Source organism: Ruegeria sp. H9 (genome assembly GCF_056532915.1).
On sequence record NZ_JBQFNX010000002.1, the window covers coordinates 221,806 to 278,162 of the forward strand.

52 protein-coding genes and 1 tRNA gene (2 of these 53 only partly in view) are annotated in these 56,357 nt (G+C 56.5%); 28 read left to right on the plus strand and 25 right to left on the minus strand.

The window, feature by feature from the left end; all coding sequences use genetic code 11:
- The 5 genes in view from ACR0CZ_RS09645 to ACR0CZ_RS09665 are tightly spaced (at most 50 nt apart) and all read right to left on the minus strand, a layout consistent with a single transcriptional unit that may run on beyond the window.
- On the minus strand, positions 1-1,117 hold the 5' portion of the coding sequence (locus ACR0CZ_RS09645; RefSeq protein WP_170393326.1) for an MFS transporter. The gene continues 98 nt to the left of window position 1, outside the view; 1,117 of the gene's 1,215 nt are visible here — the first part of the coding sequence; it begins with the start codon at positions 1,115-1,117; its stop codon lies beyond the left edge, outside the window.
- 43 nt (positions 1,118-1,160) lie between these two features.
- A complete protein-coding gene (locus ACR0CZ_RS09650; protein WP_170393325.1) occupies positions 1,161-1,787 on the minus strand; it encodes a hypothetical protein in 627 nt (208 codons plus the stop codon).
- Between the two features lie 50 nt (positions 1,788-1,837).
- A complete protein-coding gene (locus ACR0CZ_RS09655; RefSeq protein ID WP_170393324.1) occupies positions 1,838-2,419 on the minus strand; it encodes a TIGR02281 family clan AA aspartic protease in 582 nt (193 codons plus the stop codon).
- A 41-nt stretch (positions 2,420-2,460) separates the two neighbouring features.
- Positions 2,461-3,081 (minus strand): MarC family protein, encoded by a 621-nt coding sequence (locus tag ACR0CZ_RS09660; protein ID WP_170393323.1) that lies wholly within the window; start codon positions 3,079-3,081, stop codon positions 2,461-2,463.
- A complete protein-coding gene (locus tag ACR0CZ_RS09665; protein ID WP_170393322.1) occupies positions 3,078-4,931 on the minus strand; it encodes an ABC-F family ATP-binding cassette domain-containing protein in 1,854 nt (617 codons plus the stop codon). Before ACR0CZ_RS09665 ends, ACR0CZ_RS09660 begins: the two co-directional genes overlap by 4 nt.
- A gap of 105 nt (positions 4,932-5,036) precedes the next feature.
- Between ACR0CZ_RS09665 and ACR0CZ_RS09670 the strand changes: the two genes are divergently transcribed.
- The 3 genes from ACR0CZ_RS09670 (at position 5,037) to rpiB (ending at position 7,334) form a co-directional block, all read left to right on the plus strand.
- Positions 5,037-6,239 (plus strand): multidrug effflux MFS transporter, encoded by a 1,203-nt coding sequence (locus ACR0CZ_RS09670; RefSeq protein WP_170393321.1) that lies wholly within the window; start codon positions 5,037-5,039, stop codon positions 6,237-6,239.
- A gap of 104 nt (positions 6,240-6,343) precedes the next feature.
- On the plus strand, positions 6,344-6,766 hold the full coding sequence (ndk, locus tag ACR0CZ_RS09675; RefSeq protein WP_008757405.1) for a nucleoside-diphosphate kinase: 423 nt from the start codon (positions 6,344-6,346) through the stop codon (positions 6,764-6,766).
- 118 nt (positions 6,767-6,884) lie between these two features.
- Entirely contained in the window at positions 6,885-7,334 is a 450-nt protein-coding gene (gene rpiB, locus ACR0CZ_RS09680) for a ribose 5-phosphate isomerase B (protein WP_170393320.1), read from the plus strand.
- Here the strand turns inward: rpiB and ACR0CZ_RS09685 are convergent.
- The gene (locus ACR0CZ_RS09685; RefSeq protein WP_170393319.1) at positions 7,331-7,678 is read right to left on the minus strand and encodes a TfoX/Sxy family protein; all 348 of its coding nucleotides are present in this window, start codon (positions 7,676-7,678) and stop codon (positions 7,331-7,333) included. The genes rpiB and ACR0CZ_RS09685 overlap by 4 nt on opposite strands.
- A 92-nt stretch (positions 7,679-7,770) precedes the next feature.
- On the opposite strand from ACR0CZ_RS09685, the gene ACR0CZ_RS09690 reads away from it, so the two are divergent.
- A complete protein-coding gene (locus ACR0CZ_RS09690; protein WP_170393318.1) occupies positions 7,771-8,994 on the plus strand; it encodes a cytochrome P450 in 1,224 nt (407 codons plus the stop codon).
- 35 nt (positions 8,995-9,029) lie between these two features.
- Here the strand turns inward: ACR0CZ_RS09690 and ACR0CZ_RS09695 are convergent, their stop codons facing one another.
- The 9 genes from ACR0CZ_RS09695 to ACR0CZ_RS09735 form a co-directional block, all read right to left on the minus strand.
- Positions 9,030-10,400 (minus strand): sensor histidine kinase, encoded by a 1,371-nt coding sequence (locus ACR0CZ_RS09695; RefSeq protein WP_170393317.1) that lies wholly within the window; start codon positions 10,398-10,400, stop codon positions 9,030-9,032.
- Positions 10,393-11,073, minus strand: coding sequence for a response regulator transcription factor (locus ACR0CZ_RS09700; RefSeq protein WP_170393316.1), 681 nt, complete (start codon positions 11,071-11,073; stop codon positions 10,393-10,395). The genes ACR0CZ_RS09695 and ACR0CZ_RS09700 overlap by 8 nt, the downstream gene beginning before the upstream one ends.
- 163 nt (positions 11,074-11,236) lie before the next feature.
- Positions 11,237-12,673 carry a Do family serine endopeptidase gene (locus tag ACR0CZ_RS09705; RefSeq protein ID WP_170393315.1) on the minus strand — a complete coding sequence of 479 codons (1,437 nt, stop codon included), beginning with the start codon at positions 12,671-12,673 and terminating at the stop codon, positions 11,237-11,239.
- 746 nt (positions 12,674-13,419) lie between these two features.
- The gene (locus ACR0CZ_RS09710; protein ID WP_170393314.1) at positions 13,420-14,034 is read right to left on the minus strand and encodes a nucleotidyltransferase family protein; all 615 of its coding nucleotides are present in this window, start codon (positions 14,032-14,034) and stop codon (positions 13,420-13,422) included.
- Between the two features lie 31 nt (positions 14,035-14,065).
- The gene (locus tag ACR0CZ_RS09715; RefSeq protein ID WP_480536957.1) at positions 14,066-16,483 is read right to left on the minus strand and encodes a GcvT family protein; all 2,418 of its coding nucleotides are present in this window, start codon (positions 16,481-16,483) and stop codon (positions 14,066-14,068) included.
- A gap of 105 nt (positions 16,484-16,588) precedes the next feature.
- On the minus strand, positions 16,589-17,896 hold the full coding sequence (locus ACR0CZ_RS09720; RefSeq protein ID WP_170393312.1) for an HlyC/CorC family transporter: 1,308 nt from the start codon (positions 17,894-17,896) through the stop codon (positions 16,589-16,591).
- A gap of 63 nt (positions 17,897-17,959) precedes the next feature.
- Entirely contained in the window at positions 17,960-18,916 is a 957-nt protein-coding gene (locus ACR0CZ_RS09725) for a site-specific tyrosine recombinase XerD (protein ID WP_170393311.1), read from the minus strand.
- Positions 18,917-18,918: 2 nt separating this feature from the next.
- Positions 18,919-20,445 carry a hypothetical protein gene (locus ACR0CZ_RS09730; RefSeq protein WP_480536956.1) on the minus strand — a complete coding sequence of 509 codons (1,527 nt, stop codon included), beginning with the start codon at positions 20,443-20,445 and terminating at the stop codon, positions 18,919-18,921.
- The gene (locus tag ACR0CZ_RS09735) at positions 20,435-20,584 is read right to left on the minus strand and encodes a hypothetical protein (RefSeq protein WP_170393309.1); all 150 of its coding nucleotides are present in this window, start codon (positions 20,582-20,584) and stop codon (positions 20,435-20,437) included. Before ACR0CZ_RS09735 ends, ACR0CZ_RS09730 begins: the two co-directional genes overlap by 11 nt.
- A gap of 79 nt (positions 20,585-20,663) precedes the next feature.
- On the opposite strand from ACR0CZ_RS09735, the gene ACR0CZ_RS09740 reads away from it, so the two are divergent.
- Both ACR0CZ_RS09740 and aroB read left to right on the plus strand, forming a co-directional pair.
- Positions 20,664-21,251 (plus strand): shikimate kinase, encoded by a 588-nt coding sequence (locus ACR0CZ_RS09740; RefSeq protein WP_170393308.1) that lies wholly within the window; start codon positions 20,664-20,666, stop codon positions 21,249-21,251.
- The gene (gene aroB, locus ACR0CZ_RS09745; protein WP_170817674.1) at positions 21,251-22,363 is read left to right on the plus strand and encodes a 3-dehydroquinate synthase; all 1,113 of its coding nucleotides are present in this window, start codon (positions 21,251-21,253) and stop codon (positions 22,361-22,363) included. Before ACR0CZ_RS09740 ends, aroB begins: the two co-directional genes overlap by 1 nt.
- A gap of 3 nt (positions 22,364-22,366) precedes the next feature.
- On the opposite strand, the gene ACR0CZ_RS09750 is transcribed toward aroB, so the two are convergent.
- A complete protein-coding gene (locus ACR0CZ_RS09750; RefSeq protein ID WP_170393306.1) occupies positions 22,367-23,437 on the minus strand; it encodes a site-2 protease family protein in 1,071 nt (356 codons plus the stop codon).
- Positions 23,438-23,455: 18 nt separating this feature from the next.
- Entirely contained in the window at positions 23,456-23,941 is a 486-nt protein-coding gene (gene ssb, locus ACR0CZ_RS09755) for a single-stranded DNA-binding protein (RefSeq protein WP_170393305.1), read from the minus strand.
- A gap of 207 nt (positions 23,942-24,148) precedes the next feature.
- Here ssb and ACR0CZ_RS09760 point away from each other — a divergent pair, with 207 nt between their 5' ends.
- From ACR0CZ_RS09760 to ACR0CZ_RS09770, 3 genes are all read left to right on the plus strand, one after another.
- Positions 24,149-24,727: a lytic transglycosylase domain-containing protein gene (locus ACR0CZ_RS09760; RefSeq protein WP_170393304.1), complete on the plus strand. Its 579-nt coding sequence runs from the start codon at positions 24,149-24,151 to the stop codon at positions 24,725-24,727.
- A gap of 87 nt (positions 24,728-24,814) precedes the next feature.
- Positions 24,815-25,777, plus strand: a complete 963-nt coding sequence (locus ACR0CZ_RS09765) for a LuxR C-terminal-related transcriptional regulator (RefSeq protein WP_170393303.1) — start codon at positions 24,815-24,817, stop codon at positions 25,775-25,777.
- Between the two features lie 129 nt (positions 25,778-25,906).
- Positions 25,907-26,893, plus strand: a complete 987-nt coding sequence (locus ACR0CZ_RS09770; protein ID WP_170393302.1) for an MBL fold metallo-hydrolase — start codon at positions 25,907-25,909, stop codon at positions 26,891-26,893.
- A gap of 115 nt (positions 26,894-27,008) precedes the next feature.
- Here ACR0CZ_RS09770 and ACR0CZ_RS09775 read toward each other — a convergent pair whose 3' ends face one another.
- From ACR0CZ_RS09775 to miaA, 5 genes are all read right to left on the minus strand, one after another.
- Positions 27,009-29,096 (minus strand): dipeptide ABC transporter ATP-binding protein, encoded by a 2,088-nt coding sequence (locus tag ACR0CZ_RS09775; protein WP_170393301.1) that lies wholly within the window; start codon positions 29,094-29,096, stop codon positions 27,009-27,011.
- 93 nt (positions 29,097-29,189) lie between these two features.
- Positions 29,190-30,653 (minus strand): ABC transporter permease subunit, encoded by a 1,464-nt coding sequence (locus tag ACR0CZ_RS09780; protein ID WP_170393300.1) that lies wholly within the window; start codon positions 30,651-30,653, stop codon positions 29,190-29,192.
- A 13-nt stretch (positions 30,654-30,666) separates the two neighbouring features.
- Positions 30,667-31,713, minus strand: coding sequence for an ABC transporter permease (locus ACR0CZ_RS09785; RefSeq protein WP_170393299.1), 1,047 nt, complete (start codon positions 31,711-31,713; stop codon positions 30,667-30,669).
- A 121-nt stretch (positions 31,714-31,834) separates the two neighbouring features.
- Positions 31,835-33,505 (minus strand): ABC transporter substrate-binding protein, encoded by a 1,671-nt coding sequence (locus ACR0CZ_RS09790; protein ID WP_170393298.1) that lies wholly within the window; start codon positions 33,503-33,505, stop codon positions 31,835-31,837.
- Between the two features lie 351 nt (positions 33,506-33,856).
- The gene (gene miaA, locus ACR0CZ_RS09795) at positions 33,857-34,750 is read right to left on the minus strand and encodes a tRNA (adenosine(37)-N6)-dimethylallyltransferase MiaA (protein WP_170393297.1); all 894 of its coding nucleotides are present in this window, start codon (positions 34,748-34,750) and stop codon (positions 33,857-33,859) included.
- Positions 34,751-34,847: 97 nt separating this feature from the next.
- On the opposite strand from miaA, the gene pyrH reads away from it, so the two are divergent.
- The 11 genes from pyrH to ACR0CZ_RS09850 all read left to right on the plus strand — a co-directional run bounded on the left by pyrH (position 34,848) and on the right by ACR0CZ_RS09850 (position 46,138).
- Entirely contained in the window at positions 34,848-35,600 is a 753-nt protein-coding gene (gene pyrH / locus ACR0CZ_RS09800) for a UMP kinase (protein WP_170393296.1), read from the plus strand.
- Positions 35,601-35,737: 137 nt separating this feature from the next.
- Positions 35,738-35,947, plus strand: coding sequence for a hypothetical protein (locus ACR0CZ_RS09805; protein WP_170393295.1), 210 nt, complete (start codon positions 35,738-35,740; stop codon positions 35,945-35,947).
- On the plus strand, positions 35,934-37,160 hold the full coding sequence (locus tag ACR0CZ_RS09810) for an aminotransferase class V-fold PLP-dependent enzyme (RefSeq protein ID WP_170393294.1): 1,227 nt from the start codon (positions 35,934-35,936) through the stop codon (positions 37,158-37,160). The genes ACR0CZ_RS09805 and ACR0CZ_RS09810 overlap by 14 nt, the downstream gene beginning before the upstream one ends.
- Before the next feature lie 47 nt (positions 37,161-37,207).
- Positions 37,208-38,632, plus strand: a complete 1,425-nt coding sequence (locus ACR0CZ_RS09815) for a cryptochrome/photolyase family protein (protein ID WP_170465434.1) — start codon at positions 37,208-37,210, stop codon at positions 38,630-38,632.
- A gap of 69 nt (positions 38,633-38,701) precedes the next feature.
- A complete protein-coding gene (locus tag ACR0CZ_RS09820; RefSeq protein WP_170393292.1) occupies positions 38,702-39,910 on the plus strand; it encodes an SAM-dependent methyltransferase in 1,209 nt (402 codons plus the stop codon).
- A gap of 16 nt (positions 39,911-39,926) precedes the next feature.
- Complete coding sequence (locus ACR0CZ_RS09825; RefSeq protein WP_170405320.1) at positions 39,927-40,367, plus strand: TrgA family protein; 441 nt, start codon at positions 39,927-39,929, stop codon at positions 40,365-40,367.
- A 29-nt stretch (positions 40,368-40,396) separates the two neighbouring features.
- Positions 40,397-41,515: an NUDIX domain-containing protein gene (locus tag ACR0CZ_RS09830; RefSeq protein ID WP_170465432.1), complete on the plus strand. Its 1,119-nt coding sequence runs from the start codon at positions 40,397-40,399 to the stop codon at positions 41,513-41,515.
- 66 nt (positions 41,516-41,581) lie between these two features.
- On the plus strand, positions 41,582-42,616 hold the full coding sequence (locus ACR0CZ_RS09835; protein ID WP_170393289.1) for a cysteine synthase A: 1,035 nt from the start codon (positions 41,582-41,584) through the stop codon (positions 42,614-42,616).
- Positions 42,616-45,069, plus strand: a complete 2,454-nt coding sequence (locus tag ACR0CZ_RS09840) for a DUF3772 domain-containing protein (protein ID WP_170393288.1) — start codon at positions 42,616-42,618, stop codon at positions 45,067-45,069. The genes ACR0CZ_RS09835 and ACR0CZ_RS09840 overlap by 1 nt, the downstream gene beginning before the upstream one ends.
- 87 nt (positions 45,070-45,156) lie before the next feature.
- Positions 45,157-45,984 carry an exonuclease/endonuclease/phosphatase family protein gene (locus ACR0CZ_RS09845; RefSeq protein ID WP_170393287.1) on the plus strand — a complete coding sequence of 276 codons (828 nt, stop codon included), beginning with the start codon at positions 45,157-45,159 and terminating at the stop codon, positions 45,982-45,984.
- A 64-nt stretch (positions 45,985-46,048) separates the two neighbouring features.
- Positions 46,049-46,138 (plus strand) — tRNA-Ser (locus ACR0CZ_RS09850).
- Between the two features lie 107 nt (positions 46,139-46,245).
- Here the strand turns inward: ACR0CZ_RS09850 and ACR0CZ_RS09855 are convergent.
- Positions 46,246-47,124, minus strand: coding sequence for a LysR family transcriptional regulator (locus ACR0CZ_RS09855; RefSeq protein ID WP_170393286.1), 879 nt, complete (start codon positions 47,122-47,124; stop codon positions 46,246-46,248).
- Between the two features lie 96 nt (positions 47,125-47,220).
- Here ACR0CZ_RS09855 and ACR0CZ_RS09860 point away from each other — a divergent pair, with 96 nt between their 5' ends.
- A complete protein-coding gene (locus ACR0CZ_RS09860; protein WP_170393285.1) occupies positions 47,221-48,528 on the plus strand; it encodes an aminotransferase class I/II-fold pyridoxal phosphate-dependent enzyme in 1,308 nt (435 codons plus the stop codon).
- A gap of 58 nt (positions 48,529-48,586) precedes the next feature.
- Here ACR0CZ_RS09860 and ACR0CZ_RS09865 read toward each other — a convergent pair whose 3' ends face one another.
- Positions 48,587-49,258, minus strand: a complete 672-nt coding sequence (locus ACR0CZ_RS09865; protein WP_170393284.1) for a GntR family transcriptional regulator — start codon at positions 49,256-49,258, stop codon at positions 48,587-48,589.
- Positions 49,259-49,386: 128 nt separating this feature from the next.
- Here ACR0CZ_RS09865 and ACR0CZ_RS09870 point away from each other — a divergent pair, with 128 nt between their 5' ends.
- The 5 genes from ACR0CZ_RS09870 (at position 49,387) to ACR0CZ_RS09890 (ending at position 53,585) form a co-directional block, all read left to right on the plus strand.
- Positions 49,387-50,331, plus strand: coding sequence for a class II glutamine amidotransferase domain-containing protein (locus ACR0CZ_RS09870; RefSeq protein WP_170393283.1), 945 nt, complete (start codon positions 49,387-49,389; stop codon positions 50,329-50,331).
- Entirely contained in the window at positions 50,328-51,041 is a 714-nt protein-coding gene (locus tag ACR0CZ_RS09875; protein ID WP_170393282.1) for a GltB/FmdC/FwdC-like GXGXG domain-containing protein, read from the plus strand. The genes ACR0CZ_RS09870 and ACR0CZ_RS09875 overlap by 4 nt, the downstream gene beginning before the upstream one ends.
- Positions 51,026-52,450 carry an FMN-binding glutamate synthase family protein gene (locus ACR0CZ_RS09880; RefSeq protein ID WP_170393281.1) on the plus strand — a complete coding sequence of 475 codons (1,425 nt, stop codon included), beginning with the start codon at positions 51,026-51,028 and terminating at the stop codon, positions 52,448-52,450. The genes ACR0CZ_RS09875 and ACR0CZ_RS09880 overlap by 16 nt, the downstream gene beginning before the upstream one ends.
- Complete coding sequence (locus tag ACR0CZ_RS09885; RefSeq protein WP_480544468.1) at positions 52,447-53,145, plus strand: type 1 glutamine amidotransferase; 699 nt, start codon at positions 52,447-52,449, stop codon at positions 53,143-53,145. The genes ACR0CZ_RS09880 and ACR0CZ_RS09885 overlap by 4 nt, the downstream gene beginning before the upstream one ends.
- An 89-nt stretch (positions 53,146-53,234) precedes the next feature.
- Positions 53,235-53,585 carry a hypothetical protein gene (locus ACR0CZ_RS09890; RefSeq protein ID WP_170405345.1) on the plus strand — a complete coding sequence of 117 codons (351 nt, stop codon included), beginning with the start codon at positions 53,235-53,237 and terminating at the stop codon, positions 53,583-53,585.
- On the opposite strand, the gene ACR0CZ_RS09895 is transcribed toward ACR0CZ_RS09890, so the two are convergent.
- On the minus strand, positions 53,582-54,721 hold the full coding sequence (locus tag ACR0CZ_RS09895) for an FAD-dependent oxidoreductase (RefSeq protein WP_170393278.1): 1,140 nt from the start codon (positions 54,719-54,721) through the stop codon (positions 53,582-53,584). The two genes, ACR0CZ_RS09890 and ACR0CZ_RS09895, sit on opposite strands and share 4 nt — an antisense overlap.
- A gap of 92 nt (positions 54,722-54,813) precedes the next feature.
- On the opposite strand from ACR0CZ_RS09895, the gene ACR0CZ_RS09900 reads away from it, so the two are divergent.
- The gene (locus ACR0CZ_RS09900; protein WP_170465424.1) at positions 54,814-56,106 is read left to right on the plus strand and encodes a glutamine synthetase family protein; all 1,293 of its coding nucleotides are present in this window, start codon (positions 54,814-54,816) and stop codon (positions 56,104-56,106) included.
- Positions 56,106-56,357 carry the 5' portion of a EutN/CcmL family microcompartment protein gene (locus ACR0CZ_RS09905; RefSeq protein ID WP_170393276.1) on the plus strand. 15 nt of this gene lie beyond the right edge of the window, so 252 of the gene's 267 nt are visible here — the first part of the coding sequence; it begins with the start codon at positions 56,106-56,108; its stop codon lies off the right edge, out of view. Before ACR0CZ_RS09900 ends, ACR0CZ_RS09905 begins: the two co-directional genes overlap by 1 nt.

Sequence of the window (56,357 nt, forward strand, 5' to 3'; positions counted from 1 at the left end):
CAAACTGATAACTGCCAGTCACGTCGTAGATCCAGCCCGACATCCAACCACCCAGAGCCATGCCGAGGATAGTCATCATCATGACAAAACCCACGCGCGCGCCGGCCTCTTGCGGGGGCATATATTCGCGTACAATCAGCGCGTAGCTGGGGACGATACCACCCTGGGCCAGCCCGAATAGCATGCTGACTACATAAAGCGAAACCATCCCATCATAAGGGAGAAACAGGAACAGAGCGATACATTGCAGGACCGAGCCGATCAGCAGTGTTGAAAGCCCTCCCAACCGGTCCGCGACAAGCCCCGAGATGATACGGCTAACCACGCCGCCCAACAGCATCAGAGACAGCATCTCGGCACCAACGGCCGGGCCATAGCCCAAGCCCACACAATAGGAGACAATATGGACCTGGGGCATCGACATGGCCACGCAGCAGCCGATACCAGCCAGCCCGAGGATGTACTGCAGGGCGCGGGGTGAAAAGCCGACGCTTTGTGCTTTGACCTGTGCTGCCGCTGCTGCCGTGCCATGCGCCTCGACGGGGACCTGTCTGCGCAAAAGCAGGGACAGAGGAATGACGGCGACCAGGGTGATGACGGCGAGACTCAGATAAACCTGCTGCCACCCTTCGCGCTGCAGAATGCCCGACAGCAGCGTGGGCCAGATCGCGCCCGACAGGTAGTTGCCACTGGCCACCAGTGCCACGGCAATCCCTCGCCTGCGCATGAACCAATGCGAGATATCGGCGATCAGCGGTCCAAATCCGATTGACGTGCCGAGCCCCAGCAGAAGATGCGCAACCGACAGCAGCGCAATATTCGGCGCAAGGGTTGCCAGCAGATAGCTTACCGCGCTCAGCACAGCGGCGCCGATCAACGCCATTGTCACGCCCAGTCGGTCCACCAGCTTGCCCAGCCACATGTTGCCGAAGGCAAAGCCGATCATGGCGAGCGTATAGGGCATCGACGCCGCGGCTCGGTCTGCGCCAAACTCGGCCTCGATGGCGGGCATGACGACGATCACAGCCCACATGCCCACATTGACCACGGTTGCGATGGCCAGGGTGATCAGCAGGCGAAGCCACGAATATCGGCTGTCATGGATCGGGTGTGTCATGTCGGCACGCTAGGGGGCAAGTCCGGTTTTGGCCAGTCACAAGTTATGTGATCATCGGGGCGTCTTCGGATTTGATCTGCTTTAACTGCAGTCCGCAATGAGGAGCAGCCCGCGTCACGTGCCAACTGGCCGGGGGCAGGGCGCGGGCGCGGCGGCGGGTCAGACACCAACTGCAGGCCTCGTCCCGATAGGTGGGCACCATATGCCAGCGCGTCTCAATCCCCTGTGCGCCACCATCGTCAGGCGTCAGCAATAGCCCCAGCGGAGCCTGTCCCGATATGCCGCCCTGTTCGGCAGCCAGATGCATCCGCCGGACCGGGGTCAGACCCGGCGGGCCGGGCAAATCGCCAATGACCAACGGGGCGGCACCGCTGCGCAAGGCTTCTTCCATGCACCACAACAGGTCTTCGGGTTTGTCAGGGCGGATCAGCAGAAACCGGGACGGATCGGCAAAAGGCAGCATGCCCTCGGGATGCAGCTGCGCCACCTCCCAAGCCGGGGCAATCCACATCACTGGCCCTTGAGTCTGCGCCGCCACCCACAGAGCAAAGCTACGCCGGGCAGGGCCGCAGGCTTCGTGTACACGGGCCAGTTGCAGACTGATCTGTGGGTGCAGGGCCACCCCGGGTGGGGTGCGCGCGGGCTTGCGGCCAAGAAGATTGGTGGACATGCTGATCAAATTAGCATGTTCTCATTTTGTTCTCAATTGGGGGAATGCGGTCAACGCGACAGGATTAGACGCCCATCTGCGAACTGGATGTTCGAAAAGCGGTGCAGATACGCCATCCCTAGCAAGGATTGACCCAGATCGCCTTCATTGACCGAGGCCGGGATATCGCGATCGGTGATGGGGCCCAAAGACAGGCTGTCCAGCCGAACCGGCGCTGTACGCACAATGCCATTGGCCGTCGAGGCGCGGCCGAGATAGTTCAATTGATCCGTATCGATTCCAATTCGTTCGGCATCTTTCGGGCTGATGACGATATTGCTGGCCCCAGTATCGACCAGAAAGGTCACCGCTGTGCCATTCACCAGCATTGGTAAATAGTAGTGTCCATCATAAGAGCGGGGCACTTCAATCCGCTGATCAGTTACGGTCAGTTGCGGGGTCGGGCTGACGGTTGAACGGATGTCATCCCACAATCCGACAACGGCAATGACACCGATAAAGATAAACACCCAAGCCGCGACCTGCTGCATGGTTTTTCCCAACGACTGACGGTTCTGAGTGATAAACCACATCAACAGGGCAGCACCCAGCAGAAACAGATAGGTCAAGCGCCCAATATCGTAGCCGTCCATTCAATCACCCGAAATCAGTTTTCTCATACCAATATGGTGTTTCACGAGGCGAAACCAAAGGCTTTGAGGCCATCAAGAATGAACTGAACCGACAGTGCAGCCAGCAGCATACCCAGCAGCCGTGTCAGCACGTTCAGCCCGGTCTTACCTAGAATACGGGCGATCATGCCTCCGGCCAGAAAGAACACAAATACAACCAACATGACGGCAAGCATAACAGCGCAGGCCGCTGCGATCCCAGGGACGCCCGGGTTTTGTCCGGCCAAAAGAATGATTGTTGCGATCGATCCAGGGCCCGCGATCAGGGGTATGGCCAAGGGGAACACCGAAGGGTCAGAATGATCTTCTTCCTCGGCGCGGTCCTCGCGGCGTTTGGTACGGCGGTCGAACAGCATGTCCAGCGCAGTCAGAAACAAAAGCGCGCCACCTGCAACGCGGAAGGCTTCCATCGAGATGCCGACGAATCCAAGAACCGCTTCACCAAAAGCGGCAAAGGCGATCAGGATGAAAACTGCGGTCAGGCAGCTGCGAATAGCAATCTTACGGCGTGTGGCCGCATCCATGTCCTGCGTCAAGGCAACGAAAATTGGCGTGGTGCCGAAAGGGTCGATCACCACGAACATCGTGGTGAAAGCCGTTATGAAAAAGGCCATGTCGATCATGCTGCACTCTCTGCCTGTTCCAACCGTTCTGCGGCGGCGACCCATAGGGCTTCAGCCTTTTGCATGGCTTCGACCACCTCGGCGAATTTGCGGTTCCAGGTTTCCAGATCGTTGATCCGGTCATCTTCATAAAGCGCCGGATCCGCCAGCTTGGCAGAAAGCTTGTCGTGCATATCGGTCAGTTTCTCGACCCGGTCTTCGCATTTGCGCAGATCCGCACGCAGGGCCAATACGGTCTCGCGTGACGCACGTTTGGGTTTGGGCGCCTGTAGTTTATCTTTGACCGGTTTCTCGCGGGCCAGCAAAAGAGCGCGATAGGCTTCAAGATCGCCATCGAATGGCTTCACGGTGCCATCCGAGACCAGCCATAGCCGATCAGCGACAAGCGACAGTAGATGCATGTCGTGGCTGACCAAGATGACCGCGCCGGAATAGGCAGTCAGTGCCTCGACCAACGCTTCGCGGCTTTCGATGTCCAGATGGTTCGTCGGTTCGTCAAGGATCAGCATATGCGGCGCGTCGATGGTAGCGATCAGCAGCGACAAACGCGCTTTTTGCCCGCCAGAAAGACGCCCGACTAACGTTTCCGCCTGATCCGCGTTCAATCCGAACCCCGCCAGACGCGAGCGCCACTTGCCGGGCGCCTCATTGGGGCGTAGGCGGCGCAGGTGATCCAATGGTGTTTCGTCAACATGCAGCTCATCTACTTGATGCTGCGCGAAATAGCCGATGCGCAGCTTGGAGCTTCGGGTCATTTTACCCGCCATCAGGGGTAGGCGGTCAGATAGCAGTTTCGAAAGGGTCGACTTGCCCTGACCATTCTTGCCTAGCAGAGCGATGCGATCATCCTGATCAATACGCAGGTTCAGTCGTCGCAGAACCTCGGTCTCACCATAACCGGTCACGCCTCCTTCAAGCTGAATGATCGGTGGCGACAGCTCTTCTGGCTCGGGGAATGAAAAGGCGCGCAAAGCCGCCTCTTGCGGAGTTGAAACCAGTTGGATGCGCTCGATCATCTTCAAACGAGACTGGGCCTGTACGGCCTTTGACGCCTTATAGCGGAAACGATCCACGAAACTTTGCAGATGTGCGATGCGGGCCTTGGCCTTGGCGTTTTCCGACTCTGCTTGTGCCAGACGTTCAGCGCGACGTTCGGCAAACTTGTCGTAGGGAACCGCGTAATAAGTCAGTTTGCGATCTTCGAGATGCAGAATTGATCCGACGGCGCGGTTCAACAACCCCCGGTCGTGGCTGATGATGATGACGGTGTGAGGGTATTTGGCCAGATAGCTTTCAAGCCACAACGCACCTTCAAGGTCCAGATAATTGGTCGGTTCGTCCAACAGCAACAGGTCAGGCTGCGAAAACAGTACGGCCGCCAGCGCTACCCTCATGCGCCATCCGCCCGAGAAATCCGAACAGGGTTTCAGCTGATCCTCATCGTCAAAGCCCAGTCCTTTGAGGATCGAGGCTGCCCGAGCCTCAGCCGACCAAGCATCAATATCAGCCAGCCGTGTCTGGATTTCAGCAATCCGGTCCGGATCTGTCGCGCTGTCTGCTTCGGCCATCAATGTGCTGCGTTCCACATCCGCAGCCAGAACCGTGTTGATCAGCGAGACATCCGAGGATGGCACTTCCTGCGCCACGCCCCCGATCCGCGCGCGTTTTGGCAGGGATATATTGCCTGATTCCAGCGACAGCTCGCCCCGGATCAACCGAAAGAGCGTCGTCTTTCCGGTACCATTGCGCCCGACAAGGCCGACCTTGTGGCCATCGGGAATGGTCGCGCTGGCCTCGTCGAACAGAGGACGGCCTTCAACGGCGTATGTGATGTTCTCGATCCGTAGCATGAGGCGCTCTTATCAGAGCATCCAAGACGCCGCCAGAGGTCACCATGTTCAAGCCAGAAGCAATGTGTTAGCGCTGTTCCGGTTCGTCTTCCAAACGGTTTCGATATGCGTGCGGCTCAATCTCCTCCGACCCTGATAACGCTGATCTTTGCAACGGCGCTCTCGGTTCTGACACTGAACATGTTCCTGCCGTCGCTGGCGCATATGAGCGAAGATTTCGGCGTGGATTATGGCCTGATGAACGTGGCCGTCGCAGGATACCTATTTGTCTCGGCGGTCTTGCAGTTGATCGTCGGGCCGCTGTCGGATCGCTACGGGCGAAGACCTGTTTTGTTGATCGCGATGGTCATATTTGTCGCCGCTTCAATTGGATGCGTTTTAGCCGAGTCAATCTGGGTTTTCCTTTCGTTTCGGATGATTCAGGCGGCGGTGGTGGCCGGGCCGGTGCTGTCGAGTGCTTCGATCCGCGACCGATATCCACCAAACGAGGCCGCGAGCAAGCTGGGCTATGTCGCAATGGCCATGGCACTGGCACCGATGCTTGGGCCAATGCTAGGTGGCGCGCTGGATATGCTTTTTGGTTGGCGGGCCGGGTTCGTGCTGTATTCGCTGCTTGGGGCAGGGGTGCTGTTGCTGCTTTGGGCTGACATGGGTGAAACCAACACCAACCGCTCGTCGACTTTCGCGGCGCAGATGCGGGAATACCCGCATTTGTTCCGCGCGCGTAGGTTCTGGGGTTACGCCTTATGCGCCGCGTTCTCCATCGGCGGTTTTTTTAGTTTTATCACCGGCGCGCCATTGGTCGCCGCAGCCTTGTTCGATCTGAGCCCAGCAATGCTGGGTCTGGGCATCGGTATCATCACGGGCGGGTTTATGGTCGGCAACTTTGTCACCGGGCGCATCGCAAAGCGCACCCAGCTGACGACAATGATCTTGTTCGGTCGGGTAGTGGCGTCGGTTGGGCCATTTTGCGGGCTGCTGCTGTTCATCGGCAATATGGGCTCGGTCTGGGTGTTTTTTGGATCCGCCATCTGCGTTGGTTTCGGAAATGGTTTGACCAATGCAAATGCCTCGGCCGGGGTGATGTCGGTACGTCCGAAACTGGCCGGCAGTGCGGCTGGATTATCAGGCGCCTTGATCGTGGCACTGGGGGCTGTCTTGACCATGATGACCGGGACGTTTGTAAGCCCTGAAAACGGGCCATATCTGGTGCTGAGTATGATGTGCGGCAGCAGCTTTGCTGGTCTTTTGGCAGTGCTCTATGTCCGCCGGTTGGATCGTACCGACCCACTGCCCGAGGCGATCTGAGTGATAAACGATCATAACGCTTTTCATGAGGCAAATACCATGTTAGGCGGCGCGCGATGGATTTCGGCGCGGGTATCGCGCCCTTAAGTCAAGGAGAGGCCAATATGGCACTGGAACGCACATTCTCGATCATCAAACCCGATGCAACCCGCCGCAACCTGACTGGCAAGATCAATGCCAAGTTCGAAGAAGCTGGCCTACGCATCGTCGCGCAAAAGCGCATTCATATGACCAAAGCTCAAGCTGGCAAGTTCTATGACGTGCACGCCGAGCGTCCGTTCTATGACGAACTGTGCGAATTCATGTCGTCGGCCCCTGTTGTTGTTCAGGTTCTCGAAGGCGAAGGTGCCATTGCAAAGAACCGCGAAGTAATGGGCGCAACCAACCCTGCAGACGCAGCACCTGGCACCATCCGCGCCGAGTTCGCTGAATCGGTCGGTGAAAACTCGGTCCACGGTTCGGACGCACCGGAAACTGCCGCGGTTGAGATCGCCTACTTCTTCTCGGGCATCGAACTGGTCGGCTAATCGGTCGTCAGATCACAGCTTTAGGCCGTACCCTACATAGGGTGCGGCCTTTCTTATTAGGGCAGGATTCAACAGTGTCTGTCCGCATTGCTTTGGTTGACAGGAGTAAAACGCCGTCATGAGCACAAACAAACGCATTGTTCTTTCCAGTGATCACGCTGCAATCGACCTCAGGCAGGCTATCTCTGCTTACGTTGAAGCCCAAGGTTGGGAGGCCGTAGATATCGGCCCGACCACATCGGAAAGCACTCATTATCCCGAACACGGAGCTGCTGCAGCGCGCCTTGTGGCTTCGGGTGATTGTCGCTTTGGTATCATCTTGTGTGGCACCGGTCAGGGTATCATGATGGCGGCGAACAAAATCAACGGCGTCAGATGTGGCGTTTGCAGTGATGTCTTTTCGGCCCAGATGATCCGTCAGCACAATGACGCAAACATGCTCTCGCTCGGGGCGCGGATTCTCGATGAAAAGCAAGCACTGGAAATCACGGCTGCTTTCCTGACATCCGAATTCGAAGGTGGTCGCCACGCAATGCGGGTCGACATGATCGAGGCTCTCGAAGCCTAGTCTGCCGACAAATCCTTGGCTGATATTCGCACGCCCAAAGCATCAAGATCGGCAATCATCTGATGCTTTGGCGTTATGCTGACTCCGGCTTTGATCGCATCGAACCGTTCGCGCAAGGCCTTCTTTTCCTCGCCCTTGCAGTCATTCCAGGGACGGCCTTGCAAGCCCATGACCAGCACATAATAACCGATGAAATGAGGGCGCGTTCCGGCCTGTAGCAGGCGCGTATAAGCCTCGTCTGCTCCCAACGCTCGCAATTCCTGAGCTGTCATAATGCCCGCACGCGCGCAGGCTTGCTCGAATGCCGGGCCAAGATTGCGGATGGAGGATATCGGATCAGACATGCCTTGTCTTATCCCGCCCGATACGGCCTGTCACCCGCTCAAGGTTGTTTGCAGCTTCCCTTTCCGCTACCCAAGCGTTGGAGGGGTCAAGCATGAACGATCTAAGCCTAGAGAATGTCGCGCAAAATTTGGACCTGATGAACCCGCCCGAGGGGTTTGTCGACGACCCGTTCCCCTTTTATGATGCACTGCTTAAGCATGCGCCTGTATTGCGGCAGCCGGACGGTTCCATGTTGTTGTCGCGCCATGCGGATCTGGATGCCATTTATCGCAACACGACGCTTTATTCCTCGGATAAGGAGGCTGCGTTCGGCCCTAAATTCGGTGTTGGCTCGCCGTTATTCGAACATCATACAACTTCACTGGTGTTCTCCGATCCACCGCTGCACACGCGGGTGCGCAAGATCATGACCTCAGCCCTGACGCCCCGGGCAATCGCGCGGATGGAGCCGGGTCTGATCGAAACCGTTGATACGCTGCTGGATGATATGGCGGGCAGGGGACGGGTTGATCTGATTGCGGATTTTGCCTCGACCATTCCAATCCAAATCATCGGCAATCTGCTGGATGTACCGATGGATGAACGCGCGCCTCTGCGCGATTGGTCTCTGGCTATCCTTGGTGCTTTGGAACCCGCTTTGACGGAAGCTCAGCTGGAAAAGGGTCACACTGCTGTTCGCGACTTCAAAACTTACCTTCGGGATCTCGTCGCCCGTCGTCGCGCAAAACCGGGAGATCCGGAAATAGATGTTCTGACACGTCTGATCCGTGGCGAAGGCGCGGATGAGATGCTGAGCGAGATTGAGCTTCTGCAAAACTGCATCTTCATACTGAACGCGGGCCACGAAACGACCACCAATCTGATCGGCAATGGGCTGGCGCTGCTTCATGACTATCCAGAACAACGCCAAAGACTGTTGGAAGATGGCGAATTGATTGCTCCGGCGGTTGAAGAGGTCTTGCGCTTTCGGTCGCCCAACCAATTTGGCAACCGGGAAACTACGTCGGACGTTGAAATCCGAGGACATCAGATCGCCAAAGGAACGAACCTGCATCTATGTATCGGGGCAGCGAACCGTGATCCCGAGGTGTTCACCGACCCGACCCGGTTTGACATCACACGCAAGCCGAACAGGCACCTGGCCTTCGCGGGCGGGCCGCATGTCTGCGTTGGCCTGACTTTGGCGCGCCTTGAAGGTCGTGTTGCACTGGATCGATTGCTGAAGCGATTTCCCGATTACCAGATTCAAGGAAAACGGGTGCAGGGTGGTCGCATTCGTTTTCACGGATACGCGTCGTTGCCTGCACTTATATAATCTGTTCAATACTCTAGTAGATGTTCTTCATGTAGCTAGGAATTGCGTGACAACTTCAGAGTTGTCTCAAGCCCTGGTTTACGATTGCGCGCCAGAAATGTGCCGCCGTGCATATGCGAAATTGCCGCCACAAGCGCCAGTCCAAGACCGGCATTGCGCCCGGTCCTTGCAGGATCAAGCGTGACAAACGGCATCTGCAATCGGGGCAGATCGCTTTCTGGTACGCCAGGGCCCCGGTCGCGAACGCTGAGTAACGCATAGTCGCCGTCGTCTCGAATTTCGATGGTGATCGCTGTGCCGGGCGGGGCGTAGCGCATGGCGTTTTCAAGAAGGTTCGACAGTGCTTGAGACAGCAGAGGGCGATGGCCTTGGATTGGGTCCGCGTTTCCAACGACCTCAAGTCGGATGTTCTGATCAGACGCGACAGGTTCGTATAACTCAACCACGTCACCGACCAGTTGCAAAAGCTTTACCGGTTCAAATTGTTCGCGGCCCAGACCGGCCTCGGCACGCGAAATCTCGGTCAGTTGGCTGAGAACGCGCAGCAGGTGATCAATCTCGCCGGTCGCGCGCGCCATGTCGATCTCGCGATCTTGATCGCTTTTGCCGGGCTCAGCCAGGGATTCGACCCTTTGCCGCAGCCGCGACAAGGGAGAGCGCAGGTCATGAGCAATCGAATTGGAGGTTGTGCGCAGGTTGCTGATCAACTCTTCAATACGGTCCAGCATGTTGTTCAACGTGCCCGCGACCTGATCGAATTCATCGCCCGTGCCACGTAGAGGCATGCGCAGAGCTAAATCGCCGGAAACGATATTGTCGGCTGTATTGGCGATGTCTTTCAGTCGTGAAAACACCAGCCGGGTCAGCAGCCAGCCGGTCAACAAACTCAGCGCCAATGAAGTGGCAAGTGCCAGTGCAACAGACCGGAACAGAACCCGGTCGAATTGCTGTCTGGCCAATGAATCACGCCCGACAAGCAGCCTCTCACCACCCGGCAGCCGGACCGAAGCGGCAGAGATCGGGACATATTGATCCGTATCTTCTTTGCGAAGCTGAAGATCGACCCAGCCGCTGCCCGGAGTTATCCCTTCCGGCCAATGCGTCAGGTTGCCCGCCAGTTTCGTGCCTTGCCGACCTGTCAGCAGGTACAAGGCATCCCGCTCAGCCGCTGTCGGCAAACGGCGGTCGATGGCAGAGATCAACCCGATCATGCCACGCCGTTCATATTCATCTGCGAGGCCCGTAAGCTCGGCCTGAACGACCGAACGCGTCTCGCCTGAAATCGTGCGATTGGCCGTAAAATACACCATCGTCAGAACGGTCGCCGTCAGCAAAGTGCTAAGCACCATGCTGGCCAGAACCAACCGAGTACGAGAGTTTTTCAGCGACAGGCGCAGGTTATCCATCCGAAACCATGTATCCGGCGCCTCGGACTGTTTCAATCACCGGGTCAGCTCCGTCTTCATCAAGTTGGCGGCGCAGTTTCGAAATATGGACGTCGACCACGTTGGTGTTCGGGTCAAAGTGGTAATCCCACACACCTTCAAGCAACATCGTGCGCGAGACGACGCGGTTTTTTCGGCGCAGAAAGAACTCCAGAATTTGAAATTCGCGCGGAGTCAGGGTGATTTCACGACCGTTGCGTGTGACCTTGCGGGTCAACAGATCCATTTCGAGATCGCGGCAGGCAAGGGTCGGCGTTTCTTCGGCTTCTTGCGGTCGACGCAACAGGGCTTCGATCCGGGCATGAAGTTCCTGGAATGAAAATGGTTTGACCAGATAATCGTCTGCGCCCGCGCGGAGGCCTTTGACTCGCTCGTCCACTGCACTCATGGCGGTTAACATCAGAACAGGTGTTTTCAACCCAGCCGCACGCATTGACTTAATCAGTGATAACCCGTCCAGCCCGGGAAGCATTCGGTCCAGTACGACCGCATCAAATCCGCCGTCAGTTGCGTGGTACAGGCCTTCGCGGCCATCTGATGCGACTTCGACAACATAGCCTTCTTCACCAAATCCCTTGGCAATGAAGTCCCGTGTGTCTTGGTCATCTTCAACGATCAACAAGCGTCTGCTCATGGTCAGGGCTCCTTCCCAATGGGATTTAAACACACATACTCTTTGAAAAAAACATGCCGGGTGCAAAGGTGCACCCGGCTGTTCCGGCGGCACGTGGACAATCCGTGCCTGCCAGAATAAGCGCTCCAGATTTCCCCATCATGTGGCGCGCTTAGGTGTAGGGTTAAGCGATTTCGACCGCGACGAAGATCTGGTTGCCACCGCGATTGATCAAAACCAGAGCTGGATCCGTCTTTTCGTTCTCCAGCGCTTCTTTCAAAGCGTCTGGCGTAACGGTATCCAGATTGCCCAGTCGAACGATCACATCACCACGCTGCAATCCGGCCTTGGCCGCGGGGCTTTCGGGCTCCAGATCAGTGACAACAACACCATCGACGTTCTCGGCCACGCCAATCTCGGCGCGGGCGGTTTCGGTCAGCGGTGCCACGGTTACGCCCAGCGACGTACCTTCGAACTTGTCTTCAACCACGCTATCGGTCGCCGCCGAGGCTGACTGATGCTGACCGATTGTCAGTTCGATCTGTTCTTCTTTGCCATTTCGAAGAACAGTCAGCGTGCTATCAGTACCTACCTTGGTCGTGCCAACCAGGATCGGAAGATCGCTACTGGAATCAACGGCTTCGTCATTGAAGGTCAGGATCACGTCACCTTGCTGCAGTACGCCATCGGCCGGGCTGTCCGGTACAACATCCGATACCAGTGCACCTGTTGCCGTATCGATACCCATCGCAGCAGCCAGTTCGGGGCTGACATTCTGGATCGACACTCCCAACCAACCGCGGCTGACCTCGCCGTCATCGCGCAGATCAGCCGTGATGTGATCTACAATATTCGAAGTCACCGCAAAGCCGAGTCCGACTGAGCCGCCGCTGGGCGAATAGATCGCCGAGTTCACACCGATCACCTCACCATCCATGTTGAATAGCGGACCACCCGAGTTGCCTTTGTTGATAGCAGCGTCGGTCTGGATGAATTCGGCGTAGGGGCCTTCCGAAATATTGCGCCCCTTCGCGGAAACAATACCGGTCGTAACGGTTGCATTCAGGCCAAACGGGTTGCCGATGGCGACGACGTCTTCGCCTACGCGAATGACGTCGCTGTCACCCATTTGAACGGCTTGCAGGTCTTCTCCTGCGTCGATTTTAAGCACGGCGATGTCCGTAAGCGGATCTGTACCAACGATTTCAGCTTCGAATGTGCGGTTATCGCTCAGACGTACGGTCACTTTGCTGGCGTTGTCGACAACGTGGTGGTTGGTGACGATGTATCCCGCCTTATCAAGTACAAAGCCTGATCCCAAACCCTGGCTGGGGCCTCGCTGCGGCATGTCAAATCCTTCAGGACCGCCGAACCGCTTAAAGAACTCGCCAAAGGGATGGTTTTCGAGGTCGAACTCCTGACCTTGTGTGGGGCGTGGTTTGGCATCTTGCTTGGCGGTGATCGTGACCACCGAGGGCGAGACGGTTTCGACCAGATCGGCCAGAGCCTCGTCTGCCATTGCGGGCAGGGCGGTGGTGGCCATCATGGCCGCGCCCAGTGCGGTAGCTCCCATCCAGCTTGATGTGCGTGGAATAAGCAGTGAGGATTTACGGATGCTCATTTTGACTCCTGTCTATTTCGGCGGTTGATCCCGCGCATTGAGACAGGAGATGCACTGGCAACCTTGGGATATCCTGAGAGAAATATTAAGAAACCTTAATTTCGCCACGTTTCGCCGCTTTAATGACTCCGTTCAACGTGCTCGGGTAGCAAGAATCAGCTTGGGTGCTATGTGGCGAATCGGTGGATTGTTGCCGATAAAGTCAATAATTTCGAAAAAGCATTGAATTGATTCATTTTTGTTAACAAAGAAACGACGCTTTTGCGGTCTCAAAAATACTTCTCCTAAAAGTTGCGTGAGATGGAGTGTTCAAATTTCGAACACGCCCGTCGATGCCTTTGAAATAGGTAAGTTAGCCGTATTCTAAGTGCGCAACTGACGGAAACTTCTGGAAAAAGTATAAGTCGATGCAACCATTGGTAGAATCCAGAGTGTTGCATTGTTGCTCAAAAGCCAGTGCGCCTGCGCTGAAATTTACCATTTCATCCAATTTTACATTGTTTGAACGCATCGGATCAGCGACATTGGAGTTGCCCAAGTGAGGGGGGCCTTAGGCACTAGGGGGTGTCAAAGGCGCATCTCAGTCTCCATAGCGCTGAGCGGCATGTTAACGAGGGGGTCTTGTTTAGGTTCAGCAGCACAACGTCGGGAAGCCTGATTGGCGATCTGACCGCGCTTTAGAGATTGGTGAAAGTGGTAGTCCTGTTTTTGGGCATGCGACCCGGTCATTATTGACCGGGTCGCGTTTATTTGAGGGGCTGCTTTTGCGGTCGGCCCGCATTCCAACGGGTCCAATCGGCGGGTGTATCCAAATCAAGCAGCGCATTCTGGGCGGGCAGGCGATGCAGATGAACCTTGCCCTTGTAGCGTTGCACGACAATCTGCGCGCCGCTGTCACCGTTCAGTTCCGAAAGCTCTGAAAATAGAGAACGATCAAAGACGACAGGATGGCCGGGAGCGCCTTCCTCAGTAGCCCCACGCCATATCAGATTGTCAGGGTGGGTTTTGACCGATCGGAGAACGCTGTTCAGGTCTTGGGTTGTGAGGTCCGGAAGGTCCGATAACAGGATCATGACCGCAGGTGCATTTGCTGGAACGGAGGCTATTGCGCCTCTCAAACTGGCATTCATGCCTTCTTGCGCATTTGGGATTTCGACCAGTTGAACATCGAGGCCCTGTAGCACCGTATATCGGGGATGTGGGGCCGGGGGCAGGGCGATGATAACGTGACCTGCGGCAAGCGCCCGCTGAGCCACTCGGCGCAGAAGCGGCACGCCTTCAATCGGTTGCATTAACTTATCAGCACCACCCATGCGGCTGGATTGCCCGGCAGCGAGCAGGATGATGGGAATCTGGGTCATTTCGCAAGCATGCCGTCGGTGGATTAATAAGTCATCCCCGCATTCTTGTGCCATCGGGATCGAAAAGTGGGGTCGTGATGACACGCGCTTTGCGCATCTGACCTAGAATTTCAATTTCAACCGCACGTCCCTCGGTGGCCTGTTCAGTCGGGAGGAACCCCATGGCAATCGACTTGCCCGCAAAGTGCGAATACCCACCAGATGTACAGAAGCCGACAACAACGCCGTCTAACCAGATCGGTTCGTACGCGTTTACATCTGCATCTGCCGCGTCGACCTCAAAAGCCACCAAGCGGCGATCAGCGCCAGATGCGCGCTCGGCCTCGGCCGCTGCTCGGCCTATGAAATCGCTGCTCTTGGAGAATGAGATAAACCGATCCAACCCGGTTTCTGCCGCTGTATAGTCGGGTGAAAATTCTCGCATCCACGAGCCAAAGAACTTGTCCAGACGCAGACTCATCATTGCGCGCATGCCAAATGGGGTCATGTCATGAGCTTGACCCGCTTGCCACAAACTCCACCAGAGTTGCCGTTGGGCCATTGGGTCGCAATAAATCTCATAACCCAGATCGCCGGTATAGCTGACACGCTGAACGATGCAGTCCGTCATGCCAATTGTCATCTCGCGCACGTCGAGGAACCTGAGCGAGTTGACTGCTTCTCGGGTGCAGGCCGACAAAACCTCGGTGGCCTTGGGGCCTGCGATCTGAAACCCATTCAACCGGTCGCTGATGTTCTCGATGCCCACGCCATCGTCCTGGTTTTGTAGGAACCAGCGCATATGGAACGCCTGACTGCCGTATGAGGCGGTGAGGTGGAACAGATCGTCGTCCAGACAGGAAACGGTGAAATCCCCGATCAGCTTACCTTTGTGCGAGAGCATTGGCGTCAGTGAGACGCGCCCCGGTTTGGGTATGCGCCCCGCCATGACGCGATCCAGCCATGCACGGGCACCGGCACCCGTAATACGGTATTTTCCGAAATTGTGGACTTCGTTGATCCCAACACCTCCACGCACGGCACGAACTTCGCGGCCGGTGGCCTCAAAGGCGTTGGAACGGCGGAACGAGGGTGTCTCGAAATCCGGTTCATCGCCTTGGGCAAAGTAGTTTGGTACTTCCAGCCCGTATTGCTGCCCCCAAACGGCACCGAGATCGCTGAAGATGTCGTACATTGGTGTGGTTCGGTTGGGACGCGCTGCAGGCAGTTCCTCGTTCGGATAAGCGACGCTGAACCGCTTCTGATAGTTCTCGATCACCTTGGGGCGCGTGTAGCCCGGGCTGATCCAATCGCCAAACCGCGCCACATCCATGGCAAACACATCGCGTTCGGGTTCGCCTTCGATCATCCATTGAGCAAGGGTCAAGCCAACACCACCGCCTTGGCTGAAACCGGCCATGACACCGCAGGCTGACCAGTAGTTCCGCACGCCAGGCACCGGACCGACCAGAGGGTTGCCATCCGGGGCAAAGGTAAACGGCCCATGGATGACGGATTTGACACCCGCCTCAGCGAGAACAGGGAAGCGTTTGTAGGCGAATTCGATGCTATCGGTGATTTTGTCGAAGTCATCGGGCAGCAGTTCGTGGCCAAACTCCCACGGGGTGCCGTCGACCGCCCAAGGTTTGCAGGGCTGTTCGTAAAAGCCGATGCACAGTCCACGCCCTTCCTGCCGCAGATAGCTTTCGCCAGCGGGGTCCATCACATGCGGGTGCTCGCCACCTGCGTCGATGATGGCCTCGATCTCGGGTATGTTATCGGTGACCAGATATTGATGCTCCATCGGATGCAACGGGAAGTAGATCCCGGCCATCGCACCGACCTCGCGCGCCCACAATCCGCCCGCATTGACGATATGTTCGGCGTGAATTGTACCCTTGTCGGTCAACACGTCCCAAGTTCCGTCCGGGCGCTGGTTGGTCTCGCGCACCATGCAATGTGTTTCGATCGTAGCCCCGCCCATACGCGCGGCCTTGGCGTATGCGTGTGTTGTACCCGACGGATCAAGATGCCCGTCCAGCGGATCATACAGCGCACCAAGGATGCCATCGGTGTTGGTGATCGGAGCAATTTTTTTGATCTCCTCAGGCCCGACGATCTCGGTCTCAAGACCCATGAAACGGTGCTTGGCGCGTTCGGCAAGCAACATGTCGAACCGGTCTTGATTGTCGGCCAGCGTGACGCCGCCGACGTGGTGCAGGCCGCACGACATGCCCGTGATCTCTTCCAGCTCTTTGTACAGCCGGATGGTATAGCCCTGCAGGGCGGCCATGTTTGTGTCACCGTTCAGGGTGTGAAACCCGCCCGCCGCATGCCAGGTCGAACCGCTGGTCAGCTCAGACCGTTCCAGCAGCATCACATCCGACCAACCGAGCTTGGTCAGGTGATAGAGGACCGAGCATCCGACAACGCCGCCTCCGATAACTGCGACACGGGTGGTGGTTTTCACGATGTTTCTCCCTCGGCTTTTGGCCGAGCCTGCCGAGGGCTCTGGCGTATTACTGTTCCGTTCGCGACACCGCGCGTCGTTTGCTGAATACGCGCGCTGTAGGGCTTAGAGAGGACGAACCTTGAGGGCGGTGATCCTGTTGCCTTCGCGGGCCGTGACCTCAAATCGGAAACCGTGGAACGAGAATACTTGGCCCACAATGGGGATCATCTGAGCCTCGTGGATCACCAACCCGGCCAGCGTGTTGGCTTCTTCATCCGGCAGCGACCAGTCTAGCGCGCGGTTTGCGTCGCGGATGGTCATCGCGCCTTCGACCAGATACTGGCCGTCGTCAGATCGGGTAACGGGGACATCTTCGTCGATGTCGAACTCGTCTGCGATCTCGCCCACGATCTCTTCCAGAATATCTTCCAGCGTGATCAGCCCGCGCAGCGATCCGTATTCGTCGACAACCAAGGCAAAATGGCTGTGCATCCGAAGAAACTCACGCATCTGGTCGTCCAGAGTGGTGGTTTCGGGCACGAAATAAGGATCGTTGGCAACCTTCGCGATGTCGAAATTCTTAAGCCGCTCTGGATCACCATCCGCGCCACCTACCTGCGCATACATTGCGCGAAACAGGTCTTTGGCGTGCACGACACCCACGATGTTTTCCTGTTCTTCACGGAACACAGGCAGGCGGGTGTGCGGGCTTTCCAGACATTGTTTCAAGATCGCTTCGGGTTCGTCATCCGCATCGATCATCTCAATATTCGAGCGATGAAGCATGATCTCTTCCACCGCGCGGTCGCCAAGATCGAGCGCGCCCAGAATACGGTCGCGATCTTCTTTTTCGACCACACCTTCGGAATGGCCCAGTTGCAATGCGCCAGCTATTTCTTCACGGACCGCAAGGATGTTGCTATCAGGGTCGATCTGTACGCCGAACAGGCGCAATACACCGCGCACCAGCAGTCGGACGGCAGCCACCACCGGCGAGAACACCGTTACGACGACGCTGATAACGGGTGCCACCAAGGCGGCGGCTTTTTCGGCGTTGGTAATCGCGTAGGTCTTGGGCAGCACCTCGGCAAAGATCAGCACCAGAAGGGTCATCACGAGCGTCGCCAGCGCCACACCGCTTTCGCCGAACAGGCGAGTAAACAGGGCGGTTGCCAACGAAGCGGCAAGGATGTTGACAAGGTTGTTGCCGAGAAGGACCGAGCCGATCAGACGTTCGTTATCATCGGTGATTTCCAGCGCTTTTTTTGCCCCGCGCGAGCCTTTGTCAGCCTGCGCTCTCAGCTTGCCACGCGATGATGCGGTCAGCGCAGTTTCGGAGCCCGAAAAAAAGCCCGATAGGACAAGGAGAAGAAGAATGGATCCTGTCGTGATCCAGAATGCGCCATCAAGCAGAGAAGGAGTGGGTTCCATTGGTCCTAGGTTGTTCGTGTTGCTGCATTCGTTATGGGGGTGCGGGCGCGGCCAATCAAGGGGTTAGCCCTGATCTGTGGTGTCGTCTTTGGCCAGCGGGTGGTGTTCCAACACCAGTTCCGACAGGCGCTCATCCAGAACATGCGTATAGATCTCGGTTGTCGCCACATCTGCATGGCCCAACAGCGTCTGGATCGAGCGCAAATCCGCGCCATTGGCCAGCAGGTGCGTCGCAAACGCATGGCGCAGCGTATGAGGTGTGACTTTTTCAGGCGAAACACCGCCTTCGATCGCCAGTTCCTTGACCAGCAGAAAGAAGCGATGCCGCGTCAGGTGCCCGGATTTCCCGCGCGACGGGAACAGGAAACGCGACGCTTGCCCCCCTTTGGAAATGGCTTTTTCCTCGGCCGCATCGCGGGCTTGCAGCCAGTCTGCCAACGCCTCGCGGGCAGGGGGGGACAGCGGAACCATCCGTTCTTTCCCGCCTTTGCCGAGGACCAGCAGCATGCGCGGATCACCTCTGGCTGAACTGACCGGCAGCGATACCAGTTCTGTCACCCGCATCCCCGTCGCATAGAGCAGTTCCATCAGGCACGTGTTGCGAATTTTGTCTGCGTCGGAACGGCCCGTGCGCCGCGCTGCTGCAAGCAGGTGGTCAACTTCGGGCACGTCCAGTGTTTTTGGCAATCGCTTGGGGCGCCCTGGTCCCTTGATCTGGATGGCCGGGTTGCTTTCGCGCCAGCCTTCTTCGAAAGCAAATCGATACAATTGTTTGATCGCCGACAACCGCCGTGCCCTTGTCGAGCGCGACAGGCCCTGCGCATCGCAATCGATCAGGTAACCTTCGATCCGATCGCGATCCGCTTCGGAAAAGCCCGATTTCCGACGCGTCAACCAATCAGAGAAATCTTTCAGATCCCGGCCATAGGCGAGCAGGGTGTTGGTGGCAGCGCCAAGCTCGGCAGCTTGCGCTTCGAGGAAGGTGGAAATCCACAGCTCCTGAGACGCGGGCGCGGTCATGCTCAAGCCCCGTTCAAGATCATCAACTGCAACGCGGCCCGACGTGCGGTGTCTTCAAGACCCACGCGGCGGAACGCAGCGATTGCAGCGGTCAGGTCGACCAGATTGCCGCGCGCGCCATGGGCGAACAATTGCATCGTTTCCAGAATGGCTTCGCCCAATTGATCGTTACTCAGCAGCCCGTCGATATCCGAAGGGATGGGCGCGGACCAGGCAAAGCCCTGCGAAATGGCATCCGCCAGAGGGGTTGGCGACGGCGCGCGTTGCGGATCGCCCTGTGCAAGGGCGGCCAGAAACATATTCGCATCGGAACCTTCGGGCACATCTTGCGCCGCGTCTTCATAAAGCTCGGATAACAGCAGAATACGCCACCGCAGATTCTTGGCGGCCGAACCTGATAGTTTCATTGCTGCCAGACGCGGGGCAAAAAGTTCGGCAAACGGAACCTCAAGCCCGACGGTTTTCATCTGAGCCCAGACCTCAGCAAGAGTTTTGGAAACTGCCTCGGGATTTCCGGTTTCCAATGCGGTTTCGAACCGTTGGATGGCAGCCACGCGGTCCCAGACAGCACCCGAAGCAGCCGGAGAACGTTCGGTATACAGGCCGAGCAACTGATTGGGTGTCAGCGCCCCAATCCGCGTCAATCGTTCAGCAGCTTCGACCTGGGCTTTCCAGCCCGCCACATCGCGCAGATCGGCATTGGCGAACGCCCGTGGCAGTGAAGCCGTGGGCAAACGTTCACCAATGGCTTCGAACAGACGGAACGTAAGCGGATTCGGGTCGTCGGGCTGAGGAAGATACTCAGCCCCTTCGAACAATTCCGGGCTGAGAAAGCGATCGAGCAAGGCAAGCTGGTCTTCGGGAAGCACCTGCAGCGCATGAGCGGCTTCGAGCGTCAGCGCGGCTGAGGCCCAATCTCCACGACGGGCCTTGCAGAATATCTGCGCCGCGTAATCCCGAGACAAATTCGGCTGCGCGATCAGCGCGGTGCAACTCCGGTCTTCGTCACCCGTCAGCAAAGTTGCATCGAACCAGCGTTTGAAACGAGCTTGCGTATCGGTCGGACCGGCCAGCTGAACCAGAGATTGTACCGGATCGGATGCGCCCAATTGCATAAGGCGGTCCAGTCGCGCCATCAGCAATTTGTCTTCTGCCTGTCCTCCGCTCGGGGGACGTGCCTCGGAAAGGAGCAGGGTGAACAGCAGCCGCTGCATTGCGGGGTTGGACTTGACCCGCACCTGCGCGATCAGTTCCGCCAACCGATCCGCATCGCTGTTCTGCCACAAGTTGACCGGCAGACCTGTGACGGAAGAGGCCACCAAACCCAGCGGTGGCGACAGCGCCTCAAGCGGGGTGACCTGAATATCCGGCTGCAACCCTGTCTGGGTCACAGGCGGTTCCATCAGCACTGTGCCCGGTAGATTTTCTGGGGGGTCGGTCAGCCAGTCGATGATCGACAAGGGCTCCGTCGATTGTGCCTGCGCAGTTCCGGCTAGAAAAAACGCCAGAAGAGTGGTTCTAGTCGGCATTCAAGATGACCGGTTCGCGGACTTCACTTTGAGGAGCGGAAAAGTCCGCACCAAAAAACGGCCCGACATAGGCATACCCAACCAGCCCGATGAAACACAGGCAGATGAGGTAAATCAGGAACTTGATTAAACGGCCCATGGGTGAACGCTGCCTCAATTTTTGCTTTTGCCCAAGTTATAACTAGCATTTTTCTTAAGATCACGTCATTCACGACGAAATGAGCGAAATTAAGCATAACACGGTGCGTTCCGACACAGCGGCGCAGTTTCAACTGCACAAAACCGTCGTTTTGGTCGGAATGATGGGGGCTGGAAAGACTGCGGTGGGCCGGGCTCTGGCGGCTCGGCTAGGCGTTCCCTTTCTCGATAGCGATTCCGAGATCGAATCGGCCGCCAACATGACCATCCCCGAGATCTTTGCCCGCGATGGTGAGGCGTTCTTTCGCAGCAAGGAAAGTCAGATCATCGGGCGGCTTCTGGACGAGGAAAAAGGCATCCTGTCGACTGGGGGCGGCGCGTTTCTGGCAGAAGGCAATCGAAAAATGATCTCAGATCGCGGTGCATCTGTGTGGTTGCGGGCCGATCTGAACGTGTTGTGGAATCGCGTCAAACATAAAGACACGCGCCCATTGCTGCGTACGGCAGACCCGTATGCAACGTTGCGCGGTTTGTACGAGGCGCGCGTGCCGATCTATGAACAGGCCGATCTGGTGGCTGACTCAGATGGCGAAACCGCAATCGAAGATATGGTGGATCGGGTGATCGCTGCATTGGTGACGCGCCCTGATATTTTGGAACGAATTTAATGCATCAAACCGTACATGTTGATCTGGCCGAGCGTTCATATGATGTTGAGATCGGTCCCGGCCTTTTGGCGCAATCTGGGGAACGGATTGCTCCACTGATAAAGCGTAAGCGTGTCGCGGTTCTGACGGATGAGACTGTCGCGGGCCTGCATCTGGATGCACTGCGTGAAGGCCTGGCCTCAGCCGGGATCGGGATGAATGCTCTGGCACTGCCAGCGGGTGAGGCCACCAAAAGCTGGCCGCATTTTGAGCGCGCGGTAGAATGGTTGCTGGCGGAGAAGGTCGAACGGAACGACATCGTCGTTGCGCTAGGTGGGGGTGTGATCGGTGATCTGGTGGGATTTGCTGCAGCAGTGATGCGGCGAGGGGTACGCTTTGTTCAGATACCTACCTCGCTGCTAGCACAGGTCGACAGCTCGGTTGGGGGCAAGACCGGGATCAATGCGCCACAGGGCAAGAACCTGATTGGAGCGTTTCACCAGCCGTCACTGGTGTTGGCCGACACGGACGTGCTGGGCACGTTACAGGCGCGGGACTTTCTCGCCGGATACGGCGAGGTCGTCAAATATGGACTGTTGGGCGATGCCCAGTTCTTTGAGTGGCTTGAAGACAACGGGCCTCTGTTAGCATCCGGCGACATGGCGGCGCGCGTGCAGGCCGTCACACGCTCGGTTCAGATGAAGGCCGATATCGTGGCACGCGACGAGACCGAGCAGGGCGACCGGGCGCTGCTCAATCTGGGTCATACTTTCTGCCACGCGCTTGAGGCTGCAACCGATTATTCTGATCGATTGCTGCACGGTGAAGGTGTCGCCATCGGCTGTGCGCTGGCGTTTGAAACTTCTTCTCGGTTGGGGCTTTGCCCGCAAGAAGATCCAAGCCGTGTCAGGGCGCATTTGCGCGCCATGGGCATGAAGACTGATCTGGCCGATATTCCGGGTGAATTGCCGGATGCAGAAACGCTGGTCGATCTGATGGCGCAGGACAAAAAGGTCATGGATGGCCAGTTGCGTTTCATTATGGCACGAGGCATCGGACAGGCCTTCGTCACTTCAGAAGTGCCGCGCGAGACAGTGGTCTCGGTGCTTGATGATGCGCTGGCCGCCTGCTGAGATTCAGCGCCCCTGGATTACCATCAGCTCGCCGATGTTTTCGCGGGTGATATAGCCAACCATGTGTCCCGATTTGGTGCATACAGCAATTGCGGGTGCACCTTTATGCAGGCCATTCAGAACTTGGTCCAATCCGCTGGTGAGTGCGACTTGTGGTATGTCCTTATCCATAATCGACGCTGCAGGCTCGGATCGGGGATGGTCGCTTGCTAACGCTGCGAACAGTCGGTCACGGGTGACAAAACCCAAAAGGCTGCCATCCTCGGCCAAGACCGGAAACTCGTGCTGGGTCGTATGAATGACTGCTTGAGCCGCCGTCGCCAACGTATCATCGGGCGACAACGCCTTGAACTCGGTGATCATCGCATCCCGGGCCTTCACACGCCGCGCAACCGAACGTAGCGCAACGTCTTGGTTTTCGGAATTCGCGGCAATGAAGACAAAGACGGCGATCAGAACCAGTATCGGGTTGCCAGAGGTCAGCCCCAGAAAACCAAGCCCGACCGCTACGATCTGACCGCCAAGGGCGGCGATCCGCGTGGCCTTGGCACGTTCCATCTTCATACATAGCAAAGCGCGGAATACACGCCCGCCGTCCATCGGAAATGCCGGGATCATGTTGAAGGCCGCCAGCAGCAGATTCACATAGGCCAGACGGCTCAATAGGTTTGTGCCTGCCGAGTCGATCTGGGCCAGCGATCCAAGTTGTATCCCCGCGCCTAAAACCACGAGGATGGCCCAGATGACGACGTTTACGGCCGGGCCTGCTAAGGCGACCCAAACCTCCTGCATCGGTTTTTCTGGCATCCGCTCAAGACGTGCCAGTCCACCGATTGGCAGCAAAGTGATATCAGGGGTGCGAATCCCGTATCGCCTTGCCATGAGCGCGTGACCGAATTCATGCGCGACGACACAGGCAAACAAAGCCAGAACGAACAGGATGTTGTTGAGCGCAGCGGGCCAACCACCGCTGGAATACGCTGCAAAACCAACCCAGGCGAGCAGCAGGAAGAAGGTGACATGGACCCTCAGTTCCGAGCCGAGCAATCGGCCAAGTGAGAAGGACCATGCCATGTTGTTTCTCCGTTTGGTTTAGAACGGAATCTCGTCGTCATCGATGCCGCCGGATGCAGGGGCAGGGGCGCTGGACTGGCCGCCATAGGGATCACCATAGCCTCCTCCGGCCTGACCACCGCCATAGCCACCACCGCCGCCACCGCCTTCACCGCGGGCATCCAGCATAGTCAGCTCGCTGCGGTAAGGGCGCAGGACAACCTCAGTCGAATAGCGATCCTGCCCCGACTGATCCTGCCACTTGCGGGTCTCTAACTGGCCCTCGACATAGACTTTGCTGCCTTTACGCAAATACTGCTCGGCAACGCGAACCAGAGGTTCCGAAAAGATAGCGACTGTGTGCCATTGGGTTCGATCCCGACGCTCACCAGTGTTGCGGTCTTTCCATGTCTCTGACGTTGCGATGCGCAGGTTGCACACCTTACCACCGTTCTGGAACGACCGCACCTCGGGGTCGGCACCGAGATTGCCGATCAGAATGACCTTGTTGACTGAACCCGCCATATATTCCCTCGTTTTACTCTGACTGGATGGCGCCCGAATCTGGCGCTGTATTCTGGTGCTGACCCTATACGGGCTACGACTTGGTTGAAACATGATTGATCGTGCAACGCTGAGCAGGAAAACATTAGGACTGTCTTAACCAAGCTTTCATTTCCGGCTGATTTAACTATAATCTGATTGGTTGTTGAGGGTGCAGGATTGGCATTAATGCGTTTTCTGGTCGGCGGTATCTCGGTATTGGGTCTTTGTCTGACGTCGTTCGTGACGCAGGCAGAAACGCTGTCCACCAAGAATCGCAAGGCGATATTCCTCAAGCAATCCAAGGTTTTGGATAATCGGGCCGCTACGCAATATCGCGGCTCTGAACGGCTTAAACCCAAGACCGAGCGTGGGAAATTCGTCAAGCGTTACTCTGGTAACTATCGAGGCCAGTATCTGGATCATGCCAGAAAAGCAGCGCGGCAACATAACGTGCCGGAAGAACTTTTCCTGCGACTTGTTCAACAAGAAAGCGGGTGGAACCCGAATGCCAAATCCCACAAAGGGGCCTTGGGTCTTGCGCAACTGATGCCCCAGACCGCGCGGCTGCTTGGCGTCAATCCGCACGATCCGATCCAGAATCTGGAGGGTGGTGCGCGTTATCTTTCCTGGCAATACCGCAAGTTCAAGTCCTGGCGCCTTGCACTGGCAGCTTACAATGCAGGGCCCAAAGCAGTTGAAAAGCACGGCGGAATTCCACCCTACAAGGAAACCCAGAACTACGTAAAAGTGATCTGGGGGGGCTAGCTGCGCCGCAGCGTGTCTGTTTCTTGATCTACCGCCAAACGCTGTCCTAGTCTGATTGGATAACTTTTCGGACTGGTGCGAATTGCGATGATCCAAGATCGACCCAACATACCGCCCGAAACAATGGCGAACTGGCAGCGTTTGGTCGACCTTGTTTCGCAGCTGGCCGATGTGCCCGCCACTTTGATCATGAAGACCGAAGCGCCGGATCATGCGGTTCTGATCACATCGGATCATCCAGAAAACCCATACCCGGTCGGCATGAATTTTCGACTGAACCCCAAGCTCTATTGTCAGGGCGTTCTGGAACGCGACGGCGAATTTGTTGTCGAGGACGCAACCTGTGACCCGGCCTGGAGCGACAATGAGGACATGGAGCATGGCATGTCCTTCTATATCGGTTTTCCGCTGAAGTGGCCGGATGGTTCGGTATTCGGAACAATCTGCGTCTTGGACCGTCACCGCAATCGCCGAGCCTTGTTGTTTCGTGAAGGTTTGGCACAGTTTGCGCGCATGGTTGAATCGGATTTGGCTTTGATCCAAGAGGTTTACCTGCGCCGAGCGCTGGAAGTGAAGCTGAATGAAACTCTGGCGCAACTGGAGCACCGCGTCGCGGCGAGGACGCGTGAGCTGCAGGAAACAAACACGGCGCTACGGGTGCTGCTGACCAGTTTGGACGACGATCGGAAAGACCGGGATCAGGATATCGTAGATCAGGTTCGCACGTTGGTGTTGCCTTATCTGGACAAGTTGCGCGGGCTATTGACCGAAGGCGACGCCTCGCAAGTTTATCTGGATCTGGCCGAGCGTAATCTGCAAGAGATTACTTCAATGATTTCCGACAAACTATCGGATGCGTTTTCGGTCATGACGCCGACTGAGATCGAAATTGCTCAGCTGGTCATGTCGGGCAAAACCACGAAAGATATCGCCCGGGCGCTGTCGCGCGAAACTTCTACAATTGATTTTCATCGTAACAATATTCGTCGAAAACTTGGCCTCGAAGGCCGTGATCAGAACTTGCGAAGCCATCTTTTGTCGATTTCGTGATTTCTGAATATGGGGATTTCCCCCATATTCCCCCCCGATTTTTCTGATCTGAGCAACCTGTGCCACGCGCGCTAGGCTGGTCGCAAGGGTGCGGACCAAGCCGGGCCTTTTCAACTCGGGAGGATAAAAATGGATCGCAAAGATCTGAAACCCACAATTCTAAACGGAGAACGCGACACATTGGCAAGTGGTCTGTCGCGTCGATCGTTCTTTATGGCTGCCGGGGCCGCCGGCGTCGGTGCAGGGGCCTCACTGTTGGGTAGCAAACCGGCCGAGGCGCAATCGCAGGCCTGGCTGCAGCCTGGCAATAATAACCACGTAATCGATCTACAGGGCTCGACTGGTCAGGCAAGCACGGGCGCGGTTGGAATAGATTATTACGGTCACTGCGCGATTAAAATCACCTCTCCAAACGGAGCGACCGTGTTGTTTGATCCTTGGCGCGATGATCCCTCCGGCGCATGGGGCCTGTGGTTCCGCAACGAGTTCCCGCAGATCCCAGTTGATATCACTATGTCCACTCATGCTCATTTTGACCATGACGCTATCGAGCGGCCAAGTTCCACAATGGTTTTAGACAGGATGGCGGGCAATTTTGAATTTGCTGATCTTAAGATCACAGGTTTTGCTGACAAACATGCCTGCGTTGCGCCGGGTTGGTACGAATGGACCAACGCCTTGGCCGAGTTTGGCGCGGAAGCTTGTCCGCCCAACAACGTCGGACATATGGATATGGTGGTCTACCTTGTCGAAACCGGAGGCATTCGCACCTTGATCTGGGGCGACAACCGCCACAATCCGCCTCAGGAGTTCTGGGATGCTATAGGACAGGTAGACGTGCTGACTTTGCCCGTCGACGGATCGGAACACATCCTTAGCTTCGATCAGGGCAACGATATTGTCGCCAAGCTCAAGCCCAAGATCATCATCCCGACGCACTACCTCAATGAGGTTACGTCATACACGCTTACGACGCTGCAGGCCGCAGACGATTGGGTCAAAAGCCAGCAGAGTTACAAGATGCTCGACAGCGCCAGTCTCAAACTGGAAGCCGGAGATGTGGCGGGTATGAACCAGGAGTTCATGCACTTCGGCAACAACGTGATGACGGGCTGATTACGATCAGAAACTGCCACTCACCCACGACCTGCGTCGCCTGTCTCCCCACTAAACGTGACGCAAATTGAAAGGGCCGGTCTTTGACCGGCCCTTTTCTTTCGTTTGCGCGGATTTATTCGGCCGCAATTTTGATAACCGGCTCCATTTTGGCCAGAATGTCTTCGGCAAGGTGACATTTCACCTGATGACCATCCGCAAGTGTTTGCACCGGAGGCACATGGGATTCGCATCGCCCATCCGGCACTTCTGATTTCCAGCGACAGCGTGTTTGGAACGGGCAACCCGGCGGCGGGTTCATGGCCGAGGGGATATCGCCCTCAAGCACGATGTGCTGTTTTTCGATCGATGTGTCCGCGATTGGAACCGCACTTAGCAATGCCTCAGTGTAGGGATGATAGGGTGGGCTAAAGACCTGATCGGTGGTGCCCAGTTCAACCACATGCCCCAGATACATCACCATCACACGGTCACTGAGATAGCGCACGATTGAAAGGTCGTGACTGATGAACAGCAGCGTGGTTTTGTGCTCGCGCTGAATCTCCATCAACAGGTCCGTAACGGCAGCTTGTACAGATACGTCCAGTGCCGACACCGGTTCATCCGCAACCACGATCCGTGCATCACCGGCAAAGGCGCGGGCGATACCGACGCGCTGCTTCTGACCGCCTGATAGCTGGCGTGGCATCCTGTCCGCGAAGGCGCGGGGCAATTTCACGAGATCCAGCAGTTCCAGCATCCGCTTCTTGCGATCGGCCTCGGAGTCACCGACGCCAAAGATTTCCAGCGCCCGGATGATTTGACGGCCTACGGTCATCGACGGGTTCAGCGTGTCGAACGGGTTCTGAAACACCATCTGCACTTCGCCAACGGTCTTGGCGTCGCGTTCTTCGATGGGCACGTCCTCGATATTGCGATTGTCCAGCAGGATCTGCCCGTCGGTGGCTGTTTCCAGCCCCATCAAAACCTTCGCAAAAGTGGATTTGCCGCAACCGGATTCGCCGACAATGGCAAGCGTCTCGGATTCATGCGCTTCAAAGCTTAGCGTCTCATTGGCCTTGACCACTTTGGTCTCACCACCGCCGAACAATGCATTCGCAGCCACCTCATAGTATTTCTTGAGGTTATCCATTTTCAGAACAGTCCGGCCAATCTCGCCTTTCTCTTTCTGCTCACCAACGGTGATTGGCGCGTTCCAGTCGATTTCCTGGAATTTCAAGCATCGCGTATGATGTCGGTCGTTGCCCGGTACCGCCTCCATCAGGATATCCTTGGCGTCACAGCGGCCTTCTTCGAAATAGTCGCAGCGCGGACCAAAGTTACATCCCGGAGGCCGCTCATGGGGCAGGGGAAAGTTCCCAGGTATGGCCACCAGCGGGCGCGAGTTCTTGTCAGCGCCCGGCAGCGGGATCGAGCGGAACAGCGCCTGCGTATACGGGTGCTGCATCTCGTCGAATACATCCTTGATCGAGCCACGCTCGACGGCTTCACCTGAATACATCACGCACAGCCGGTCGCAGGTTTCCAGCACCAGACCCAGATTGTGCGAAATGAACAGCATCGAGGTGCCGTATTTCTTGCCCAGATCCTTGACCAACTCGACCACGGCGGCCTCGACCGTCACGTCCAGAGCGGTTGTTGGCTCATCCAAGATCAACAAGGCAGGTTTCGACATCAGCGCCATCGCAATCACGATCCGCTGCTGCTGACCGCCTGACAGCTGATGCGGGAACGAGTTCAGCATCCGCTCAGGGTCGGGCAGGCGTACATCGGTGACGACCTCCAGCGCACGCGCGTAGGCCTCTTCCGCGCCCACACCTTCGTGGATCATCGGCACTTCCATCAGCTGCTTGCCGATCTTCATCGCCGGATTCAGCGATGCCATCGGCTCTTGATAGATCATCGCGATTTCATTGCCACGTATGTCGCGCAGCTCTTCGGTGGTCATCTCGCCCAAATCGCGGCCTTTGAACTTGATCGAGCCGCCAACGATGCGCCCGTTCTTGCCCAGATCCTGCATGACACCCAGCGCCACGGTAGATTTCCCACAACCTGATTCACCCACCAGACCGACGGCTTCGCCGGGTTGCACACTGACCGAGAAATCCATCACGGCAGGGATCTCACGAAGGCGGGTAAAGAAGGAAATCGAAAGCTTGTCGATCTCCAGGATTGGCCCGTCATAATCCGCCAGTTTGTTCATCTTATTACTCCTCGCGAGAGTCCGGGGGTTCCCCTTCATCTGGCTAAAAATATCTCGGGGGTCCGGGGGCAGAGCCCCCGGCCTCGATCACAATCAGTCCTTCAGACTTTCTTCGCGCAGACCATCCGCCAGCAGGTTCAAGCCAAGAACCAGCGATAGCAATGCCAGCGCGGGCGGCAGTGCGGGATGTAGATAGATCGACAGAAGCTTGCGCCCCTCGTTGATCGTCGAGCCCCAGTCCGGGCTTTCCGGTGGCAGCCCCAGCCCAAAGAAACCCAAGGTTCCAAGCAGGATGGTCGTGTAGCCGATGCGCAGGCAGAAATCGACGATCAGCGGGCCACGCGCGTTGGGCAGGATTTCCCACAGCATGATGTACCATGGACCCTCGCCGCGCGTTTGGGCCGCAGCCACATAGTCGCGAGTTTTGATGTCCAGCGCCAGTCCGCGTACGATGCGGAACACGGTCGGAGAGTTCACGAAGACCACCGAGACGAACACCACCAGAATACCGCCTGGAATATCGAACAGATCAAGGTAGGTCGGCAGACCCCAGATGCGGTAGCTGTCGGTGTTGATGATGTAGCCACCGGTCGAAATCAGCGACAGGTAGAGCCAGAGCGCAACACCCAGAACGCCGATCAACAAAGGCGTTCGAAAACTGGGACGCGTATAGAAACGCGAATTCAGCAGAACGCCGAGGAAGATGATCGGGAACACGAATAGGATCGCCGCCATATAGTTCGGCACGCCGGTCGCTACGATCTCGGGCGTGACCAAAAGGTAGAACAGCAAGATAACGGGAAAAGCCAGGATCAGGTTCGCGAGGAATGACAGGAGCGTATCCAGACGCCCGCCATAGTAGCCTGCGGGTAAACCCAGAGTGATACCGACCATGAAGGCAAACATCGTCGCCAGCGGCGCGATCTGCACGACGATCCAGGCACCTTTAACCATACGGCTAAAGACGTCGCGCGCGAGGTTATCTCCACCCAGCAAATACCAAGCGTATTGACCGTCCTCCAGATTGGGAAGCGGGGTGCCCGGCACTTTGTTCTTCATACCCGAGACCTGCGACAGGGGATCGTGGGTTACGATCAGATCGAGTGCGCCAAATATGCCGGTGAACACCCAGAACATCACAAGGCCAAAGCCGATCATACCAATGGGGCTGTCGAACAGCTTGCCATATAGGCCCAGCTTGCGCTTGAACGCAATCGACATCGCATAAAGGATGATCAGCGACAGCCAGACGGGCAGAAACTGCTGAGAGATAGCGCCGATGATGCCAGCACTGGTCCCCATCAGGATGCCAAGGACAATGTACGCCACCGCGATTCCCACACTTGCCAAAAAGCTATAGCGCAGCGCCGATTGTATCAGGATTCTCAGGCCAGAGCTCGAACTGAGCGTCCCATCGGCATTCACAATCATCTGATCTTCGGGCAGCACGATACTTGCCAGCATCCAGACAACGATGGACAAAAGCATCAGTCCCAACGCAAGCATCAACAGCGGGTTCAGGAAGGCGATAGAGCCGGTCCAGGTAAGTGGTTCCATGATCTATCCCTCCTTACGAAATGCGGATGCGCGGGTTGAGGTAGACATAGCCGATATCCGAGATCAGCTGCGTCACCAGCACCACAAAGACCGACACGACCGAGATCGCCAGCAGCAGCTGGATGTCATTGTTGCCCGCTGCCTGTACAAGCGCCCAGCCAAAGCCCTTGTAGTTGAACAGGGTCTCGACGATCACGACACCATTCAGCAGCCATGGGAACTGCAGCATGATGACTGTAAAGGGCGCGATAAGCGCGTTGCGCAGCGCGTGTTTCATGACGATGTTCGGGAATGACACGCCTTTCAGACGCGCCGTCCTGATGTATTGCGCCGTCATCACCTCGGTCATTGAGGCGCGGGTCATCCGGGCGATATAGCCCATCCCGTAAAGCGCGATGGTCAACACTGGTAAGAAGAAATTCTCAAATGTCGGGTTCTCCATCGCCTGAGTGGCGGTGCCTTTGAACCATTTGAGTCCGACGGCGGAGGATGTGAAGATCGCTATGAAGATCACACCCGAGACGTATTCTGGGGTCGCCGTCGTCGTAATGGCAAAGGTTGAAAGCGTCCGGTCAGTGGCCGAACCTTCCTTCATCCCGGCCAGGATGCCCAGAATAAGTGCCGAAGGGACCATCAGCAGCATCACCCAGAACATCAGCCGTCCGGTCAGTGCCAGCCGGTTGCCAACAACGGTAGAGACCTCTTCCTTGAAGACAGTTGAATATCCCCAGTACCCCTGCAGGATACCGCAGAAATTCGGAGATTCCTCGGCTGTTTTGCCTGGCAGGATACATCTACCCTGAACGGTTCCGTCCTCATTCGTGTGTCGGAACGAGGGCAGGACACCGAGCCATTCACCGTATTTGATCGGCGTGGACTGGAGGTAGCCGTTTTTCTCCAGATAGCTCTCGACCTGTTCATCAGACATCCTGAAATTGCCCTGCGTCTTCGCAAGCTTTTCCAGGTTCGGGTAGAGATTGGTAAGGAAGAAGACCAGGAATGTCAGGCACAATGCTGTCAGCAGCATAATCCCCACACGCCTTAGAATAAAAAGTCCCATGTTAGCCCCTGTTGATCGGCTGGCGTGACAGGCATTTCGCCCCACGCGTTGCTATTATTCTGGTCGCCGTATTGAGGACGAAGGGCCGCGCCAGTTCGGCGCGGCCCTTGTAGGTTTCGGCTTAGGAAGTCAGGCCGAACTTATAAAGCTGCGGCAGGTCCGCAATGTGCTTTTCGACACCGACCATATTGTCGCGGTGGTGACGCATCGCGGTCCGCCAATAGGGCTGGATGACCACGCCTTCGTCGATCATGATCGCCTGCAGTTTCGCCATCACCTCGCGGCGCATATCGACATCCGCGATCGAGTTCGCCTCGGCCAGCAGCTTGTCGAACTCTTCGTTGGCAAAACCAGATTCGTTCCAAGCGACACCCGACTTATACGCCAGTGCCAGAACCTGCGTGCCCAGCGGGCGGTGGTTCCAGTTGGTCGAGGAATACGGGTACTTGGTCCAGTCGTTCCAGAATGTCGAACCGGGCAGAACCGTGTGCTTTGCCTTGATGCCCGCATCGTTCAACTGAGCCACTACCGCAGCCGTGGTATTGCGACGCCAGTCATCGTCGATCGACTGCACTTCGTGTTCGAAATCGCCCATACCCGCTTCGTCCATCAGCGCCTTTGCGCCTGCCGGATCGTAAGGGATACGCGTCACAGCCGAGTCGTACTCGGGGTGCATCGGGCCTACATGACAGTTGTCGGCAGTGATGCCGTAGCCGGACATGCCAAGTTCAAGGCAGACGGCGTTGTCGACTGCCATGGCAAGGGCCTGACGGACCCTCTTGTCGCCATAGATTTTGTTGCCGTCGGCGTCTTCAGCCAGCTGGTTGGGGCGAATGACAATGGTAAAGCCCGATGGGATTTCCGAGCGGACAAGGCCAATACTGTCAAAGATGTCGACAAACTCGCCAACCGATTCCCAGTTCATATCGATCTCTTCGGCCTCATAGGCGGCCAGGAAAGCAGCAGGGTCAGTGCCATAATCGATGAATTCGATCCGGTCGATATAGCCGCCTTTACCAGCTTCGTAGCCCCACCAGTCAAAGCCTTCGTTGCGGACCAGTACGCCCTTCACGCCGACCTCATGGCTTTCGGGCATCATGAAACCCGTACCAACTGGGTTGGACAGCATATCATTTGCATCAAAGCTGCTGTGTACGATTGCACCCGGATAATCTGCCATGCCGGGGATGATCGTGATATCCGGCGCGTTGCACTTCAGCTTGACTGTATGCGAGTCGACAACGGTGATGGCGCCATCTGCGGCTTTCTGAGTGCTCTCATCCATCAGTGAGGCCATGCGCGAGGCCATCGAGTTCCCTTCCAGAGACCCGTCGCACCAACCTTCGATATTGCGAGCTACGTCTTCGGCAGTGAAATCGTCACCATTGTTCCACTTCACACCTTTGCGGACGTTCAGCGTGTATTCAGTGGCGTCATCATTGGCTTCCCAGCTTTCCAGCAGCATGGGTTTGAACGAGCCGTCATTATTGTATTCGACAAGATATTCCAGCCAGCCAGCCGTGAAGGTTGCGATCTGCGTCCAGTCATATGTGCGCGGGTCTTTCAGTGCGCGCACTTCCATTTGATAGCGGATGGTGCCGCCACGCTGAGGTTCGGCAGCGGCTGCCGGTGACTGCAGGCCAATCATGCCATATGCCGTCGGTACAGCAACGCCCAGCGCGGTTACACGGGCCAGAAATTCACGACGGCTCAGATTGCCCTCACGATATTCCTTGGCGTGCATCTCTGCCGCCCAATGCATCGGCTTTCCGTTGATTGTCTGGTTTTCCATAGATGTCTCCCTGTGACACATAATTTTTTTAGATTTCGTGTTTCTGATTGATAGAGCCGGGCACTACAGGGACCGTTTGGTCTCGGTTGGTAGGGCCACGGGCTTGGATTTACGATTTATCAACATCCCCATAGCCGCATTCGGCACCAGTTTTTTCCCTGCGTCAATGTTGGAAATCGTCATAGATGGTACAAAAACGACATCCGAGCAGAAAGTGAGGTTCGGAAAGTTTCAATGTGAAAGGAAACGAGACACGTTGTGACGGATAGATGGATATATATCTATCTCTCACCATGGTGCTGATTAAGACGTTGTTATATTAGCCTTTATCGTCTCCGGCGACTGCAGCCTTCAACACGCAGCGTCAAGGTGATGCCAGAGCTTCATGCGCGCACGGAACCATGTGCGTTGGCGCTTGGCAAACTGCCGTGTCGCGATCGTCGCTTTTTCGCGCGCCTCATCCAGTGTCATGCGGCCGTCCAGGTAGCCCATTAGCTCCGGAACGCCGATCGCTTTACAGGAGGGAAAAGAGGGGTCATAGTGATCGCGCATGGCCTCCACTTCCACTATAGCTCCTTGGTCCAACATCAGGTCGAACCGTCGGTTTATGCGATCCAGCAGCCAGTCTTTTCTGGCGTCGAAAACAATCGGCACCGTGTTTTGAATATCCAGTATCGGGGCGGGGGTGTCAGCCTGCCAATCCGATAGGGATCGCCCGGTTGCGCTCTGAACCTCCCAGGCGCGCTGAACACGCGCGCGGTTTTGGGTGTCGATCCTCTGCAGGGTCAGACCGTCCAAACCCGCGATTAGTTCTTGCAACGGCAACTTATCCGCCTGTTCCCGGATTTCCGGCGGGGTTGCGGGGATATCGGCCATCCCCTCGGTCAGAGCTGTGAAATACAGACCGGTCCCTCCGACGATTATCGGACGAGGGCGTTGCGACAGCATCGGCGTGACCTCTCGCAGCCAATGACCAGTCGAATAGGTCTGGTCATAGGCAACATGCCCATACAAACGGTGCTGTGCGCGGGCCTCATCCTCGGGCGAGGGTCGGGCCGAGATAATACGCCAGCAGTCATAGATTTGACTGGCATCGGCGTTGACAATCACGCCTCCGAAACGCTCGGCGATCAACAGCGCCAGCGCCGATTTGCCCGAGGCAGTGGGCCCGGCGATCAATACAGGTTTGTCATCGGGAATCGACGGCAAATGCGCCAAAAGCCGGTTCTCAGAGTTGTCGGCCATGACTGGTTGCCCCGTTCCTGACTATCCGCATTGAACCTGCGGAGGTTTTGCTTCATTTTGCGCCGGAAAATAACCCCGTGCCAGCCCGGAGCGCAACATGAGCCTTTCCCCTTCCGTCGAGACCACCGAGACCCCAAAAACAACATATGACCGAGTCATGTTGAAGATTTCCGGCGAGGCGCTGATGGGAGATCAGGGATTCGGACTGCATCCGCCCACCGTTCAGCGCATCGCGCAAGAGGTCAAATCGGTTCATGATCTTGGTGTTGAGATTTGCATGGTCATCGGTGGTGGCAATATCTTCCGTGGTCTGTCTGGTTCGGCGCAGGGGATGGAGCGTACGACAGCCGACTACATGGGCATGCTGGCGACTGTCATGAACGCGCTGGCGATGCAATCCGCTCTGGAGGGGGTAGGGGTCTTTACACGTGTAATTTCGGCCATTCGGATGGATGAGGTGTGCGAGCCCTACATTCGCCGCCGTGCTGTTCGTCACCTTGAGAAAAAGCGGGTTTGCATCTTTGCCGCAGGAACCGGGAACCCCTATTTCACCACCGATACCGCTGCGACTCTGCGTGCTAACGAAATGGCGTGTCAGGCGATCTTCATGGGCAAGAACGGTGTGGATGGCGTTTATGACAAAGACCCCAAGGTGCACGCGGATGCAGTGCGCTATGATCAGGTTTCTTATGACGATGTTTTGGCCAAGCGGCTGCGCGTGATGGACGCATCGGCCATTGCATTGGCGCGCGACAACAATCTGCCACTGATCGTTTTCGGTCTGGATGAACCCGGCGGGTTCCGCGGCATCCTGGCGGGTGAGGGGACTTATACCAAAGTTCAGGGCTAATGCTGATTTGAGCAACACTGAGCCGGGCATCTCTGCCCGGCACTTTCCTACCTAAAAGAAACTAAGCCCCGCGTGGGCCAATGACTTCGTCAGTGCACGCATTGCGTGGCGGCAAAAAATACCATTAACGCAATCACTTGACCCAACCTTCTGCCTCTGGCTATCTGGCCGGGTCTGCTGGTGGTGATGGGGCCATCATGGGGGCTGCCGTCGATCCTTACCCGTTCCAAGGACCTGCGGCTGGGCTGGAAGACCTGCCTTGTTTTCGGGGATGTCCGGACTTTGCGCGGGCAACGACCCGGACTGTAGTGCATGATAAGGGAGAGAGATGCGATGGGCGCTCTTGATATTGAATTCGTTCGGGCACAGTTCCCGGCCTTTTCGGAACCCAGCCTTCAAGGACAGGCCTTTTTTGAGAATGCAGGTGGATCCTATACCTGCAAACCTGTGCTTGATCGGTTGAGCCGGTTCTACACCCAGCGAAAGGTTCAGCCCTACGCGCCCTATGAGGCGAGCCGTGCGGGTGGCGCGGAAATGGACGAAGCACGAGCGCGACTTGCCGCGATATTGGGGGTGGAAACAGATGAGCTGAGCTTTGGCCCTTCGACGACGCAGAACACCTATGTACTGGCTCAGGCATTCCGGCAGTGGATGCAGCCGGGCGAAGCGATTGTCGTGACCAATCAGGACCACGAAGCAAACTCGGGGCCCTGGCGGCGATTGGCCGATGAGGGGATCGAAATTCGGGAATGGAAGATTGATCCGGAGAGTGGGTCTTTGAACCCGCAAGATTTGGAGAATTTGCTGGACGAGAAAGTGCGGCTGGTGTGCTTTCCGCATTGCTCGAATGTCGTTGGGGAAATCAACCCGGTCACCGAAATCACCGCAATCGCACATGCTGCGGGTGCTTTTGCCTGTGTCGACGGGGTTTCTTACGCACCGCACGGGTTCCCCAATGTCGGTGATCTGGGCCCTGATATCTATCTGTTTTCCGCCTACAAAACCTATGGCCCGCATCAGGGTTGCATGGTTATTCGACGAGCTCTGGGTGAATTGCTGCCCAACCAAGCGCATTATTTCAACGGCGACACTCTTTTCAAGCGGTTCACACCAGCCGGGCCTGACCATGCTCAGATCGCGGCCAGCGCAGGCATGGCGGACTATGTGGACCTGCTTTGTGCCCATCATGGAGGACCGGAAACAGGAGCGTCGGCAAGGGGGTCCTTTGTGCATGATCTGATGCGGGAACACGAGGTCGCTCTATTGCAACCTCTGCTGGACGCGGTCAAAGACCGGAACGCTCTGCGCCTGATCGGATCGTCTGATGCCAGTCGGCGCGCACCGACGGTAGCGTTAAGTCTGAATAAGAAGGCCGAGCCTGTTGCTGCCGAGCTTTCGAAACACGGTATCATGGCAGGTGGCGGTGATTTCTATGCTCATCGCCCTCTGCAGGCGATGGGTGTCGATGCAGACCAAGGGGTCTTGCGTCTTAGCTTTACGCACTACACCAGTCGACAGGAAATTGATCAGCTTTTGGAGGCGCTTGACCGCGTTTTATGATCCAGTTTCTGCGGCGCTTCGTAGTTCGAAGAAAACATGGGGCGGACATGGATTTTGATCATTCTCCGATCATTTTGTGGTTCAGGCGCGATCTTCGGTTAGGAGATCATCCGGCGCTGAGCGCGGCGGTGCAATCAGGTCGACCCATCGTGCCCGTATTTGTTCTCGATCATCAGGTTCAGACTTTGGGTGCCGCGCCGAAATGGCGCCTTGGTCTGGGCCTTGACGCTTTTGCCGGCAGGCTTGAGCAGCTTGGCAGCAAGTTGATACTGCGCCAGGGTCAAGCACTGGATGTTCTTTGTGAACTGGTCAGAGAAACTGGGGCAGGCTCCGTATTCTGGACGCGGGCTTATGATCCGGAGGCGATCAACAGGGATACCCAGATCAAGGCTGCTTTGACCGAACAGGGTATCCAGGCACAGTCATTTGCTGGCCAACTTCTGTTTGAGCCTTGGACGATCGCCACCAAAACCGGCCAGCCGTTTCGGGTCTTCACTCCGATGTGGCGATCAGTGCAGGGGCGCGAAGTCTCTTGGCCCGAGCCCGCGCCCACGCGGCTTATGACGCCGAAAACCTGGCCTGCGTCCGATCAATTGTCTGATTGGCGACTGGATCGGGATATGCAGCGCGGGGCCGCAGTGGTCCGCCCGTTTGTCCACCCGGGCGAAAACGCGGCGCTGGACCAGCTGGACGCGTTTCTGGAACGTATTGATCAGTATCGCGAACAGCGGGATCAACTAGATCAATCTGGAACCTCTGATCTTTCAGAATACCTTGCACTGGGCGAGATCGGGCCGCGTACAATCTGGCATCGGGTGCAAATCGCCGACCAAACCGGGGCGCATGGTGGTGAAGGCTATCTGCGTCAGCTTGTGTGGCGTGAGTTCGCATATCACTTAATGTACCACTGGCCGCATCTTCTGAGTGCCAATTGGAAGCCTGAATGGGACGCATTCCCTTGGAATACTGATCCCGACACGCCCGAAGTGCGCGCGTGGCGTCAGGCAAGAACCGGAATTCCGCTTGTCGATGCCGGTCTAAGACAAATGTATGTCACCGGACGCATGCACAATCGGGCTCGGATGATTGTCGCGAGTTATCTGACAAAGCATCTGATGACGCATTGGAAAATCGGCGCAGACTGGTTCGGGGATTGCCTGATCGACTGGGACCCAGCTGCAAATGCGATGGGATGGCAATGGGTGGCCGGTTGCGGCCCTGATGCCGCACCGTATTTCCGTATCTTCAATCCCGACACACAGCGCGAGCGGTTTGATCCAAACTCAGGTTTTGTGCGTCGCTGGATTGCCGAGGGCCAATCCGAGCCGCCATCGACCGCGCTAGCCTATTTTGATGCCGTGCCGCGATCATGGGGGCTTTCTCCTGACCAGATGTATCCCGCACCGGTGGTGGGGCTGAAGGAAGGCCGCGCCCGTGCGTTGGGCACGTATAATGCCGGAAAAGACCAGTAAGGAACTGAAAACTTGCCAGAAACCGAATCCCGTCCTAGCTTTGACCCGCAACCGCAGAGGGGAGAGCGGATGTTCCTGACGAGCACCGAAGGGCAGGAAAACCTGCCGAGATATTTTACACAAGTCTTCAAGATGCTGAAGAGGATGGAGCGCGGCCGACTTGACATCGCGCTGCCCGACGGACGCATTTTCCGCGCGGATGCGCCACAACCAGGCCCCGTGGCACATGTGGACATCCACGACCCGGACGTCTTTTCCCGGCTGGTGCGCGAGGGAGAGCTGGGCTTCTCGGACGGCTACCTTGAAGGCGATTGGAGCACACCGGACCTACGCAGTTTCATGGACCTCGTGCATCTGGGAACTGAGACGGTCTACGATGATTTTACCGGACAGTTTCTTGTGCGAGCCTATGAAAGACTGCGGTTCTGGTTGCATCGTAACAACCGGTCACAGGCGAAAAAGAACATCTCGTATCACTATGATCTCGGCAATGACTTCTATGGCCTGTGGCTGGATGACACGATGACCTATTCCAGTGCCATATTTGAAACGGGTCAGGAAAGCCTCGAAAAGGCGCAAACTGCGAAATACGCCAGCCTGGTGGATGAAATGGGGGCCAAACCGGGGGATCATATCCTTGAGATCGGGTGCGGCTGGGGTGGGTTCGCCGAATATGCCGCGAAAGAGCGTGGGCTGCGCGTCACCGGGCTGACCATTAGCCAAGAGCAGTTGAAGTTTGCTAGAGAGCGAATTGAAAAAGCAGGGCTTTCTGATCTGGTGGAGTTCAAGCTACAGGACTACCGCGATGAGCAGGGTCAATATGATGGAATTGCCTCGATCGAGATGTTCGAGGCGGTCGGTCAGAAATATTGGCCCGCATATTTCAACACGGTCCGTGATCGGTTGAAGCCGGGTGCCCATGCCACTTTGCAGATCATCACGGTCGCGGATCATCGTTGGGATATTTACAAGAACGGCGTTGATTTCATTCAGAAATACATCTTTCCCGGCGGGATGTTGCCAGCACCGTCTATCCTTAGAGATCAGATCGATCAGGCGGGGTTGACCGTTGTACGCTCAAAAGAGTTTGGCAAAAGCTACGATCTGACCCTGCGGCGCTGGTACGAGACCTTCAATGCCAAGTGGGATCAGATATCGGAGATGGGGTTTGATGAGCGTTTTCGCCGCATGTGGAATTATTATTTGACCGCATGTGGCGCAGCCTTTGACACCGGTAATTGTGATGTGACACAGATCACGATAGCCAAACCCAGTTGAAGAACGGAAAAATCGAATGCCTACAGCCTCACGTCTCGTCGCCGCGTTGTGTCTGCTGGTGATCGCGTTCCTTGTGTCGGGCATGATCATCGACAACGGGGAAGAGGGTAAGGACTATGGTTATTTCACTTACGTGAACATAATCCTGGGTTGGATCTGTGGCTGGGTTGTCATGGGTAAACGTGCTGGTCGTGGCTGGACCGCGGCCGTCAACAACGGTTTGACCGGTGTTGCGGCGCTGGTGTTCTGGGGGCTGTTCGTACAGGGCACCTACGAGATGTTCAGTCAGGCGATGCGCCATCGGTTTGGTGGTCCGTTTGAGGCTCTGCTTGCTATCTTTCAGATCGGGATTGGCTATGGTGAACAGCTTCTGGCACCGGAAATCCTGCTTACGCTGGGTTTTGGTGCTGTTCTCAGCGGGATACTTACCGAAATTGCTTTTCGCCGCTGGCGTTAAATCTAATCTGCCAATTCGGGGCCTCTGCTTTGTCCAATCTGTTTTTCTATGGCACTTTGCGCCATGTCTCTTTGCTGGAACTCGTCATGGGTCGCAGCGCAGGCGATTTATCGGCGATGCAGGCTGTTTTGCCCGATCACGCCGTATATGCGGTTCAAGATCAACCCTTTCCAATGATTGTCACCGAAAAGGGCAGTAAGGCCAGTGGCGTTCTGGTGCAGGGCCTAGGTGACGTCGAGCGTAGTCGATTGGCCTTCTATGAAGGCGGGTTCGAATATGAACTGCGCCCGGAGACAATCGTGACTGAGGATGGAAAAGAACATCAGGCCTTGGTGTTCTTTCCGGATACTGACATTTGGAAAAAAGGCGCACCGTGGGATCTTGAAACCTGGATCAGGGATTGGGGTGCGCTTTCGGTGTTCGCGGCAGACGAGGTGATGGCCCATTTTGGAAGAGTCGATGCCTCGGACATCGTGCGCAGCTTTCCAGCTATGAGAACACGCGCCTGGGCCAGATTAGCGGCAAGACAACGTGGAACGGGGGATGAGCGGAGCGTTGCGGATGACGTGATCGTTCATGACCGCAAGCACGCTTATGTCAACTATTTTGGGATGGATGAAATTGAACTGCAGCATCGTCAGTATGACGGCGCCCTGAGCCCGGTGCTGCATCGCAGCGGGTTGATGCAAGGGTCTGCAGTGATCGTCCTGCCTTATGATCCGGTGCGCGACACGGTGTTGCTGGTAGAGCAATTTCGCGCGCCCGTGTTCTTGATCGACGACCCCGAGCCGTGGATGTGGGAGCCTGTGGCTGGCATGATCGACCCGGGCGAAACACCTCAGCAGGCGGCCACCCGCGAGGCCATGGAAGAAGCGCAGATTTCACTATACCAACTGGAATATGCAGGTGGTGCCTATTCATCCAGCGGATCGTCAACAGAATATGTTTATCTCTATGTCGGTCTTGGGGATCTGACTAGTACGGTTGAAAGCGGTGGCCTCGCTTCGGAAGGTGAGGATATCCGCAGCAGAATTCTGCCGTTTGATGAATTCATGAGCATGGTAGATGCTCATGTTTTCAAGGATCTGCCGCTTCTAACTCTTGCTTATTGGTTGGCGCGGAACCGCGATCGACTGCGCGCTAAGTGATCCCTGCTTGTGATCGCGTCAGGGCACCTGTAAATCTGCTGCAATACCATATGACAAGAGGATGCCATGCGCATTGCACGAGACCTTGCCGACGCTGTCGGTAAAACACCTTTGATCCGGCTGCGTCGCGTCAGCGAAGAAACGGGATGCGAGATTCTCGGCAAGGCCGAATTCATGAACCCGGGTCAGTCCGTCAAAGACCGTGCTGCGTTGTTTATCATCCGCGATGCGATAGCGCGCGGTGATCTGAAACCCGGCGGCACGATTGTTGAGGGCACGGCCGGGAATACCGGCATCGGTCTGGCGCTGGTTGGTGCCTCGATGGGGTTCAAGACGGTGATCGTCATTCCTGAAACCCAATCCGAAGAGAAAAAGGATATGCTCCGCCTGGCGGGGGCTCAGCTTGTGCAGGTGCCTGCGGCGCCGTACCGTAATCCCAACAACTTTGTGCACTATTCGCGCCGTCTGGCCGAGCAGTTGGCTCAAACCGAACCAAATGGCGCGATTTGGGCCAATCAGTTCGACAATGTCGCCAACCGTCAGGCACATGTGGAAACCACTGGTCCCGAAATCTGGGAGCAGACCGGCGGTAAAGTCGATGGCTTCATCTGTGCCGTTGGATCGGGTGGTACTCTGGCCGGGGTGGCCGAAGCGTTGCAGCCCAAGGGTGTCAAGATCGGTTTGGCTGATCCGATGGGGGCGGGGCTCTATTCCTTCTACACCACTGGTGAGATCGCGATGGAGGGTGGTTCTATCGCAGAAGGTATCGGACAGGTGCGGATTACCAAGAACCTCGAAGGGTTCACACCTGACCATTCCTGGCAGATTACCGATAGCGAAGCGCTGCCCTATATCTTCGATCTGCTGCGCGAAGAGGGTCTGGTGATGGGCGGGTCAACCGCGATCAACATTGCCGGTGCCGTCCGTTTGGCGAAAGAACTGGGGCCAGGGCACACCATTGTTACGATTTTGTGTGACTACGGCACCCGCTATCAATCCAAACTGTTCAATCCTGAATTCCTGCGTGAAAAGGAACTCCCCGTGCCCGATTGGATGACCGATGCGCCGCGCAGTATTCCTGGCGTGTTTGAGGACGTGTGATGCTGCAACAGGTCCGCCTGTGTCTGGTTCTGGTGCTATTCTGCTTGATTGGGTTGGGCGGGATCGCCTCTGCCCAACTTACTGACCGGCAGAGCGAGTATTATCAGGGCTGGGTCAGCACGGCGGACCGGGCGGAATCTGTTATTCGCGCGAACCGTGCATCCAACGCAGCATTAGAGAATTTGCGTTCGGAAATAAATGAGTATCGCGAAGACTTTAACAAAGCCCGAGGTGCCAACACCGATCGTATTCAGACGCTGGAAAGCCAACTCAAGGCGCTTGGCCCAAAGCCGGCTGAAGGGGAAAGCGAGGCCGAAGACATTGCCAAGCTGCGTGCGCAACTCGAAACACAACTGAACAGTTTGCGTGTTCCCCGCATCATCTCGGAAGAGGCTTTCAGTCGCGCGAATGGGCTGATCAGCGAAATTGATCGGATCGTCCGAGACCGACAAAAGAAAGAGATGCTGAAACGCGGGCCGTCGCCGCTCAACCCCGTCTATTGGGGACCAGCTTGGGTCGACATCAAAGAGGCGACGCACAGTCTTATTAACGAAACCATCGAAAACTTGCGCTCTGATGTGGTGCGCGAACAAATCCGCGAGCGCGGTCTTGGCATTCTCGTGCTGTTGGTTGTTTCAGCAGTTCTATTGCTGTTTGGGCGCAAATGGTCTGAGAAAGGCGGCGAATATCTCCGCTCGCTAGGAGGTAGCGGCAGCGGGGTCTGGACCTTTATTGTCTCGCTGTTGCGCATTCTATTGCCTTGGTTGGGCGTGTTGGCGTTGGTCACCGCCGTCGTGCTAACTGGCGTGCTGGGCCTGCGCGGTACACTTTTGTTCCAGCAAATCCCCTATTGGGCCGCGATTATCTTCTATTTTGATTGGATCGGCCGGCAGGTCTATCTGATGGGAGCGGCGCAGAACTTCCAAAGACTGTCCGCAGGTAAAATCAGAGAATTGCGGGTTTATATCGACCTGTTGGCGGTCATGCTTATTCTGCACGAGCTGGCGCAATTGTTCGAGCAGATCGAGAATATCTCGGACGCGACCCGCGCCGTTGTTGGCTTCCCGATCGTTGTGGTATCGGCCCTTCTTTTGCTGCGTGTGCGTCAGGTCCGCCAATCAGAGCCTCAGCAAGAACAGACAGACCAAGAAGCTACCCGCCGTGGCGCAGGGTTCAGCCAATTGGTCGAGTTCCTGCGGCGCGCCTTGTTCATGCTTGGGATTGCGACTCCAATCTTGGGGGCCTTCGGATACATTAACGCCGCCGAAGCTATCGTATTTCCTGCCATCAAAACGCTGGTTCTGATTGCAGCTCTGGTGATCGTGCAGCGATTTATCGGTACAGTGTATGGCTGGCTTTCGGGGCAGGGCGACGCCGCGCGCGATTCACTGTTTTCGGTTCTGGTCGGGTTCGCGCTTGCCATTCTGGCGTTGCCGATATTAGCGCTTTACTGGGGCGCGCGGCAGACGGATCTGCTTGAAGCTTGGTCGCGATTGTTGCTGGGGTTCGATATTGGCGGGGTTACGATTTCACCCAGTAACTTCCTGACGTTCGTTGCCATTTTCGCCATTGGATATACGCTGACCCGTTTGCTGCAAAGCGGGCTGCGCAATTCACTGCTGCCGAAGACCAGCATTGATCCCGGCGGGCAGAATGCCATCGTGTCGGGTACCGGATATGTCGGAATTTTTCTGGCGGCACTGATCGCCATCATGGTTGCCGGTTTTGACCTGTCCTCGCTTGCGATCGTGGCGGGTGCTTTGTCGGTCGGCATCGGTTTCGGTCTTCAGACCATTGTATCGAACTTTGTCTCAGGGATCATCCTGCTGGTTGAGCGCCCTATCTCCAAAGGTGACTGGATCGATGTGAACGGGATGATGGGATATGTGCGCGATATCTCAGTCCGGTCGACGCGGATCGAGACGTTCGACCGGACGGATGTGATCGTTCCAAACTCGGACCTGATCAGTGGGGTGGTTACGAATTACACCCGGGGCAATACGATTGGCCGAGTGATCGTGCCTGTAGGCGTCGCCTATGGTACCGATACCCGCAAGGTCGAAACTATTCTGGGCGAGATCGCAAACGGGCACCCGATGGTTCTGGCCAATCCCGCGCCCAGCGTAGTGTTCCAGGGCTTCGGTGCAGACTCGTTGGATTTCGAAATCCGCGCAATCCTGCGGGATGTGAATTGGGTGCTGTCTGTCAAATCCGACATGAACCACGAGATCAATCGCCGGTTCGTTGAGGAAGGCATCGAGATCCCGTTTGCGCAGCGTGACCTGTGGCTCCGTAACCCTGAGGTGCTGACGGGTCAGTCCGATCCGTCCAATGATGCTTCTGCCGTGGATGACGACCTATCACCCCATGCGCCATCGACAAAACCAGTGGACATGACAGCAGACGATCTGGACGCGGCAGGGGATCAGGACGGCGAGGGCGACAACCACTGAGCGTGATGCGATCGGCATTTTCCCGCAAATGGTTATCGGACTGTTTCATTTTGATGTAGTCTGAAGTCATTTGCAGGAGGAATTTTGATGGTTACATTTTCACACAGCCTCGCGCGTATTGCCGTCTGGAATCTGGCTGGCTTCAATCCAGTAAACACAAGTCTGGGTATTCCGGCCAGCAGTGACCGGGTCACCCATCAAATCGAAGGGCTGGCCCTGCTGGACGCCGAACTGATCACTCTGGTCGAGGTCAGCCCCATCGAACATATCGATCGGTTGGCCTTGGGTCTGGCCGATAAGGGGCTGGACTATCAGGTCAAGATCCTGCCGCAGCCCAACGGCAATATCCATATCGGGTTTCTGCACAAACCGGGGGTCTCGGTGACAGGTTTGCAGCTGATCGACGGCTCGGAAGGTGACGATCCCGGCGGACGTCAGGCCCTGATCGCCGATGTCGAGGTCGGCAAATTCAAGGCCAAGCTGATCGCTGTGCATCTTAAATCCGGACGAGACCGGCCCGAGCAGCAGATACGTGACAGCCAATGCAGGATTATCGGAGACAAGATCGCCGAGATCCGCTCGACCCCCGGTCTGACACAGCGCACGATCCTTTTGATGGGTGATTTCAACATGATCCCCGGTCAGGACGTCAGCAATTTCCACCATCTTGGTGGGGATGACATGATGGACTTTGTTTCGTGCTGGGATCTACAAGACCGATTTTCGCATATTCTGGATAGGGGTCGCGCCAATTTACTGGACGGTTTTGCCGTATCACGCACTTATTCCACCGATTATATCCGCGGCAGCTTGCGACTGTTTCCTATGCACTGGACCATGAATATGGGGCGCGAGGCGTTCAAGGATGAGGTGTCGGATCATCTGCCATTTGTCGCCAGCTTTCGTATTTTCTGACCCGTCCATTTTTGCGAAAGGGGCCTTGCGCTCGGTTCAGAAATTCGCATAAGTCACCTCTACCGGAGAGGTGGCCGAGTGGTCGAAGGCGCACGCCTGGAAAGTGTGTAGGCGGGAAACCGTCTCCAGGGTTCGAATCCCTGTCTCTCCGCCATATGCCCTATGTAATCTGAGTTGCCTTGCGGTCTATGCGAGACTGTTTTGTGCAGGGCTTTCAATGTGAAGTGTCGTGCACAATGCACCGGATTGATGAGATTTGACTCAATCTGACAACAAGGCGATGACTTGATCGGTTTCGGGTCTTCGTCGCGATGCCACTGGCACTTGAACAGCTAGAGCACGCCCTGTCGCGCAGGATTGCGCGTGGGCCGTTACGAGTGCACCAGATTTCAATGGCTCTTCGAGTAAGCATAGGTGCCCCATTAGCACGCCAGCTGCGGCCTTGGCCTCTTCCACGGCAAGGCTGTAAAGCGAAAACTGCGGGCCAGTTTTGACATCTGGGACCTCACAACCTGTGCTTCGCGACCATGTGGACCAATCGCTGCTCCAAGTCTGATCGTGCAACAAGGGAGTGCCTTGAAACCCGTTGTTGCCGGTTAACTGATCCAGCAGAGCAGGGGCGCAAACCGGTTGGGTTTCATCCTCGCACAGCACAATTTGGTCAGGTGCTTCGTCCAAGGTCGCGAAGAAGATCGCCAAATCGAACATCTCACGCGAAAGGCTGGGTGGTGTTTCCAGCGCCGTGACCGAAAAATTGATATGTGGAAAACACTCTCTGATCCGGCGTAATCGTTTGGGCAACCAGAGTTGGGCAACAGCAGGCAAGGCGGCGATGTGAAAATCGGCATTTGGCTTGAGGTTCCGAAGGGCCCGAGCGGCATCGCCCATCTGATCAAAGGCTGTGGTGAAGACCGCGACAAGTGATTGACCTTGGGGCGTCAGTTCAACCCCTTGCGCGTTGCGGCGAAACAGCGGCGCACCTGCCCAACCCTCCAACGCCTTTACATGTTGCGAGATCGCCCCCGGTGAGACGTTCAACTCTTCCGCCGCCGCGACAAAGCTGACATGCCGCGCCGCGGCCTCGAACGCCCTCATTGCATTCAGTGGAGGTCCCTTGGGGCGTTTGGGGGAGACACTCATTGATCTAGCCTTAGTTTTTCTACGCCAAGAAATAACAATTCTGCTTTGCGGTGTCACGCGAAAGCCGCCAAACTGCAAAAAACAGGAGGATGTCAGATGACACTTGTACAAAGAGATTGGGTGCCTGCCGCAAGCGAAACTCTGATCCAGGACATCGCGACAAAGGCCGCATCGTTGTCGTCTGGCGATCTTCTGGCCCGGATCGAGCATCTGGCGGACGAAAACCGCCGCATTCACGAAAAAGAGTGCTTTAACCTCAACCCGGCGACAAATGTCATGAACCCGAGGGCCGAGGCGCTATTGTCTTCGGGCATTGGATCCAGACCATCGCTGGGATACCCCGGTGACAAATATGAAATGGGACTGGAGGCGATCGAAGAGATCGAAGTTATCGCCGCAGAACTATGTGCCGATGTCTTTGATGCGCAGTTCGCCGAGGTTCGCGTGCCCTCGGGGGCCATTGCCAACCTCTATGGTTTTATGGCGACCTGCAATCCCGGTGATGCGATAATCGCTCCGCCCGCGTCGATTGGTGGCCATGTGACTCACCATTTGGCGGGGTGTGCGGGGCTGTTTGGTCTGCGCACTATTGAGGCCCCCGTCAATGCGGAAGGGTATACCGTTGATCTGGACCGGTTGAGGGCATTGGCGAAGACCGAATGCCCCAAGCTAATCACGATAGGCGGCAGTCTGAACCTGTTTGAGCATCCCGTGGCCGAAGTGCGTGCCATAGCGGATGAAATCGGCGCAAAGGTCATGTTCGACGCCGCCCACCAGTGCGGGATCATCGCCGGGCATGCGTGGTCCAACCCGCTGAAGGAGGGTGCGCATTTCATGACCATGAGTACCTACAAAAGCCTGGGCGGACCGGCCGGGGGTCTGATTGTGTCAAACGATGCAGAAATCGCCAAGGCGCTGGATGCAATTGCTTTCCCCGGTATGACAGCCAACTTTGATGCCGCAAAAACGGCTGCACTTGCCGTCACCATGCTGGATTGGAAAGAGTTTGGCTCAGCCTATGCAGATGAGATGATTGCGATGTCCAAAGCACTTGCTGCCGCGTTGGATGCGCAAGGTGTTCCGGTCTTCGCGGGTGGAGAGGGTTTCACCAATTCGCATCAATTCGCGGTACTGGCAGCGCCGTATGGTGGCGGTCAGACTGCCTCCAAACTGCTTCGTAAATCCGGGTTTCTGGCATGTGGCATCGGATTGCCAGTTGAGCCGGTGGAAGGCGACATGAATGGCCTACGGATCGGCACGCCCGAGCTGGTCCGGTGGGGTATGACAGCAGGAGATGCAGAGCGTCTGGCAGAACTGATCCGACGTGGCTTGAGCGGTGAATCCGTTCTATCCGAGGTATCTGGATGGCGCAGTGAGTTCGATAGGTTGCATTTTGTGATTTGAACCAGTTGCGGCCAATCAGGTCTCAGGCCCTGATTGGTCGCTCGATCAGAAACGCGGTTTAGCCGTTATCCGCTTCTTTCAGACCTTCGATCTGAAGGTCGAAACCTTCCTGAATGTGGCTGGTGAAAGTTTCCAGCGCTTCGGTGACATCACCCGTCGCAATCGCGTCAACGAGCGTCAGGTGGTTTCCGAGCGATTTGGAGATATCGACGTTTTCAATCGCCGAAAACAGATGGAACGCCATTGCTTTGCCCCAAATCATATCGAACATGTCGATCAGAAATTTGTTGCCAGCCTCAACCATGAAGGCACGGTGAATGTGCCGGTTTGCGATAAAGTAGTCTCGGGTCGTTGGCTGGCTCAGATCTTCTTCGCGACGAATGAGTTCGCGCAATCGATCAAGAACCTCTGGTTCAGCGTGTACCGCAAGTATGCGCGCGGCTTGACCTTCGATGGCTGCGCGTGCCTGGTATAGTTGCCGAACCTCGGTCTGGTCCATGCGCGCCAGTCGAAATCCGCCGCTGGCGGCCACTTCCAACACGCCTTCAGTCTCCAACCGCATGAGCGCTTCGCGTACGGGCGTCCTGCTGATGTTCAACTCGGCGGCCAGCTTTTCCTGCACCAGCCGATCTTCACCGGTGATCTCGCGACTCATGATGGCTTCGACCAGTTGGTCATAGACCTCGTCCGCCAGGCGTCTGCGTTGTGTTTTGATTTGTTTCAGAGCCACTCGGAGCCTCTCTTTCTGTCCTTCATGAATTCTGTATTCAATAAAACAACTGCTGCCAAGGCGAATGGGGTTGCTATTGTTCGTGTACTGTATACAGTATACAGGAAAGAATGAACAGGGAGCTCTTCATGTGTGGAATTGCTGGTAGAATACTGGCCGCGCCCGGGAAGGTTGGGGCGGATCTTGTTGACCTGATGGATGCGCAGGAACATCGAGGCGCCGACAGCACTGGCTTCGCCGTTTATGGTTTGCCACGAGAAACGGGATACGTTTTACGCGGAATGGGATTCGACAAGTCTCAACAGGATGCGGATCTCTCCGCGTTTGAAACGATATTGCGTGAACACGGAAGCAGCTTTCTGTCTGACCCCCAAATCGTAACGGACCAAAGTCGTCACTATTGCTTTCGGATGGAAATTTCAGAACCAAGGAATCTTCAAGCCTGGGTCGCGGACGCGGATGAGCTGACAGACCGCATTGAAGTTCAATCCTGCGGCCGCAGTCTTGAGATCATTAAGGATATTGGCGGTGCCGAAGCCGTGGCCGAAAAGCACGGAGTTCGCGATATGATAGGAACACATGGGCTGGGGCATGCACGGCTTGCTACGGAAAGTTCGGTATTGCCTAACGCATCGCATCCGTTCTGGGCGCGCCCATTTTCGGATGTCGCGATCGTACATAACGGGCAGATCACCGATTACTTCACCTGGCGCGATAAGCTGACCCGAATGGGATATCGGTTCTTGACTGAGAATGACAGCGAGTTGATTGCCGTGTGGGTCAGCGACCAAATGAAGGCGGGCCTGACCATGGAGCAGGCGCTAAAGAAGTCCATTACCTCTATCGATGGTGTGTTTACCTACATGATCGCAACGCCAAACGGGATTGGGTTTGCCAAAGACCGATTTGCAATGAAGCCTCTGGTCGTCGTCAACCGCAATGGCGATCTGGCGGCTGCGACCGAAGAACAAGCGGTCCGCCGGGTGATGACCGAGGAATGCGATGTGATCAACTACGACGGCCCGTCGCTGACCGGTATCTGGGGCGTCGGAAACCGGAGTTTGGCGGCATGAATGAGGTGGCTGCAAAGATGGATGAGATCGTCATCGAAGTCGGCAAGCGACATATCCGCGAGGTCAATCGTGAGATAATGGAAGCCTGCACAATGGGTCGGCCGATCCGCGTGGTAGATACGCTGTCTCGTCATAATTTGGGCGTGGGTCTGCCAGACAATGTGGATATCACATTTGAGGGCTCTGTGGGGTACTACTGCGGCGGCCTCAACACCGGGGCGAACATCACAATTGAGCGCAATTGTGGGTGGGCCGTTGGCGAAGGTATGGCCAAAGGGCACATCACTGTCGGTGGCTATGCCGGTATGTCCTGTGGTGCTGCGATGATCGGCGGCACGATCCATGTCAAAGGCGATGCGGGCCCAAGGGTCGGCGTTGCGATGAAAGGTGGAAACATCGTCGTCGAAGGAAAGATTGGCTATCAGTCCGGCTTCATGGCGCATTCCGGTCGGATCATAGCGCTTGGCGGAGCGGGGGAATCCTGTGCTGATGCGCTTTGGGAAGGTGAGGTCTGGGTAGCTGGCGAGGTCGACAGCCTGGGTGTGGATGTCGACGTGATCGAACCGACTGCTGAAGAAGTGGCCGAGGTCGATGCGATCCTCGACCCGCTCGGGCTTGTCGACAGTTCGCGAAATTGGCGCAAAATGGTTTCGGGCCAGCGTCTTTGGTATTTTGAAAGCAGGGACGCAAGCGCATGGCTCATGATCTGAGTAAACCTTACGAATATCCGTTCGACGTTGCCTCGGAAGAGGAAATCAGGTTCCGCGATGCGGGAGCGATCGACGGCCGCCCGGCTGGCGTTCCTTCGTCGTATGATGAAGGAGGTTCGACCCGCTGGACACCCGAGGCGATCTCGGAAGTTCACGCGCTGGCGCAGCTTGGGCGCTATCAGGTACGTGGATACAACACGTTCAACAAGCAATTGCCGACCTTTGATGATCTGACATTCGTTCCTGCAACGATGACCCGCCTGCCGCTGGAAGGCTATCGCGAGAATTGCGATACGACGACCGTACTGGGTGGAGGGCGCGGCCTTGTGGAGCGCCCGCTTGAATTGAAGATCCCGATCTACATCGCTTCAATGTCCTTTGGTGCTTTGTCGGCATCGGCCAAGGCATCGCTGGGTTATGGGGCCTCGAAAGTAGGAACCATGACTTGCACGGGTGAGGGTGGCATGCTGGAAGAGGAGCGCGAAGCCTCCCAACGCCTGCTCTATCAGATGTCACCCGCGCGGTATGGTGTGGATCTGGATCATCTGCGCCGCGCGGATGCCTTGGAACTTGTCGTGGGGCAGGGTGCGAAACCCGGAACCGGGGGTCTGCTGCTGGGCATGAAGGTCAGCCCGCGCGTCAGCCAGATGCGAACTTTGCCCGAAGGTGTGGATCAGCGATCTACGATCCGCCATCCCGATTTTCTCGGCGCTGATGATTTGGCAGTGAAGATTGAAGAATTGCGCATCGCCACCAACTATCAGGTGCCAATCTTCATCAAGATGGGTGCGACACGTCCCCGGTTTGACGTGGCAGTTGCTGCCAAAGCGGGTGCAGATGTTGTAGTAGTTGATGGTGCCGAAGGTGGCACCGGCGCGTCTCCGGAGCTATTGCTAAACCATACCGGAATCCCAACGATGAGCGCTATTCGTGCCGCGCGTGAAGCATTGGACGAATGCGGCATGACCGGCAAAGTCTCTCTGGTCGCTGCCGGTGGCATTCGGTCCGGTGTGGACGCCGCGAAGTGTCTGGCCCTCGGTGCTGACGCTGTGATGATCGGCAACGCGGCCATGGTTGCGCTAGGATGCAACAGTCCGCGCTATCTCGAAGATTACGCGGCGTTGGGAACCTCGCCGGGCGCCTGCCACCATTGCCACACTGGTCGTTGCCCGGTTGGCATTGCGACGCAGGATGAAAGTCTCGAAGCTCGTATGAACCCTAATGCAGGGGCAGAGCGCATTGCGCGCTATCTGACGGCCATGACCATGGAGATTACAGCGCTTGCGAAAGCCTGCGGAAAGTCCTCGGTACACAATCTGGAAACCGAAGACTTGCGTGCGCTTAGCTTTCAAGCGTCAGCTTTCACTGGGGTGAAAATGGCTGGAATTGACAGGGCTTTTGACTGGTGAAAATCGCAGTTCTTGAGTTGACTAGCCACCCGCTGCCATTGTTGGAGGGAATGCCGCGGACTTCACAGCAGATTCAGGAGTGGATCGCCCCACACCTACCGGAAGCCGAGTTCGTAGTAGTCGGGGTCGTTGATGGAGAACCGCTCCCGGACGAGAGCGATTTCGACGGCGCTATAGTCGGCGGATCTGAATTTGGCGTTTATGATGACACGGATTGGATGCAGCCGCTACGTGCCTTCCTGGACCGTTGTCGAGAAATCCGAAAACCAGTCTTTGGTATCTGTTTCGGACATCAGATCATGGCTGACGTCTATGGTGGTCGGGCCGAGAAAGTCGAGGTAGGCAATGTCGTTGGCGCACGGCCCTTCAACTATGGCGGAGATAGCGTGGATGCATATGTCTGGCATCAGGATCAGGTAACAAGCATTCCGGACTCGGCTCGGGTGACCGGATCAGCGGGCCACTGTCCAGTTGGTGCACTGGATTATGATTTTCCTGCCCGCTCTGTTCAGTTTCATCCCGAATACAAGGCGCATCACTTGCGCGATCTGTTCACCAGAGGTCGAGAGGTGCTTTTGTCAGCTACGGAAGCGGATGATGGGATGTCCTCGGTCAGCGCGGCAATTGTGCCCGACGATATTGCAGCGCTTCAAGCAGTAGAGCTTTTTCGCGGTACATACGTCCCTGAGCAATAAGCCTTTGAGCGAGCGGCTCTTGATCCTAATCAAGTCCAGCCAAGCCGCACTATGTATACTGTATACGCAATCGGTTGGGAGATTTGGCAATGACGGGATACAAGGATTTCTTTGAGAGGATTGCGCGGATTGTGAATGCTCCACGCGAGGGAAGTATCAGCGATCTGGAGCTATCGGATCTCGGCCTGTCCCGCACTGATTTGGCCATGTTGCGTTCTGGCGCGCCCAACGCGCGAGAGCGTATACTCTCGATGGCTAGTCAGTTTGGCCTGAGTGAAGATGATCTTAAGGCCCATCCTGAGCTTGGCCTTGAGTTGGCGGAAAAATGTGGACATTGTCGCCAAGCAAAGACCTGCCGAGATGCAATTCGATCAGGTGTTCGCCTGCCTCAGGAAAAGTGCCCGAATTCAGGGCTCTATGCGGCGCTTTCAGAAGGTTAACGCCCGCTTGGACTTTCTTTTGGGCTCAGTTTTCTTCGACCAGTGATCTTGAAACGATCAGCCGTTCCGAAATCCTTCATTCCAACACCTGCCGCAAACTCTGCAAAAACCGGCGCGTGTTTGAACAGATGTCCCGAGCAGCCTCCGGCGAACAGCACGTTTTCATGCTCGGGGTGCCAGTCGACAATAAAGTGCGTGTCAGGTGTCAGGATGATCTGGTTGAATTTGGAATCCACTACCCGCTCACCTTCAAGGCCCGGAAGACGATGACGGATGTAGCTGCGAGTGCGTCCTAGCGTTTCCTGTCGGATTAGCCTTTCGTCATTGTCCAGATCGATCTTGTCCGGGATGACGACCGCGGCTTTCACGCCTGAACCTTCGGATGAGGGTAGCCCGAATGAGCCCTGACCATGATCGATCCAGCAGGGCATCCGGCTCATATCGAACTCCTCGGACCCATCTGGCGTCGAGGTATAGAGGACATTCACACCAACCACCGTCGATATCGGCTTGATCGTCCTGGGGAACATGTCCGCCATCCAGGGGCCGGTTGAGACAATGATAAGATCAGCCTCAAGCGGCTTTCCATCCAGCATTGGGCGCTCTGATCCATCGGTGGTCACGCGACCGCGCTGTACGATCCCGCCCGCTCGACGAAACAGCTCAAGCCCGGTCAGGACGCAGCGATGCGCCATCAGCATTCCGGCTTCGGGTTCGAACAGGGCGTATTCGATGTCAGGAACGCGAAACTGCGGAAATCGCGATTCGATGTCCTGCCGCCCGAACTTGTAGTAGGGCACACCAACGCGGTCGAAGGTTTCGGCTGTGGCGTTCTCCCAGTCGCAATGACCGCCTGTTGCAAGAATCAGCGCACCGCATTCATACATCAGGTTCTGGCCGCTCTCGGCTTGCAGTTCCAGCCAGCGCAGGCGGCTTTCGCGGGCCCAACGTGTATAGAACTCATCCCGCCCGGAAATCGCACGGATGACACGGTTGTAATCCGTTGAAGATGCACGGGAATGTCCCGGTTCCCAGCGATCTATCAGAGTCACTGCCTCACCACGTCGTTGCAGTGTAAGCGCCGTCATGACGCCGACGATGCCGCCTCCGACAACGATGACCGAGTTCTTGGACATGATGCAGATTTTCCTTGTTTATCGATTGTCTTTGTGAATACTGTATACAGAATACAACAATTATAAAGCCAAAAAACAGGGAGAGCGCATCAATGAATTCGGGATTTGATCTGCCCGAAGGCACGCACACCGTCATACTTGGTGTGGGTGACCTCAACGGCATCATGCGCGGCAAGCGCATTCCGGCCAGCCACTGGGACCACGTCTGCAAAAGCGGCAATGCGCTGTCGATTGCATTGATGGCGATCGATATGACGTGCGACGTCTGGGATACGCCTTATGTCAATTTCGACAACGGCTACCCCGATATGCACGTCTTCCCAATGACCCAGCCCGTCGCTGTGCCGTGGGAGCCAGGCGTCGCTGTTTGCTTTGGTCGGGCGGAAGGTATGGATCACAAGCCTGTTCCGATCGATCCGCGTCAGGCGTTGGTGCGTCAAGTTGAACGGGCCCGCGAAATGGGGTTCGAGGTCAATGTCGGTACTGAACTTGAATTCTATCTACTGGATCCGGAGACCGGACAGCCGCGCGATAGCGGGATCCAGGTCTACGGTCTGGGCCGTGCTGCGCGGATGGAGCACATCGTTGGGCCGATCCGTCAACAGATCAACGAGTGCGGTATCCCAATCGAGCAATCGAACCCCGAATACGCTGCGGGTCAGATTGAGGTAAATATCCGTTACGGCGAAGCGTTGGCAGCGGCAGATCGTGTCGTCTTGTTTAAGTCGCTGATCCGCCAGCTGGGCATCGCCCACGGCTATCTGGCAACCTTCATGCCAAAACCGTTCTTCGATCAGTCCGGCAACGGCTTCCACACACATTACTCGCTTTGGAAAGACGGCAAGAATGTCTTTGCCGATAACGGCAAGATAAACGATACCGGCAAATCCTTCATCGCCGGGCTACAACAACGCATGTGTGAAACGGCAATCTGTGGCAGTGGCACCGTCAATGGTTATCGACGCCGTCAGCCTTATACTTTCTGCCCGATCAACACGAGCTGGGGTTATGACAACCGAACCGTTGGTATTCGGGTCATTGAAGGATCCGACAGCGCGGTGCGCGTGGAAAAACGCGATGCTGGTGCAGATGCCAATCCCTACCTTCTGCTGGCGGCCGAGATTGCAGCGGGGCTCGACGGGATCGAGCAGGGCCTGGCTCCGTCAGAGCCGACAACCGGCAACGGTTACGAAGAAGGGATCGGCGATCCGATCCCGACCGACTTGCCAACGGCGATCGAACTGGCGCGAGGATCCGAATGGCTTCGCGATCTCATGGGCGAAATGCTGTGGGAGCTGGTTCTGCAACAGGCTGAGCGCGAGCTTGAATTCTTCAATCAACAGGTCACTCCGGTTGAGTTGGACCGTTACCTGAGGACCTTCTGATGCATTTGGGCAAGGTCGCCGGGACCGTCACAGCCACGGCCAAAGACGCAAAACTGGTCGGTACGAAACTGCTGGTGACGGATTTGGTCGATAGCAAAGGCAAGGTGATCGAACCGGCGCGGGTCGCCGTCGACACCTGCGGTGCCGGGGTGGGGGATACGGTTCTGCTGGTCAACGGCTCGGCGGCGCGTATGGCCGCCGGTCTGTCCACCGCGCCCGTCGATCTGGCGATCATCGCGATTGTGGATCGC

What these genes read in the sequence shown, in the direction of transcription:
- ACR0CZ_RS09650 (WP_170393325.1), bottom strand. Translation starts at nt 1,787, where the DNA reads ATGTCCACCAATCTTCTTGGCCGCAAGCCCGCGCGCACCCCACCCGGG.
- ACR0CZ_RS09655 (WP_170393324.1), bottom strand. Translation starts at nt 2,419, where the DNA reads ATGGACGGCTACGATATTGGGCGCTTGACCTATCTGTTTCTGCTGGGT.
- ACR0CZ_RS09660 (WP_170393323.1), bottom strand. Translation starts at nt 3,081, where the DNA reads ATGATCGACATGGCCTTTTTCATAACGGCTTTCACCACGATGTTCGTG.
- ACR0CZ_RS09665 (WP_170393322.1), bottom strand. Translation starts at nt 4,931, where the DNA reads ATGCTACGGATCGAGAACATCACATACGCCGTTGAAGGCCGTCCTCTG.
- ACR0CZ_RS09670 (WP_170393321.1), top strand. Translation starts at nt 5,037, where the DNA reads ATGCGTGCGGCTCAATCTCCTCCGACCCTGATAACGCTGATCTTTGCA.
- ndk (WP_008757405.1), top strand. Translation starts at nt 6,344, where the DNA reads ATGGCACTGGAACGCACATTCTCGATCATCAAACCCGATGCAACCCGC.
- rpiB (WP_170393320.1), top strand. Translation starts at nt 6,885, where the DNA reads ATGAGCACAAACAAACGCATTGTTCTTTCCAGTGATCACGCTGCAATC.
- ACR0CZ_RS09685 (WP_170393319.1), bottom strand. Translation starts at nt 7,678, where the DNA reads ATGTCTGATCCGATATCCTCCATCCGCAATCTTGGCCCGGCATTCGAG.
- ACR0CZ_RS09690 (WP_170393318.1), top strand. Translation starts at nt 7,771, where the DNA reads ATGAACGATCTAAGCCTAGAGAATGTCGCGCAAAATTTGGACCTGATG.
- ACR0CZ_RS09695 (WP_170393317.1), bottom strand. Translation starts at nt 10,400, where the DNA reads ATGGATAACCTGCGCCTGTCGCTGAAAAACTCTCGTACTCGGTTGGTT.
- ACR0CZ_RS09700 (WP_170393316.1), bottom strand. Translation starts at nt 11,073, where the DNA reads ATGAGCAGACGCTTGTTGATCGTTGAAGATGACCAAGACACACGGGAC.
- ACR0CZ_RS09705 (WP_170393315.1), bottom strand. Translation starts at nt 12,673, where the DNA reads ATGAGCATCCGTAAATCCTCACTGCTTATTCCACGCACATCAAGCTGG.
- ACR0CZ_RS09710 (WP_170393314.1), bottom strand. Translation starts at nt 14,034, where the DNA reads ATGACCCAGATTCCCATCATCCTGCTCGCTGCCGGGCAATCCAGCCGC.
- ACR0CZ_RS09720 (WP_170393312.1), bottom strand. Translation starts at nt 17,896, where the DNA reads ATGGAACCCACTCCTTCTCTGCTTGATGGCGCATTCTGGATCACGACA.
- ACR0CZ_RS09725 (WP_170393311.1), bottom strand. Translation starts at nt 18,916, where the DNA reads ATGACCGCGCCCGCGTCTCAGGAGCTGTGGATTTCCACCTTCCTCGAA.
- ACR0CZ_RS09730 (WP_480536956.1), bottom strand. Translation starts at nt 20,445, where the DNA reads ATGCCGACTAGAACCACTCTTCTGGCGTTTTTTCTAGCCGGAACTGCG.
- ACR0CZ_RS09735 (WP_170393309.1), bottom strand. Translation starts at nt 20,584, where the DNA reads ATGGGCCGTTTAATCAAGTTCCTGATTTACCTCATCTGCCTGTGTTTC.
- ACR0CZ_RS09740 (WP_170393308.1), top strand. Translation starts at nt 20,664, where the DNA reads ATGAGCGAAATTAAGCATAACACGGTGCGTTCCGACACAGCGGCGCAG.
- aroB (WP_170817674.1), top strand. Translation starts at nt 21,251, where the DNA reads ATGCATCAAACCGTACATGTTGATCTGGCCGAGCGTTCATATGATGTT.
- ACR0CZ_RS09750 (WP_170393306.1), bottom strand. Translation starts at nt 23,437, where the DNA reads ATGGCATGGTCCTTCTCACTTGGCCGATTGCTCGGCTCGGAACTGAGG.
- ssb (WP_170393305.1), bottom strand. Translation starts at nt 23,941, where the DNA reads ATGGCGGGTTCAGTCAACAAGGTCATTCTGATCGGCAATCTCGGTGCC.
- ACR0CZ_RS09760 (WP_170393304.1), top strand. Translation starts at nt 24,149, where the DNA reads ATGCGTTTTCTGGTCGGCGGTATCTCGGTATTGGGTCTTTGTCTGACG.
- ACR0CZ_RS09765 (WP_170393303.1), top strand. Translation starts at nt 24,815, where the DNA reads ATGATCCAAGATCGACCCAACATACCGCCCGAAACAATGGCGAACTGG.
- ACR0CZ_RS09770 (WP_170393302.1), top strand. Translation starts at nt 25,907, where the DNA reads ATGGATCGCAAAGATCTGAAACCCACAATTCTAAACGGAGAACGCGAC.
- ACR0CZ_RS09775 (WP_170393301.1), bottom strand. Translation starts at nt 29,096, where the DNA reads ATGAACAAACTGGCGGATTATGACGGGCCAATCCTGGAGATCGACAAG.
- ACR0CZ_RS09780 (WP_170393300.1), bottom strand. Translation starts at nt 30,653, where the DNA reads ATGGAACCACTTACCTGGACCGGCTCTATCGCCTTCCTGAACCCGCTG.
- ACR0CZ_RS09785 (WP_170393299.1), bottom strand. Translation starts at nt 31,713, where the DNA reads ATGGGACTTTTTATTCTAAGGCGTGTGGGGATTATGCTGCTGACAGCA.
- ACR0CZ_RS09790 (WP_170393298.1), bottom strand. Translation starts at nt 33,505, where the DNA reads ATGGAAAACCAGACAATCAACGGAAAGCCGATGCATTGGGCGGCAGAG.
- miaA (WP_170393297.1), bottom strand. Translation starts at nt 34,750, where the DNA reads ATGGCCGACAACTCTGAGAACCGGCTTTTGGCGCATTTGCCGTCGATT.
- pyrH (WP_170393296.1), top strand. Translation starts at nt 34,848, where the DNA reads ATGAGCCTTTCCCCTTCCGTCGAGACCACCGAGACCCCAAAAACAACA.
- ACR0CZ_RS09810 (WP_170393294.1), top strand. Translation starts at nt 35,934, where the DNA reads ATGGGCGCTCTTGATATTGAATTCGTTCGGGCACAGTTCCCGGCCTTT.
- ACR0CZ_RS09815 (WP_170465434.1), top strand. Translation starts at nt 37,208, where the DNA reads ATGGATTTTGATCATTCTCCGATCATTTTGTGGTTCAGGCGCGATCTT.
- ACR0CZ_RS09820 (WP_170393292.1), top strand. Translation starts at nt 38,702, where the DNA reads ATGTTCCTGACGAGCACCGAAGGGCAGGAAAACCTGCCGAGATATTTT.
- ACR0CZ_RS09825 (WP_170405320.1), top strand. Translation starts at nt 39,927, where the DNA reads ATGCCTACAGCCTCACGTCTCGTCGCCGCGTTGTGTCTGCTGGTGATC.
- ACR0CZ_RS09835 (WP_170393289.1), top strand. Translation starts at nt 41,582, where the DNA reads ATGCGCATTGCACGAGACCTTGCCGACGCTGTCGGTAAAACACCTTTG.
- ACR0CZ_RS09840 (WP_170393288.1), top strand. Translation starts at nt 42,616, where the DNA reads ATGCTGCAACAGGTCCGCCTGTGTCTGGTTCTGGTGCTATTCTGCTTG.
- ACR0CZ_RS09845 (WP_170393287.1), top strand. Translation starts at nt 45,157, where the DNA reads ATGGTTACATTTTCACACAGCCTCGCGCGTATTGCCGTCTGGAATCTG.
- ACR0CZ_RS09855 (WP_170393286.1), bottom strand. Translation starts at nt 47,124, where the DNA reads ATGAGTGTCTCCCCCAAACGCCCCAAGGGACCTCCACTGAATGCAATG.
- ACR0CZ_RS09860 (WP_170393285.1), top strand. Translation starts at nt 47,221, where the DNA reads ATGACACTTGTACAAAGAGATTGGGTGCCTGCCGCAAGCGAAACTCTG.
- ACR0CZ_RS09870 (WP_170393283.1), top strand. Translation starts at nt 49,387, where the DNA reads ATGTGTGGAATTGCTGGTAGAATACTGGCCGCGCCCGGGAAGGTTGGG.
- ACR0CZ_RS09875 (WP_170393282.1), top strand. Translation starts at nt 50,328, where the DNA reads ATGAATGAGGTGGCTGCAAAGATGGATGAGATCGTCATCGAAGTCGGC.
- ACR0CZ_RS09880 (WP_170393281.1), top strand. Translation starts at nt 51,026, where the DNA reads ATGGCTCATGATCTGAGTAAACCTTACGAATATCCGTTCGACGTTGCC.
- ACR0CZ_RS09890 (WP_170405345.1), top strand. Translation starts at nt 53,235, where the DNA reads ATGACGGGATACAAGGATTTCTTTGAGAGGATTGCGCGGATTGTGAAT.
- ACR0CZ_RS09895 (WP_170393278.1), bottom strand. Translation starts at nt 54,721, where the DNA reads ATGTCCAAGAACTCGGTCATCGTTGTCGGAGGCGGCATCGTCGGCGTC.
- ACR0CZ_RS09900 (WP_170465424.1), top strand. Translation starts at nt 54,814, where the DNA reads ATGAATTCGGGATTTGATCTGCCCGAAGGCACGCACACCGTCATACTT.